At 46.7% G+C, this 57,671-nt stretch carries 39 protein-coding genes and 1 pseudogene (1 of these 40 running past the window's edge); 9 read left to right on the top strand and 31 right to left on the bottom strand.

The window, feature by feature from the left end:
• Positions 1-145: 145 nt before the first annotated feature.
• On the bottom strand, positions 146-2,362 hold the full coding sequence (locus ACX0G9_RS22195; protein WP_459067156.1) for a DUF5723 family protein: 2,217 nt from the start codon (positions 2,360-2,362) through the stop codon (positions 146-148).
• Positions 2,363-2,640: 278 nt separating this feature from the next.
• Here ACX0G9_RS22195 and ACX0G9_RS22200 point away from each other — a divergent pair, with 278 nt between their 5' ends.
• Genes ACX0G9_RS22200 through ACX0G9_RS22210 form a run of 3 tightly spaced genes read left to right on the top strand, consistent with a single transcriptional unit; the run spans position 2,641 to position 8,480 of the window.
• Positions 2,641-3,402 carry a hypothetical protein gene (locus ACX0G9_RS22200; RefSeq protein WP_459067157.1) on the top strand — a complete coding sequence of 254 codons (762 nt, stop codon included), beginning with the start codon at positions 2,641-2,643 and terminating at the stop codon, positions 3,400-3,402.
• A gap of 7 nt (positions 3,403-3,409) precedes the next feature.
• Positions 3,410-4,900, top strand: a complete 1,491-nt coding sequence (locus tag ACX0G9_RS22205; RefSeq protein ID WP_459067158.1) for an SIR2 family protein — start codon at positions 3,410-3,412, stop codon at positions 4,898-4,900.
• 1 nt (position 4,901) lies between these two features.
• On the top strand, positions 4,902-8,480 hold the full coding sequence (locus ACX0G9_RS22210) for a tetratricopeptide repeat protein (RefSeq protein WP_459067159.1): 3,579 nt from the start codon (positions 4,902-4,904) through the stop codon (positions 8,478-8,480).
• Here ACX0G9_RS22210 and ACX0G9_RS22215 read toward each other — a convergent pair.
• From ACX0G9_RS22215 to ACX0G9_RS22265, 11 genes are all read right to left on the bottom strand, one after another.
• Positions 8,477-8,914 carry an ABA4-like family protein gene (locus ACX0G9_RS22215; RefSeq protein ID WP_459067160.1) on the bottom strand — a complete coding sequence of 146 codons (438 nt, stop codon included), beginning with the start codon at positions 8,912-8,914 and terminating at the stop codon, positions 8,477-8,479. The two genes, ACX0G9_RS22210 and ACX0G9_RS22215, sit on opposite strands and share 4 nt — an antisense overlap.
• An 11-nt stretch (positions 8,915-8,925) precedes the next feature.
• Positions 8,926-10,332 (bottom strand): Dyp-type peroxidase, encoded by a 1,407-nt coding sequence (locus tag ACX0G9_RS22220; protein ID WP_459067161.1) that lies wholly within the window; start codon positions 10,330-10,332, stop codon positions 8,926-8,928.
• Positions 10,333-10,398: 66 nt separating this feature from the next.
• Positions 10,399-11,661: a hypothetical protein gene (locus tag ACX0G9_RS22225; protein WP_459067162.1), complete on the bottom strand. Its 1,263-nt coding sequence runs from the start codon at positions 11,659-11,661 to the stop codon at positions 10,399-10,401.
• Positions 11,662-11,695: 34 nt separating this feature from the next.
• Positions 11,696-13,774 (bottom strand): cytochrome P450, encoded by a 2,079-nt coding sequence (locus ACX0G9_RS22230; RefSeq protein WP_459067163.1) that lies wholly within the window; start codon positions 13,772-13,774, stop codon positions 11,696-11,698.
• A 237-nt stretch (positions 13,775-14,011) separates the two neighbouring features.
• Entirely contained in the window at positions 14,012-14,923 is a 912-nt protein-coding gene (locus ACX0G9_RS22235) for an ROK family protein (protein ID WP_459067164.1), read from the bottom strand.
• Positions 14,924-14,933: 10 nt separating this feature from the next.
• Positions 14,934-16,181 carry an MFS transporter gene (locus ACX0G9_RS22240; RefSeq protein WP_459067165.1) on the bottom strand — a complete coding sequence of 416 codons (1,248 nt, stop codon included), beginning with the start codon at positions 16,179-16,181 and terminating at the stop codon, positions 14,934-14,936.
• A gap of 65 nt (positions 16,182-16,246) precedes the next feature.
• Positions 16,247-18,940: a family 20 glycosylhydrolase gene (locus tag ACX0G9_RS22245; RefSeq protein WP_459067166.1), complete on the bottom strand. Its 2,694-nt coding sequence runs from the start codon at positions 18,938-18,940 to the stop codon at positions 16,247-16,249.
• A gap of 49 nt (positions 18,941-18,989) precedes the next feature.
• The gene (locus tag ACX0G9_RS22250; protein WP_459067167.1) at positions 18,990-19,856 is read right to left on the bottom strand and encodes a glycerophosphodiester phosphodiesterase family protein; all 867 of its coding nucleotides are present in this window, start codon (positions 19,854-19,856) and stop codon (positions 18,990-18,992) included.
• Between the two features lie 90 nt (positions 19,857-19,946).
• Positions 19,947-22,118 carry a hypothetical protein gene (locus ACX0G9_RS22255; protein ID WP_459067168.1) on the bottom strand — a complete coding sequence of 724 codons (2,172 nt, stop codon included), beginning with the start codon at positions 22,116-22,118 and terminating at the stop codon, positions 19,947-19,949.
• 110 nt (positions 22,119-22,228) lie between these two features.
• Positions 22,229-22,495: a hypothetical protein gene (locus ACX0G9_RS22260; protein WP_459067169.1), complete on the bottom strand. Its 267-nt coding sequence runs from the start codon at positions 22,493-22,495 to the stop codon at positions 22,229-22,231.
• Positions 22,496-22,635: 140 nt separating this feature from the next.
• On the bottom strand, positions 22,636-24,396 hold the full coding sequence (locus ACX0G9_RS22265; RefSeq protein ID WP_459067170.1) for a PQQ-dependent sugar dehydrogenase: 1,761 nt from the start codon (positions 24,394-24,396) through the stop codon (positions 22,636-22,638).
• A 257-nt stretch (positions 24,397-24,653) separates the two neighbouring features.
• Here ACX0G9_RS22265 and ACX0G9_RS22270 point away from each other — a divergent pair, with 257 nt between their 5' ends.
• Positions 24,654-26,966, top strand: coding sequence for a T9SS type A sorting domain-containing protein (locus ACX0G9_RS22270; RefSeq protein WP_459067171.1), 2,313 nt, complete (start codon positions 24,654-24,656; stop codon positions 26,964-26,966).
• A 133-nt stretch (positions 26,967-27,099) separates the two neighbouring features.
• On the opposite strand, the gene ACX0G9_RS22275 is transcribed toward ACX0G9_RS22270, so the two are convergent.
• The 4 genes from ACX0G9_RS22275 to ACX0G9_RS22290 all read right to left on the bottom strand — a co-directional run bounded on the left by ACX0G9_RS22275 (position 27,100) and on the right by ACX0G9_RS22290 (position 34,367).
• Positions 27,100-28,899 carry a hypothetical protein gene (locus ACX0G9_RS22275; protein ID WP_459067172.1) on the bottom strand — a complete coding sequence of 600 codons (1,800 nt, stop codon included), beginning with the start codon at positions 28,897-28,899 and terminating at the stop codon, positions 27,100-27,102.
• Positions 28,900-28,960: 61 nt separating this feature from the next.
• Positions 28,961-29,815, bottom strand: coding sequence for a hypothetical protein (locus ACX0G9_RS22280; protein ID WP_459067173.1), 855 nt, complete (start codon positions 29,813-29,815; stop codon positions 28,961-28,963).
• A gap of 12 nt (positions 29,816-29,827) precedes the next feature.
• The gene (locus tag ACX0G9_RS22285) at positions 29,828-33,223 is read right to left on the bottom strand and encodes a TonB-dependent receptor (RefSeq protein WP_459067174.1); all 3,396 of its coding nucleotides are present in this window, start codon (positions 33,221-33,223) and stop codon (positions 29,828-29,830) included.
• A gap of 58 nt (positions 33,224-33,281) precedes the next feature.
• Positions 33,282-34,367 carry a FecR family protein gene (locus ACX0G9_RS22290; RefSeq protein ID WP_459067175.1) on the bottom strand — a complete coding sequence of 362 codons (1,086 nt, stop codon included), beginning with the start codon at positions 34,365-34,367 and terminating at the stop codon, positions 33,282-33,284.
• 126 nt (positions 34,368-34,493) lie between these two features.
• Between ACX0G9_RS22290 and ACX0G9_RS22295 the strand changes: the two genes are divergently transcribed.
• From ACX0G9_RS22295 to ACX0G9_RS22305, 3 genes and pseudogenes are all read left to right on the top strand, one after another.
• Positions 34,494-34,991 (top strand): RNA polymerase sigma factor, encoded by a 498-nt coding sequence (locus ACX0G9_RS22295; RefSeq protein ID WP_459067176.1) that lies wholly within the window; start codon positions 34,494-34,496, stop codon positions 34,989-34,991.
• An 83-nt stretch (positions 34,992-35,074) separates the two neighbouring features.
• Positions 35,075-35,854: pseudogene (gene bla, locus ACX0G9_RS22300) on the top strand (BlaB/IND/MUS family subclass B1 metallo-beta-lactamase); the annotation flags it as partial.
• 39 nt (positions 35,855-35,893) lie between these two features.
• The gene (locus tag ACX0G9_RS22305) at positions 35,894-36,643 is read left to right on the top strand and encodes a ThuA domain-containing protein (protein WP_459067211.1); all 750 of its coding nucleotides are present in this window, start codon (positions 35,894-35,896) and stop codon (positions 36,641-36,643) included.
• A gap of 6 nt (positions 36,644-36,649) precedes the next feature.
• Here ACX0G9_RS22305 and ACX0G9_RS22310 read toward each other — a convergent pair whose 3' ends face one another.
• From ACX0G9_RS22310 to ACX0G9_RS22335, 6 genes are all read right to left on the bottom strand, one after another.
• Positions 36,650-37,354 carry a lipoprotein signal peptidase gene (locus ACX0G9_RS22310; protein ID WP_459067177.1) on the bottom strand — a complete coding sequence of 235 codons (705 nt, stop codon included), beginning with the start codon at positions 37,352-37,354 and terminating at the stop codon, positions 36,650-36,652.
• A gap of 125 nt (positions 37,355-37,479) precedes the next feature.
• Positions 37,480-40,056 carry a bifunctional UDP-N-acetylmuramoyl-tripeptide:D-alanyl-D-alanine ligase/alanine racemase gene (locus ACX0G9_RS22315; RefSeq protein ID WP_459067178.1) on the bottom strand — a complete coding sequence of 859 codons (2,577 nt, stop codon included), beginning with the start codon at positions 40,054-40,056 and terminating at the stop codon, positions 37,480-37,482.
• Between the two features lie 44 nt (positions 40,057-40,100).
• Positions 40,101-41,045 (bottom strand): TerC/Alx family metal homeostasis membrane protein, encoded by a 945-nt coding sequence (locus tag ACX0G9_RS22320; RefSeq protein ID WP_459067179.1) that lies wholly within the window; start codon positions 41,043-41,045, stop codon positions 40,101-40,103.
• Positions 41,046-41,062: 17 nt separating this feature from the next.
• Complete coding sequence (gene gldG, locus ACX0G9_RS22325) at positions 41,063-42,778, bottom strand: gliding motility-associated ABC transporter substrate-binding protein GldG (RefSeq protein WP_459067180.1); 1,716 nt, start codon at positions 42,776-42,778, stop codon at positions 41,063-41,065.
• 1 nt (position 42,779) lies between these two features.
• Positions 42,780-43,502, bottom strand: coding sequence for a gliding motility-associated ABC transporter permease subunit GldF (gene gldF, locus ACX0G9_RS22330; protein WP_459067181.1), 723 nt, complete (start codon positions 43,500-43,502; stop codon positions 42,780-42,782).
• A gap of 640 nt (positions 43,503-44,142) precedes the next feature.
• Positions 44,143-45,345 (bottom strand): IscS subfamily cysteine desulfurase, encoded by a 1,203-nt coding sequence (locus tag ACX0G9_RS22335; protein ID WP_459067182.1) that lies wholly within the window; start codon positions 45,343-45,345, stop codon positions 44,143-44,145.
• Positions 45,346-45,585: 240 nt separating this feature from the next.
• Between ACX0G9_RS22335 and mce the strand changes: the two genes are divergently transcribed.
• Complete coding sequence (gene mce / locus ACX0G9_RS22340; RefSeq protein WP_459067183.1) at positions 45,586-45,987, top strand: methylmalonyl-CoA epimerase; 402 nt, start codon at positions 45,586-45,588, stop codon at positions 45,985-45,987.
• Positions 45,988-45,991: 4 nt separating this feature from the next.
• On the opposite strand, the gene ACX0G9_RS22345 is transcribed toward mce, so the two are convergent.
• From ACX0G9_RS22345 to ACX0G9_RS22370, 6 genes are all read right to left on the bottom strand, one after another.
• Entirely contained in the window at positions 45,992-47,185 is a 1,194-nt protein-coding gene (locus tag ACX0G9_RS22345; RefSeq protein ID WP_459067184.1) for a T9SS type A sorting domain-containing protein, read from the bottom strand.
• Positions 47,186-47,264: 79 nt separating this feature from the next.
• On the bottom strand, positions 47,265-48,518 hold the full coding sequence (locus ACX0G9_RS22350; RefSeq protein WP_459067185.1) for a hypothetical protein: 1,254 nt from the start codon (positions 48,516-48,518) through the stop codon (positions 47,265-47,267).
• Between the two features lie 213 nt (positions 48,519-48,731).
• Positions 48,732-49,892, bottom strand: a complete 1,161-nt coding sequence (locus tag ACX0G9_RS22355) for a T9SS type A sorting domain-containing protein (protein WP_459067186.1) — start codon at positions 49,890-49,892, stop codon at positions 48,732-48,734.
• A 294-nt stretch (positions 49,893-50,186) separates the two neighbouring features.
• Positions 50,187-50,927: a ribonuclease III gene (gene rnc / locus ACX0G9_RS22360; protein WP_459067212.1), complete on the bottom strand. Its 741-nt coding sequence runs from the start codon at positions 50,925-50,927 to the stop codon at positions 50,187-50,189.
• A gap of 53 nt (positions 50,928-50,980) precedes the next feature.
• Positions 50,981-52,234: a beta-ketoacyl-ACP synthase II gene (gene fabF / locus ACX0G9_RS22365; RefSeq protein WP_459067187.1), complete on the bottom strand. Its 1,254-nt coding sequence runs from the start codon at positions 52,232-52,234 to the stop codon at positions 50,981-50,983.
• Between the two features lie 121 nt (positions 52,235-52,355).
• Positions 52,356-52,592 carry an acyl carrier protein gene (locus ACX0G9_RS22370; RefSeq protein WP_038103191.1) on the bottom strand — a complete coding sequence of 79 codons (237 nt, stop codon included), beginning with the start codon at positions 52,590-52,592 and terminating at the stop codon, positions 52,356-52,358.
• 307 nt (positions 52,593-52,899) lie between these two features.
• Between ACX0G9_RS22370 and ACX0G9_RS22375 the strand changes: the two genes are divergently transcribed.
• A complete protein-coding gene (locus ACX0G9_RS22375; protein ID WP_459067188.1) occupies positions 52,900-53,328 on the top strand; it encodes a GNAT family N-acetyltransferase in 429 nt (142 codons plus the stop codon).
• Positions 53,329-53,389: 61 nt separating this feature from the next.
• On the opposite strand, the gene ACX0G9_RS22380 is transcribed toward ACX0G9_RS22375, so the two are convergent.
• The 3 genes from ACX0G9_RS22380 to ACX0G9_RS22390 form a co-directional block, all read right to left on the bottom strand.
• Entirely contained in the window at positions 53,390-53,743 is a 354-nt protein-coding gene (locus ACX0G9_RS22380; protein WP_459067189.1) for a DUF4870 domain-containing protein, read from the bottom strand.
• A gap of 79 nt (positions 53,744-53,822) precedes the next feature.
• Positions 53,823-57,392, bottom strand: a complete 3,570-nt coding sequence (gene mfd, locus ACX0G9_RS22385; protein WP_459067190.1) for a transcription-repair coupling factor — start codon at positions 57,390-57,392, stop codon at positions 53,823-53,825.
• 138 nt (positions 57,393-57,530) lie between these two features.
• Positions 57,531-57,671 carry the end of a hypothetical protein gene (locus ACX0G9_RS22390; protein WP_459067191.1) on the bottom strand. It continues 348 nt past the right edge of the window, so only the last 141 of its 489 coding nucleotides appear in the window; the start codon falls outside the window, past its right edge; the stop codon is at positions 57,531-57,533.

Below are 57,671 nucleotides of genomic sequence, written 5' to 3' on the forward strand. Positions count from 1 at the left end.
AAAAAGGAAAAAAAAAAAGAAAAAAAAAATAAAAAAAAAAAAAAACCCCTCAATTAAAAAAAGAGAAGGCCGCAAAAAATTCCCGGCGCCCTTCTCTTTTTTGAATTGTTGTTTTACTTTCTCTTTCTGTAGTTCCGATAGGGGTTTAATGTATTTTAATGGCTTTCTTTTCTTCCTTCTGATCGATATTGCGGATCACGACTTCCACCCTGCGGTTACACTGTTTTCCTTCCGCTGTTTTATTGGTGCATTTCGGATTGTCTTTACCAAAGCCCCTTGCGATCACCCTGGATTTGTCGACACCGCCTTCGATCAGGGCATTGGCTACCGATTGGGCCCTTGCCTTTGAAAGCTTCTTGTTCGCCGTTACACTTCCCACATTATCGGTATATCCGTCTATATAGAAGTTGGAATTGGGGATCTGTTCCTTCATGGTGCTGGCAGCTTTTACCAGTATATCATGGGATTCCGGTCTGATGGTTGATTTGCCGAAATCGAAAAGAATATTTTTAAAGTCCGCTGTGATCTGAACAACTACCTTTTCAACCGGGCATCCATGGGATGATACCGGACCGGGCTCATCAGGACAAAGATCCTCATCATCCGGAACACCGTCATGGTCTCTGTCAGGCACCGGGCAACCCTGGTATTTTGCTACACCGGCAACGGTTGGACATTTATCATCCTTATCCGGAATACCATCGCCATCCGTATCCGGGCAACCATGGAACTGCGGCAGACCCGCGATATCAGGGCAGGAATCTTCTTCGTCGTTGATCCCGTCATGATCCCTGTCGGGGATCGGGCAGCCATGATAACGCAAAACACCGGGAACTGTTTTGCAGGAATCTTCCTCGTCATTGATCCCATCTCCATCGGTATCGGGTATCGGACATCCCTGGTAACGGGCAAAACCGGCCACCAACGGACATTTGTCCACATCGTCGTAGACGCCGTCTTTATCTGTATCCGGTTTGATTTTCTTTTTATACTGCATCCCGAAATGGAAGCCTACATGCAAATCTGCCTGTTTCGAATCGTGGACCAGCGCGGAAAGAACACTTCCCGACCCAATGAAAAAAGGTCCCACCCGGAAGGCGACCCCCGCATTGAATTTGGTCAGGTCGTTGTAACTCATCGGCAGCTCTACACTGAACAAACTGTTTTCCCAACGAGGTGTAACACTATAGGCATTGTAATAATACAGATTCAGGTTGTCGCTGCTGCTGACTTTAAACTGGCCTGCCGCATTTACGCCAAAACCTCCTGCGATGAGATAATCGATACTGGCCTGTATAGTGGTTGGCAGATCGACATTATAAGAACTATTCTGACTCGTTCCCGTAAAATAAGGGCTGGCGTTCAGGATCGGGATATAATCTTTTATCGATTTTCCGGCAAATTGGTTCAATTGGAATTGGCCGGCCGGGGGAATATTCACGGCATATTCCTCTGATTGGTTAGAGCTCCTGTTAAATTTGATCCTGCCTACGTCCAGTAAAGAGGCGGAGATCTTTAATTTATATTTGTTGGCAAACCGGTCCGTTACATATTTGGAGTAATCGGCAGCGGGTCTGTATTCATATACAAACCCGATATCGCCGCCAAATCCATGTCCGTTGAATTTAAAAAAATCCTTGAATTTGTAATCGCTGAAATTCGCATCCGTGGTATTGATGGACAGGTTCCCCTTCGTGTTGGTCAGATAAGTATTTCCAGGTCCGGCTACGGTGCCCGTCAATCCTGTGGTGGAAAGATAGGAATCTGCGGTCCCAGCAATATATTTAAGAGATATCCCTCCTTTAAAAAAATGAGGGCTTGCTTTATTCGTAAATACCTGTCCGATCGATCCGCCTATTTCCGTCCAGCCAGTTGCATGAACCAGCATGTTTGTGGCGTTAAAGTTAAAGGGGATACCGGCAGAAGTTTTACCCCCATCGAGCATCGCACCTGCCAGGTTACCGTCAATATTCCGGCCATTTGAAAACACCCGGGAACGGGTCGTAAACGCAAGGGAAGTTTTCGGACTCAGGCTAAACATGACGGAAGGCCCCAGAACATCGACATATGCAAGACTGTTCACATTGGAGCTTCCCCTTAATAATTTTGATTTCAGTGAATCGGCATTAAAAGAGCGGGTAATATCGCTGAATCGCAAGCCGGAATTACTGGTTCCAACAAATCCATTGATCGCAAAGATATTGACATCCCATTGGTACCGGTTGTCCGCTATATTCGCCGGGTTGAAAAAAACGCCATTTACACCCGAATAATTCGATGTCCGGTAGCCCGGATAACTTTGACCATGCGCATTGTATAGCAGGCATACAATGGCCACACATAAGAGGAAATACTTTCTCATAGATTTATATTTCCTATAATTCATCAAAAGCTGTGCCTCACGATCTTATTGAGGAATCCAGCCATTTAATTTCAAAATCCGGGGTATTAATTCTACAAAGGCGAACGACAAGGCATCATTCCTGCCTGTAGTCTGAGGTTCTTTTTTGTCAGGCCAAAGTTTATAGTTACATTTATTTTAATAAGTCTTTATTGCAAAGAGTTTTATACAGCTTATAACCCCGGTCCGACCCTCTCCTGTACCCTCATTTCCTATTGCAACAAGTAAAACCCCCATTTATGGCAGATTCGAATATTTCCGGTTATTGCCTGGTCAGCATGCCTTCCGATCAGATAAAACCTCTGAGTATCCTAAGTATGGAGAAAACAGGTATTGCCAATATGACCGGGGCAACGATCGAGGACTTTTTCATCGATAGCGAGGTTGCCCTTCCTGCCATCTCTCCGGATTATAACCTTTCCACGGAGGTGAACAGGTCAGTTTCCGTAGAATTGTCGGTAGACGGTCATTTGTCCCTGTTACAGACGCTCTTGTCTTTTTTAAAACTCAGCGCCTCCTTTAAGCTGGAAAAGAACAGATCGGTGACCGTTCAATTAATGGAAGCCAAAAAGAATACGGTCAATGAATTTAAACTGGACGCCTTTATCAACAGCGCCCTGACCAGCAAGATCGCCCCTTCTTTCCTGGAGCTGTTGCATAACGACCAGCTTTTCGTGGTTACCGACATCCTGAAATGCAAAAAATATTCATTCGCCTACAATAACAATACAAAGACCGATTCGGGAATAACTGCCGATGCGCCTTTACAAGGCGATGTTACGGCGGGTATTCATACCGGCAGCTCCGGACACGACAGCGTTATTTATGAAGGGGACCAGTTCATAACTATCGGGGTTATCGCTTACCGGATCTTCTATAAAAAGGATAAGGCCACCGGAGAAGACAGCTACCGAATCCGACGTGAGGAATCCCTCAGGACCGTAAAAGACGATGAAGACTTTCCCGGCGAAACATTGACCACTAATACGACCATTAATTAGCCGCTCCATGGAAAATAAGGTAATCGAATACCTGATCAAACAACTGGAAAATAACAAATGCGTTCTTATCCTTGGCCCAGAGTTCATTAACATCGACCAAACCGACAGGGACTATAAGGAAAGCATCCACAATTACCTGGTTGAGAATAAATTCAAAGAAGCTTTCCGGATAAAGAACTATTTAAAAGAGGACGGGTTCTTCTTTTTTAACGATAACCAGGATGGGGACCGGATAGAAAAAGATTCGATGTTGGCTACTGTAGGTGATTTTTACAAGGACCTGACAGTGACCCCCTCCTATGAAAGGTTAGCGAAGATCCCCTTCAATATGATCATCTCCCTTTCTCCGGACAATCTGATGAACAGGGCATTCGACCGGATCAACAAGAAAAAAACGCATTGTACCTACAGCGCCAGAGGGTTTGATGACTACCCTTCTCTTCCGGATAAAGACAGTACCCTGATCTACAATTTGTTCGGGGATTATGAAAATTATGAGGACCTGATATTTACCTTCGATAACCTTTTCAAATTCCTGGATAAGATCTTCCAGGATTCTGTATTCCCAAAATTCAAAGAAAGGATCTCCGGGGCGAACAGCTTTATTTTTTTAGGTTTCAGCTATGACAAATGGTACCTGAAATTATTTTTCTTTCTCCTGACTAAGTTCAGGACCAGTTCTACCAAAGGATGTTCGAAGTACGCCATCTTTAATTATGATAATGATTTCACCGATCAGAAGATCGATTTTTTCGAATCCAATTTCGGCATCACTTTCTCCCAGGAAAAAGAAAAAGACTTTATCGAAGAATTGTATGCAGCCTGTGATACGAGAGGGATACTCTTCAAAGCTACTCTTCCCGCGGATGACCCTGATGCACCTCCCGTTATCGCTCATCAATATAAGATCCTTTATCTCGCCTCCTCCCCGCTTGGAAAATTAACGCTGCGCCAGGGTGAGGAATACCAGGGTATGAAAGAGGAACTGAATAAGAAATGGATCACCCTTCTCGACCCCAGGTTCAATATCCAGAGGAACGATATCCAGACCGAGGTCAATAAAAACTTCCCCAGTCTGCTCTATATCAGTTGTCATGGCTCCCGTGAAGGGGATCTGATCTTATCCGACGACATGAACGCTCCTGCCAAACTGTCCCTTCAGGCCCTGAAGGAAATAATCGAACACCTGGTTCAGGAGCATAAAGAACTCGAATGCATCGTTTTTTCCTCCTGCAAATCGGAAATACAGGCAAAAGAGATCTCCCTCCTCCTTCCCTTTTGCATCGGGATGAGCGAGAATATCGACGAAGAAGCCAGCACGGTTTTTACGAAAGGCTTTTTTGAGGGGTTTATCAAAGAGCAAAACAACCTGGCCTATGCTTTCGACAATGGCGTAGGGCTGTTGAAAAATCATAAGAGCGACCTGGTAAACCGCTCATTCAGCATCCCGGTAATGTACCATAACGGCGAAATGATCAGGTCAAATCATCCTCTATAAAATGACTTATCCATACAGATACCCGGGTACAAAATCCTTTTCCGCCGAGGAACAATCTATTTTCTTTGGAAGAGACGAAGATATCGCTAACCTGCGCACTTCCGTCATTGTCAATGCGACTACCGTTCTGTTCGGAAAATCAGGCACAGGAAAATCTTCCATTATACAGGCGGGGCTGGTTCCCTTATTGAAAAAAGGAGACGACGAAGAGGAAATAAAACAGGAGGAGGAAAAAAAGGAAAACGCAGAAGGCAAAGATGAGGGCAGGAATGAACCGTTCCTGGTCATCAATATCCTTCCCAAGCCCTATGATGATAAAAAAAATCTGTTGGCAGAGGTAAGGGCTATCATTGGCAGTCATTTAAAAACCAACCAGGATTTATTTCAATTGCCGGCCGAACAATCCGGCCAGCTCCCGCTCTGGTATCTTTTAAAACAAGTGCAGGCAGAATGCCGGACCAGGGACACCCGGCAATTGATCCTGCTGATCTTCGATCAGGCCGAAGAATTATTTACCTATCCCGATAGTCATATCAGCGAACTCATCCAGGAGCTGGCGCCCGTCATCGGGCAATATATCCCTGAAAAATTCAAACGCATCATAACCGGTCAGAAAACATCGATCCTGCCGGATACGTTTAAACTGCTGTATGCGCATCTGCCGGTCAAATTCCTTTTTTCCATACGCTCTGATAAGTTACACCTGATCACCCGTCTGAAAATAGCCAGCCCGCTGATCCTGCAAAATTCTTACGAATTATTGCCGCTGAAAAGAGCAGAGGCTTTTGAAGCCATGGACAAACCTTCACAATTACCAGGTAATTTTGCCAGTGAACGATTTATTATCCCGGACAACACCAAAGAAAGCATTTTCCGGCAGTTGTCCTCAGAAGTGGACAAACAGGATTATAATTTTGAAGAAGCCCGGATCGAGCCATTCAGTCTCCAGATCATCTGCTCGCATATCGAACAAAAGATCGTCCCCCTCGACGATGATAAAATAATCGAAGATTTTGAACTGGCGGATATCCAGGGAATCATAAACGGCTATTACCACGATTGTATCAATAGCCTTCCGGTCAGTGAAGCGGAAAAGACGGTCGTCCGGAACTTTATAGAATTCAGGCTTATCTCCAACAACAGGCGGATTCCCATCCATGAAGACCTGATAACTGGAGACGACAAATACCCGGTCAGCAGGGAGATCCTGCAAATGCTGGTCGCCGAAAAGATCTTAAAAGCGGATATCAATATTTCGGGGGGGCTGATGTATGAGATCACGCACGATTGTTTCATCAAACCTATTCTTGAGGCAAAGGCAAAAAGACTGGAAAAGACATTGGATGATAAATCCCTGGAGACGATCAATGAGTTGATAAAAAAGATCCAGGACAAAGAAAGTGTTTCCGCCTATAAAGACACACAGGAAAGATCCGGAGGAATGGGACAGGGCCCGGATGATAAAAAGTTCGGGGGAACAAATACCTCCTCGATGGGAGTTGCCGCCTCTTCTATGGGCGTCGCCACCATTGAAGACTTCGAATTGTACGATCTGTATAAGAAATTAGGTGATGCCTATATCGTAATACGGGATTTTCCGAATGCTATCGAATGGTACGGCAAGGCGATCGCCGCCCCCGATCAATATAATAAATCCTTTCTTATCGAGGCCTACCGGGCCAGGTCGAATGCCTTTTACACGCAGAGAAATTATGACAGTTCCAGCATGGATCTGAAGATGATCCTGAAATTGAATAACGACGACCATACTGCGCTGAATTACCTGATAGACAACTATGACAAACAGGACAAACTGGAAGAGGCTATAGCCTATATTGAAAAAGAATCGAAGATAACGAGGGATAATGCCGGCATTTACACCGAAATAGGGGTCAAATACTATGTGAAAAAAGATTATGAGGCGGCAAAAAAATATTACCTCAAAACTCTGGAAATAAACCAGGAGGATGAAAATGCGTATCGCAACCTGGGTTTGGTGGAAGAGATACAAGGCGATAACGGCAAGGCATTGGACTATTATAACAAGGCATTGGCCTTTAGTACAAAACCCGCCGCTCTTTATAATGATATCGGCAATCTTTATTATTCACAAAAGGACTATCCGAAGGCCAGTGGTTTTTATCAGAAAGCCCTGGAAACTGATCCTTCCTTCTATTATTCCTGGAACAACATGGGCTGTATCCATGAAGCCTTGCAGGAACCGGAGGCGGCGCTCGAAAATTTTCAGAAAGCGATTTCGATCAATTCGAATTATGAAGATGCTTACCGGGGAATAGCCAGGATATATTATAACAAGGAAGATTTTCTGCAGGCCCGGAAATATTATGCTCAGATCGGCCAGATCAGCCAGCAAAACGACCTGTTTTATTCGGTCATGGGAATACTCGAGGAAAAATGCAACAATGAAGAAGGAGCCCTGGAAAATTATAAAGAGGCTATCCGGTTGAATCCGGCAGATGAAATGTCCCTGGCCCGCCTGCTGGAAATATATTTCGAGCGCAGTGAATATCAGCAGGCAGGAGATTATTGCCTTCAGCTTATAGCCTTACGGTCCGAAGAGGAAAAATTCTATCACAATAAATTAGGCAGGATCCTGGATAGTACAGGTAAACTTCCCGAAGCCCTTGCCGAATTCCAGAAGGCTATCCAGCTGGATCCCTCCAATGGTCTTTTTCATCTTAATGCAGGCATGATCTTTCAGGCTCTGAACAAAACGGAAGAAGCCGGCGCTGCCTATAGAAAGGCCATCGAACTCGATCCCAAAGATGCAACTGCTCACAATAACCTGGGCGCCTTGTTGTATGACCGTAATCAGGATATTGAAGCGATCAAAGAATATAAACAGGCGATCTCCATCGATCCCGTTTATATTACCTCTTATTCCAACCTGGGTCTGGCCTACTCCCGCCAGCGGCTTTTTGAAGAAGCGATAGCCAATTATACCAGGGCCATCGAACTCGATCCCAAGGAGCCTTCCTACCATAACGACCTGGGCAGCATCCTCACGAAAATGGAGCGTTGGGAGGAGGCCCTCCTGGAATACACCAAAGCAACGGAACTGGATCCGGGCAATGCGATCGCCTTTGAAAACCTGGGCTATATTTATCGTTTTCTGGACAATGGTGAGAAAACGATATCCTCCTTCAGGAGGGCCATTGAACTTAATCCAAAGGCGGAAACGGCTTATATCGGTCTCGGCGGTTTTTATTTTCGTACCCTAAAATATGACCAGGCCATAACACAATTCAAAATGGCCCTGCAGATCAATGAAAAAAACGGAGTGGCTATGGCATCTCTTGGAGCCTGTTACCGGGAAAAGGGGGAGAAGGCCTTATACGACATACAACTCAGGATGGTGCATGAACTCAAAGAAGAAGACTTTGGAACCCTTTATGACCGGGCCTGTGCCGAGGCGCTCTGTGGAAACGTGGAAAAGGCGCTTCATTTTCTGGAATTATCCCTGGCAAAAAAAGAAGAAACCCGCGCATATGCCAGCAGGGATTCCGATTTTTATTTGCTCCGGGAAAGAACGGAGTTCAAAACATTGGTCGGATCTTAAAAATTTACGGAGAAGTAGTTTTTTGTTTTGATCCAACGGGTAAGCAGATAGATCAGATAACCCAAAGGACCGAATATACAGGTAAATACAAGAGAAGGAATTATCCAGGCATGCCCTATTCCATTTTGCAGGGAGTTCCGTTTTATCCAGACTGCTCCCAAAAGATCGAAGGCCAGGAAATGAACCCATCCTGCTGTAACCAATTCCGGGTTCTGAAAGACCGTCATAACCCCTTCCAGGGAACTGAAATTCTTCAGGATGTCCGGGGAGAAATTGGAAAAATTAAGCCAGGTATACACCAATGCCAGTAAGGCAATGACAAATCCGATCAGGAATTTATCAAAATCCTTCCAGTAAGGACTGATAAAGATCACTACGATCCAGCCGATCCCGGCAAATAACGAGCTTATCTGAAATAAGGCAGAAGGATTCATATGTTATTCGTTTAGATCGTTCCTAAATAATGAATGGTCGTAAGGGAAGGAAAAAAGAAATAAGCACCGCCCTTTACCGTGACAAAACGTTGCAGACCGGTTATGCATTTATTGACCGGCTCAGCCTGTATGGTAAAGTTTTGCTCACTGCCCGGCGCAGGGCTTTTCCGGACACCACAAACGGGATCCGGGTCATTGTATAGTTGTCCGAATTTCGGGTAATTTGCCCAGGTATACTGAATGAATTCATATTGCCGCGATATATCGGTATTAAAACAGGTAAAGATAAGCCCCACTTCCCCTTCCGGAGTATAGTTCAGGGGGGATCCTTCATAGGGGTCACCATATAGCCTGGCCCGCCGCATGATCCGGTGACGGCGGGTTAATTTGAGCGATTCCTTAGGACTGTTGTCTTCGAAACTATCCCTGGGATTGGTCCTTCGCAAATGCGATCCGTATGGACATTTTAATCCTTCCTTATCTGTATCTGCATACGTAAAATGATCGTCATCCGAAACACCTCCCGGATCTTTATCGGGGAATTTAACCACCGGAGCCCCGCTGGGCCAGCGCCCCATCATCTTTGACGCCAGTTTGGTGCTTTCTTCCGCATTGACCGAACCATCTTCATTTTTTGTTTTGTCGTTCATAAAATTCCAATACGCCGACACATCCTGTTGCAGTTGACGCATCACCATATAGCTGCCGTTACGGCCCAGATCCTTCTTACCTGTCCCAGCGGCATCGAAGGGAAGGATAAAGGTCTCCCCCTGTTCAGCGGCCAGAACAGGCGTATCAGGGTAAACATTATATTCATTCCGGTACCCCATCAGGAATTCTCCGGCATTGATAAAATCATTCTCCGGACCATTTTTGCCGCTCCCTTTTATAATAGGCTGCGAGATCCCGTCGCGGAAACCGAAGTGCTCCTTATTCATCGCCAGTGTCTGTCCATCCAGCTGGATCACTTCTTTAAACCCGGAACCGAAGCCCTGTTGCAGACGGTCATAATATCCTAATGCCGTCTGCTTATCACTCCCGAATATCATCAACAGCATATGTACCTGTTCATTAGCGGGACCGCCCCAACGCCAGGTTTCCGGGGCGCTGGTTTCCGTATCTCCCAATAACCGTGTCCGGTGTTCGGCCGTGATCCCTTCCCGGAAGGAACGGGTAAAGTTCGCCAGGTTGGCCGGTTTAAGACCCAAAGCGGATAAACCCGCACAGGTAAAGGCCATGTTAAGACAATTGGTTTTCGGATGATGTGTGACATTGGTGATCTCCCCAGCCTGTTCCCTAATGAATTTTTTGGCGGCCGTTGGATCGGTAACCTGCAAGGCCACATACCTCGAATAAAGCATATGTTTATAGCCCCTGATGATGTAGCCCTGTATATCGGATAGTTCCAAGGATTCCATATTTTCGTTTTTTGATCCGGTATAGAATTTCGGATCGGTTTTGAAATTTCGGAGTTGTATTAACAATCAGATCCGCTTTAAAAACTGTCCGGCCTGCTGTTCATTCAGGTCCCGGAAAAGATCATTTCGTATATGCGAATTGTTAATGACATTCTTGATGGAAAGATGCGGATAGGCACAATACCAGACCGCCGTAGGCACCTGGAAATAACGGCTCCAGGCTAAAAAATGTTCCTCGTCATAAGCGCCGCCCGTAAACAGGAATTTTGTCCGGGGAAATTTTTTGGTATTGCTCCAGATACCCGTCAGGCCCCATCCGGATTTATCGATGAAGTCTCCCAGGTATTGCTGCCAGCTTCCATCGAAATTGCTAAAGAACAACATCCGTTTCTGATCGTCGATCATCACCCAGCGCGCAAAATGAATGGTAGGTATACCCATGAGTTTCCCATCCACGAATAAAAAACTGATCAGTGCTTTGGCAAACAACATCAATCCCTGCAAGGTGATCAATCTCATTTTTCCCGGTTTCATGATCAAAACCTGGGTAAACTGATTTTGATTGGCGAGGTCCTCATATTCTTCCAGGTTCTTGATATGCGCACCATCGATCTGGCTTGGTGTCAGACCCAGGGGTTCATCTGTCTTTTCAAACCGGAAATGGATCACCAGGATCCAGATAAGGATCACCGGTAAAAGAAGGAGTAATACCAGGCCCAATAAAAGCATACCCGGCCAGTTCACTTTTGGCAGATGGCCGGGTTCCCTGGCCCAGCTGAATTCCGGCCGCCCTTCCATATTCTTACGCAAGACCTGGTGGATATCCCTGGCCGAACGGTCCCTCCAATTCCCAGTTTGGATCATTTGCCAGACGGTGTTGCGCAATTCGTTCTCCTGAATGATCTGCACCAGGGTCCTGCCCGGCGCGCCCACGAAAAAGGCCGATTCCTTCACCTGCCACTGGGACAGATAAGTTTGTCGGTTCTCCGGGGTTCTTTTCCCCGCTACGGGATATCCTTCGCAATGAGCATACAACCTATCCAGGAAAGAAGCGCCCACCGTTGCCAGTCCCCGCAGGTGATCCTCCTGCAGCCCGTCAAAATTGGAGGAAAAAACCAGCCGTACCGGCACACCGGGTTCCTGATTGCCATCTGCATCCCTGGGTTCCAGCAATACCCACCGGGCATAATGGATCGTACCCAGGTCCTCGAAGCCTTCCCGGACACCCTCCTGCATCTCCTTTCTTATCTGCAGGAGCAGCTTATTCAGGTTGTCATGCTCCCCGTTCCTCACGGGTGTCACCAGGGTCAATGGTCGCTGTTTGGTCATAGCTGTTTTTCAGTTTTTACATATGATGGGCAGATCAATCGAAGGCAACCACAAAATTATTAAAGAACGGCCCTTCATGAAGACCGGTTCCCGTTCCTGCCCATCCGGGCTCTCGCCTTAGGTTATGTAACCGGAGGATGGCAGCCGTAAATTCTGAGATCGTGACCGCATTGATATATTTGCCATAACATTCATGCAGGGCGTACCCATAATTCATGTAAGTCGCCTGCCGCTGCGGATCGAAGGTCCATGGATCCGGAAAAGCAGCCGGGTCCATCATCGCGCAGGCTGTCAGCGCAAATACTTTTCTTTTTGCCTTTATCCTGTATTTTTTCTCCCCTTTTCCTTTTAATTGCTGCTCTGTTTCACAATACCTGATCACTCCCGGCTGAGCGGGGTTAAAGCGCATCGCTTCCTTCACATAACCATACATTTTTGTCATGTCTTTTTCGGTGGCGGTAGTTATGGCTCCCTTCAGGATCTCCGGACGATTGAACAATTCATCCAAAACAAGGATAACGGCCTTATTCGTCGTCTCCAGAATACCGGTGATCAATCCTCCCATGTTACGGGTGATCGATTCGTCGTCAAACCATTCATTCCCTGGTTCCCGCTGAAGGAGGATCATCCTGTTCAGGATATTGTCTTCCAGGATAAGTTCACGTTTGCGATCCTTTATAAGCTGCAGAATCCACTCTCTCCTGGCCAGCGCCGCCTCCACCGCCTGTTCATGTTTGGTTTTGTTATTTGTAAAATTGAGAAAGAGATCATAAAAAAGTACCCGCAACCAATGTTTCATGATATTCTCGGTAGGAGGAGGCACACCGAAATAAGAATCGATCAGGCGCACCAGAATGGAGTAACATAAAGTGTGCGCCACATCGATTTTGCCAAAAGGCCGGGCCTGGGTAAGCGTTTTTTCGGATGCGTTCCGGACGTAAGTCCGGATCCTGTCCATGTCTTCCTTTTTAGCGGTTCTGCGGACAAGCTCCCGTTCCCGGTCGAATTGCGGATTATTCCGGTCCATTCCCAGGAAGAATGCGCCTTTCTGATTGGCCATCTTTTTCCCGTTGATCTCCTCCACCGTAAAATCCCCGTCCCTTTCCATCATTTCCACCAACAGATCATTTCTGTTGACCGCGGCAAAACCGGTCATCCCCAGATCCAACACAGGAAAATGCTTTTGTAAATAAAAGAACAGTCCTGTTTTTTTCCGGCCCAGGGACAACCCAATCTTTTTGCCCAAGTTTCCAAAGACGCCAGGGTCCCTGAGGATCTCTTTCTGAGAACGCATTTTTGGGCGTTCGTCCTGGTAAAGAAGTAATACAAACTGGCCGGCAGGAGTCGCCCGCAATTCTTTCACTTCTTCCTGCATAGCTGCGGGAACACTTTTTATATCCGCCATAGCTCCGCCAAATTCATTCGGAAGAAGAAGCGGTGCAGCTATGGCAGCAAAGGCAATATCGGCAATCGTCAATTTGTCGCCGGTCAGGTACATTTTACCATGCGTCAGGATATCGTTTACCTGTTCGAATATTTTTTTGATGGCCATCAATCTTTCACCCGGGGCGGCTTTATCCAATTTCCATTCCCTGGTCAGGCCATCCCGTACGGACGAAAAGAAAAAACGCCAGACCAGCCTTTCCCCAAAAGGAATACGCTGCGTAAACCAGCTGCGGGCATTCCCGCGGTTTGCCAATAAAAGATCGTACACATATTGCATAACGAGCTCTTCAAAATGCCCGGTAAACAGCTCATACAGGGCAAACACCCTGGCCCTCTGACCGGGATCTTCCGGGATCAACCGCCTGTCCGGCGGATTTCGCTGATCGTAATAGATGATTATGCTCTCCGGCGTATAAAGTAAGGAGTCCGTTTTCAGGAAAACAGGATTATTATCCCGGCCGCTCTGGCCGGTGATCTTATTTACCGTTTGTATATATAAGTGAGGAGCATGGGGCTGATCCTTATACAGGATATCGTTGCGGTCAAGCACCCATCTCGCTATTTCGTCCCGTCCCCCTATTACATTGCTGACAAATACCGGTGTTTTTTTTGCAAAAGAAAAATCCTTTTTGAATTTCAGGTTACCGGGGTCAAGGTTATCCGTCATAGCAGCAATTAGTTGATTGTTGAAATAATAGAGAATCGGAAGCTATTAATCAGCTATACAGGTTGATGATCGGGGCAGATAGGGGGCAGATAGGGTGAGGATCCGGCAAACAGGTCGGTTCGGGAAGAGAAAACCAGGGTATTTATCCCTGTTCAGGGATTAAAGGTATAAGATTCAAGCAAAACAACCAATACTACAAAGCGGTAATTTAGATAAGGCAGGAATGGCCGGATCTCTCTAAAAAAGCTGACGATCCTTATTGAGGAGGGATGCGCCCAATATCGCTACGTCCTTTATTGCCGAAGGCACCACTTTCAAATCTTTTAACGCATGGGGGAAAAGAGATTCCTGCAAGGACTCCCACATGCTTTTTTCAAAAAAGGGGAAGGCCTGACTTACCGATCCGCCCAGCACGATCATCTCCGGGTCGTAGGCGTAAAGGATAGCCAGTAAGGCGTGACCCAGATGCCGGCCATACTGGAGGAATATATCCTTAGCCTTTGTGTCACCGGCTATGGCTTCTTTTAATAATTCTTCCCCCGCACGATGATGGGTATTCATAAAATACTGACCGGAGGAATAGTGTTCAAAATGCACGTCCTTATAAGCGATATAACCGATCTCGCCGGCACCGCAATGAGCGCCGTTAAACAAACGTCCACCGATGACGATACCTGTTCCTATACCCGTCCCTATCGTCACCCCCACCAGGTTATCACAGTCCTTACCGGCTCCGTAATACTTCTCGCCGAGGGCAAAACAATTCGCATCATTATTCACCCATACCGGCACACTATATTTTGCTTCCAGGATTTCTTTACAGGGAACTTCCTTCCAGGAAGGAATATTGACGGTATCGTAAACGATCCCTTTTTTCGCATCCACTATGGATGGTACACCGATACCAATACCGCTGATAAACTTCCCGGGGCCTTCTCCACTCATGCCATTTGCCAAAACATCTTTAGCTCCTGTTCCCTCCATTATTTCTCCGATACAGGAATAGATCCTGTCGAATACTTCTTCCTCGGTCTTCAGCCCGGCAATACGAACGGAAGCTGTCCGGACGATCTGTCCATCACTTACCAATCCCGCTCTGACATTCGTTCCGCCGAGATCGATACCTATTGAAGCATTCACTTTTTCCATTTGAATTTTTTTACTCCGGTTTGCGGGAAATAGTTTTATTGTTGATAAGGGGTTTGGCCCAAAATCCAATGCTGAGGATATAGGCCAGACATATATAGATGAATATCATTCCTCCCCGGAGCCCAATGTGATCTGCCATCCATCCGATAAGTAAGGGAACTGCCGCACCACCCACTATACCTGTACACAGGATACCAGAAAACGAACCGTGATGCGTGGCCAGGGAATTCAACGCCAGGGAGAAGATGACGGAAAACATAATGGAAATGGTGAAACCCGATAAGGGAAAGGCAATCAAGGCATAGTTCTCAGGCCCCCATAAGGCAACCCCGAGTACGATCATCGTCAGCAGGGAAAATACCACCAATAACTTCCGGCTATCGAATAATTTGAGTAATAGCAGGTTCAATACGCAGCCAAGGGTCATCAAACCCCAAAATAAGGAAACCGTATTTGCCCCAACGGTCAGGGTATCTTTGCCATGATATTGGTGCAGAAATTCCGACATCCAGTCTGCAATCCCCTGTTCTACTCCCACGTAACAAAATATGCCCAGAAAAAATAAGACAACTACCGGCTTTTTGATCAACTGCACATGCGTAGCGATCGTTCCGCCTTTTTCCTCTTCCGTAAGCACTACTTTTGGGAACCGGGAAAAAAGTATGACCGCGATCATCAGCAGGATAAGAAGCAGGAATAACCAGTATAAGGAAGTCCAGGTATATTGCGGGTTGGTTATTTTCCGCATCAGGGCAACAAAGGCATTATCTCCTGCAGCATTTTCCTGCAAGCGGGATTCCATATACGTATAGACCCTTGGACTCATAAAGGAAGCCAGTCCGAACAGGAGCTGCGCCATTACCGAGTTAAAGGCAAAATGTTCCTCGCCGCCCGAAATCCTCAGGAGGGGATTGATAACCACCTGCAGCATGGCCATACCGATACCTATCAGGAAAAGTGATAAAAGGCTAACTGCGTATCCGGCAAAGAGACTCAGGAGACCCGCCCCAAGAAAGGCAATTCCGAAGGACAGGATCATTGCCTTTTTTTCCCCGTAGGCTTCTATAAAGATCCCCGCAGGGATCGACATCACGGCATAGGCAATAAAAAAAGAAAAAGGCAGGAAGGCCACCATTGAATAACTCACCTGGAAACTCTTTTGAATATCCGGTATAAGAGCCCCCAGTATATTCGTAATAAAGGAGATCACGAAGAAGGTGAGGAAAACGATCCCTACCATGTAATAATTTCGTTTCATACTATTCTATTATCGTTTGGGGGTTGGTCATTTGTGGTTTTACCGGATTCAGGGATTAGTTGATTTCAGGGATTTTCCAGCGTCACGATCCTTCCTCCCCTGCCCTTGGTATCATATACCCTGATCTTAAAGGTTCCTTTTTCGGTAACAGGAGTGGTATATATTTTACTGGCCGGCCCCGGTTCGCTTCCATCTGCCGAATACCGGATGGTAAAGCCCGGAACAGGACTGTTCAGGTATAATATGCCGTTCTCCAGCACCGCTCCGGCCGGAGGAATCCGGAAAGCATATCCACCATTCAGATAATTCAGACGGGGCAATTCCCTTTTACCCAGGATATTCGAGAACGTGCTCCAGGCATCCTGGTATAGTTGCCCGGCCCGGATACTGTCCTTCTCCGTTGCCCAGGAAGGATCGGCAGCCCAGGCACGTTCTGCCGTACTCAACAATTTGGGCAACAGCATATATTCCAGCCTGGCGACCGTGGGAAGGTTCTCCGCGAACAATAAGCCCTGGACTCCCAGGATGTTTTTTTTGCCCTCCTCTGTCAGACGGACCTTCCCGGAAAAATAGCCCGGGACCACCGGGTTGCCCCAATAATCTTCTTTCGAATTTTTGTAATAGTCGAAAGGGATAAAATCGAAAGGTTTATTGACATCCGTATATCCGCCCCAATGGTAACCCAGTTCTCCGGGAGTTTTCTGGTAAGCCATATCGAAATAATTATTACTCACGCAAGAGAGGATTACCTTAAAACCGGCATTAGCCAAACGATAAGGCAGATCTTCTTCGCCTCCTCCGATCATATTATTCCATACATGCACCTGAGATCCGGCCTTTAAAAAAGAAGGATCCACAACCATTCCTGCTTTGCCACCGACCATGGTTTTGCGCATCGCAATCTCTTCCCAGCCGGATAAAACAAGACCACGCGATTTTAAGGAACTGTCCAGTTTATGGTAATAATAACGCCAGAGATCGGTTGTCTCTTTAAGGGAAGGATCGCTCTTCAGCAGTTTTGCACAAAGAGGAGATTTCTCCCAGGCCCCTGTAGGTACTTCGTCACCCCCAAGATGAATGGTGGTCAGCGAAGCCCCGGCCTCCCTGTACATGAGGGCGATCTCATCCACTACCTTATCGAAAAATCGGTAAACCGAGGGAAGGGCCACACAGAGGACATTGTCATTCCACATTTGCGGGCCTTCATAGACCGATTTGTCCCCGAGGTCTCTTAATAAATAACGCTCTGCTTCAGAACGGTTGCCTTTCCGGGAATAATTCTCGTAACGGACATCCATAGCTTTTATCGCTGCCCGCGCATGCCCGGGGCTTTCTATTTCCGGGATGATCCGTATATGGCGTATTTTGGCATATTTCAACAATTCGATAAATTCGGTCCGCGTATAATGACCGCTCCCAGTTGTACGATCTGTAGCCGGGCCCGAACCAAAAGAAGGCGGCAGGAATTTTTTGCTGTCCAGCGTATGCCCTCTTCTTGACCCGATCTCAGTCAATTCGGGCAGGGAAGGTATTTCCAGACGCCAGCCTTCATCATCCATAAAATGGAGATGCAGGATATTCAGCTTATAGAGCGCCATCAGGTCCAGCACCCGCATCAGTTCGTTCTTCGTTTGAAAATTGCGGGCAACATCCAGCATCAGGCTCCGGTAACCAAAACGGGGAGAGTCCTTCACCTCCACCCCTGATATCTTTATTTCATTTTTTTGACCGGCCCAAACGCCCGGGTCGATAAGAGAAACCAGAGATTGTATGCCATAAAATAACCCTTCTGAGGAAGTCGACCGGATCAGGATAACCGAACCATTCACCATCAATTGATAGGCAGCCGTATCGGACTGTCCTGCATTACCAGGTTTGCCGTTAGCTGAGGAAAGTGCCGGTCCTCCCGGTTGTCCTCCCCATTGCAGCAGGATCTTCCTGTTTTGAACGGATGACCTTGTTGTTGATCCTGGTGCTCCTGGTGCTATTAGTGCTGCTGTTGCTCCTTCCAGATCGGAGGCTGTGACCGCCCGGGCTATGACTTCAGGTCTTTTTCCTGTTAATCCGGCCAGGATATCCGCCAGGTAAACCGCTTCATTTCTGAAGGCAGGATCCGTTATTACCGGAATGCCTGAATTCAACAGAAATTCAAACCCATTCTCCTTATAGGATAAAGGTGTCGGAAATATTTTGGGAAGGCCTGCTGCAGGCATATCTTTTATACGGGCATTCTGCTCATATTCCTGTTTGGCAGTGATAAACCCTGCCGCATCATCTACAATCGGGCCCATCTTAAAATCATTCAGCTCATACCCTTTTTCCGGCTCCTTATCCCATACCAGGTAAAAACCATTGGGAACATCGGAGGGATTAAAGGTCAGATCGGACCAGGTAAATTGGATATGCATGGAATCCCCTTTTTTCAGGACCGATCCATTGCCCAGCGGAGCTATACAATTCAGGTCCCCGTTCTTATGCAATATGGAAACACCTCCTGTTACAGATTTGGAGTCAACAGCCCTGTTGGTGTTAAAATAGATCTTCCATCCCGTTGCAGGGAATTCCGCATCACTTTTATTGGTAAGGGTCAGGGTACTGATAGCCTTGGGTGGCAATTCGTAAAAATTTTTTACAAAACGCCATTCTACCGATAAACGGCCCGCATCGAAGGCCTGCGGGTTCTGCGGATTTTTTTGTGCATTCGATGAACCACAAAAGAAAAGAAAATACCCAACTACCGAAAGGACCAATCTGTACATACAAGCAGTTTTATGGTGAAGGCTTCTGCAATATAGGGCATAAGCCTTTTTACCGGTGTAATTTATTTTTACGCAGATAAGCCAGCAGCTGCTCAGGCCGGTCGGTCTGGATCACATTCACCTGTCGCATTTTCAGAAGTTCACTAAAGCCCGAGCCTTCTTTCTCCTTTTCCATCTTATCATATTTTCCCAGGGCGTTGATCCATACCCGGACACCCGCCTCCCGGATACTTCCCATTACCCGATCCGAATAATAACTTTCATCCACATGGATCACCGGGAATCCGCCCATACCCAATATGGCCTGCACGTCGTCCTTATTATAAGCCCTTGGCATGATCGGTACATTTTTATTCAGGCTCCTCAGCCCGGCCACATCCCTGTAATCGTAAACAAAGAAAAGGATCTGTTTTTCCATGCCATAGGAAGAGATCAGACCATAGGTCTCCCTGGACGCCCTGCCTGTATCTGCCTTAAAATCGATATCGATCATAATCTTTCCTTTCGCCAGTTTCAATACCTCTTCGAAAGCAGGGATCTTTTCCATACTGGGTTTGCCGTCCTGCAACAGGTAAAAGTCCTGCAATTCCTTATAGGTTAAAGAACTGACCAGCCCTTTGCCGGTGGTTGTCCGGTCGATGTTCTTGTCATGCATCACCACGAGAACGCTGTCTTTCGTCTCCCGGATATCCAGCTCGACGATATCGATCCCTTCCCCGATTGCCTTTCGGATACCAGCCAGGGAGTTTTCCGGGAACAAGCTATGGTTCGCACGGTGAGCGGAGATCATGATCCGGTCCGGGCGATGATAAAAATCTTTAATGATGCTGGAGAGGTCTGATGGTTGTGCCGTGGCCGTCTGTGCCGCTGCATTTTCAGGCAAAAGGGTTGCTCCGGTGAATGATACTACCGTCAACGAATAAATGAATATTTTTTGAAATGAAGGCAACATATTCTTGTGTCTGTTAAAATTTAAGTTGAACCGGAATCTGACCAGTTCCTCTTTTCAATCTATTACATTAAGATATCGTCCCATCCAATAAGGCAGGAGGTATTCATCACCGGCCAGTTCGCCTCTGCCTCCATTACCACCGTCCAGCTGGAAAAAATTGGCGTTATGCCGGTGCATAGGCAATTCACCGGGCGGCAAAAGTTCTGTCGTCGTTTGGCCTCTTAAATTAGGGGGCAGTAAAACGATGTCCTTCCGGTGTGAGTTCTTTATCTTCCATTCCACCAGGTCCATTGGATATTCCCGGAGATGCCAGAAGGTGGATTCTTTGTCAAATTCACCGATGGTTCCGTAAGTGATCAGGTTCCATAAAGCATTCCGCTCGGGTTTTTCAAAGGCCCAATGATTCCGGATCGCTCCGGCATATTGAGTGCGAAGCGAATCCGTAAACGCATATTTATATAATACCCAATAGGTGAGAAAGGCCATTTCATCATCCGAATGGTTCCAGGAACCATCGCTCATATTGGCGCCTTCATAAATAAAACCCGGGGTCTTTTTGATCTTTTCACAATCGATCAGGATATTGGCCAGGTATCCGTTCTCTTTCATCAGACGCATAGCTTCATCTTTATACCGGGGCTTGCCGGTGAGCTGGTAAGCCAGCTGCAGACCCGCAATGATGGTGGTACTGCCAAGCCGCCGGTCAAATATGGATTCCGGATACCAATTGATATATTCCGGGTTCCACCGACCCCACAAGGTATGTTTGCCATTCGCATCCACCAGGTTATAATTATGATCGATGATATGGGTCAGGATCTTATCGATAAAGGCAGCCACCCGGGCACGTTCCGATTCTGTTTCTACAACCATCTCGTGCATGGTGGCAGCGACAAAGATCCATCCGACAAATTCATCGCTGCTGGTGGTTCCTTTCCATTCCCATTCCGGATCAGGAGAATCCCTCCATGCCTGGTGATCGTGTACTTTATACCCCTTGCGTTCGAAGCTCCTGGCGGGAAACCCCTTTATCGGGTTGATGGATAACAAACGTTCGAATGCCTCGAAAGCCTCCCAGGCATAGCGTTTGGCCTTAGCATCCCTGGTAACGCCATACCTGAATGCCTGGCTGCTCAGGTAAAAGGTACTCCACAACCCATCATTGTCCGTATCCTCCAATTCGGAACTGGCCGGGTCACCCGGTACAGACAGATGTACACTGGATATGAATCCATATCGTATTTTCCTTTCCCGGATCGAACGCTGGAAATAATCCGCTTTACCAGCCATGGTCTGCAGTGGAAAGGATAGTTTATTCAGGCCGCTATCCGTTAACAGGTATATATTCCCATCACCATCTGCAGCCATATCTTTTACTTTATCATCCAGCAGCCACCGGCGAGAGGCATAATAACGAAATGCACCCGTTTCTTCCCGCATGAATGCACCTTGCTGCGTTGCAGCCCAAACATGATCGTTAACTACCAACAAACGGTCTACGTCCGTTACCGGCAAACGATCCTGCACTATAAAACTCGTATCCCCGCTCCTTTTTTGAATGCCATAATATCCTTGTGCCGTCCCGATCAGGATTTCATTTCCCCGGAAGGACATAGTCTTTAGTCCGTAGCCTGTATGAAAGGCTACGAACTTTTCACCGGATAAACGATAGACTGCCTTTGCGCCCAAAGCGTAATAGATCCCATCATTGACCTGCAAAGAAAGTAAAGGCTCAGGTATGGCAGGGATAGATTGGATATTTCCTCCTTGCTTCCAGAGACCCCATACCTTATTGCCCGCGAGCAGCACCGACCCATCTGCCGCTACGGCCATGGTGGTATATTTTCCCTTCGGAACCAAACCATAGGGTACCCCCGCATAACCATTCGTTAAGAATTTATCTTCATAGAGATAATATAAATGCCCCGATCCCTCCTGGGCCACCACGTCCAACAGGGCTTTGTCCGATAATGGCCGGAAACGGAGATCCTTTACCAATTGTCCCTGACAAACATAATAAAGTCCTTTGTCCGAAAGGACATAGGCATTGTCATTATAATCGGTTACTATCTTTATCAGCTTGCCACCCTTCAACCCGGCAGGTAGAGGATACTTGACAGAAAAGGCCTGGTGAAATGGCCGGTCCGGATCGGAATTGGCATGGGATTGCGATGCATGTAAAAAAGTGGAAACTAAAAGAATGAATGTAAAAAAGGGTCTTCGCATTGGGTTTATTATGTTTTATTGAGCTTGTATCACTTCTGTTACCGGGCTCCCCACGCAGCCGCCTGGCATTTGTATATGCAGCATGGCAGCGAGCGTAGGGGCTATATCCGTCATATGGACCACATGATTGGTCTCGCCGGGTTTAATATTCCAACCCATAAAAACCAACGGGATATGTGCATATCCACGTATCTGGCCTGGTACCGGTATAAAAAATCCCAGCGCATCTGATCGACCACCATTCCGATAACGATGGCTGGTTTTGATTGAGCCAATCGTGATTGAGCCAATTTATTGGATGTACGTTGCTGAGCAACTGCCGGGATGGCAAATGTCACCCCCACTACAGCTAAGATCCAGATTCTCCTTTTCATCATTATTCGAAACTTTGTATGCAACACCTTTCAATCCGGCTCTTTGGGGCGTTCCGATTTATCAGCGAATGCGTTCCAGGATAGAGGCAGAATTAAAAAATCGATACTAGGCCCAAGTGTTAAAATATGGTTAAAAAGGAGATCTATTTGACGATAATCTTCGCTGTCAGCAGCGGTACGGCATAACCATTCAATAACCGGAAGATATAAATACCCGGGATAAGCGAATGGATATCCAGGGAGAACTGATCCTGGGAAGAGGGTTTTACCAGGACCGCATTACCCATGATATCGTAGAGTTCGGCGACCAGGGGTTTATGTTCGCCCGAATTGGCATGGATATAAAGTATCTTATCTGCAGGGTTCGGATATACTTTACAGGTAGTATTCTCCGGTGGTGCATTCCGGATTGTCTTCCCTGTATCGGTGAGCGCCAGAGGAGTCAGGTAGATCATACGTAATATGAACCCTTTTTCAGCCGGAGCCGCGATTGAACTACCCAATGTGCCGCTTGCATCCAGCGCGCAGCAGGAATTATCCACCGACACAAACAGGGTATCTCCCGCAGGGGCAACCGTAACATTACGAAGACGGTAGCCCGGAAAATAATGAAGGGTATCCGTCGGTGTCTGGGTGCTGTCGATGCCAAGGCCATCCGGTTTCAGTTTTAACCGGAACATCCCGTTTTTTAAGGAAGGGATCAATAAGGAATAATTCCAGCCCGGAATATTACCCGCCCCATAAAAGGCGATACTGGAAGGAGCAATGGTAGGCCAAAACGAATTGCCTTTAGCACCTGCCGTTTTATTGGGGTTCCGGCTCCAGTTATAAAAAGAAAAGATGGGTTCCCGCAAGGTCGTCCTGGTGGTATCACAAAAACCTGTCTCGCTGATCACTGCCTTATTCGCCAGATACATGGAATCATTATTCGCCGACGTATAGTTATCGTCACAGAGCCCAGCGACTTTCGGCCAGCCGTAGTTGGAATGCGGTAAGATAATATTCACTTCATCGTCGGAACGGTCACCATGCTCGCTGCTGTATAAGATATATGAAGCGCCCCCGTTAACCGATCCAAAGACAAGACCCTGGGGATTACGATGACCAAAAGAATAGATTGGATTTTTTGCGGATGAAACCGCGCCTTCCGGGAAGGGATTATCTCCGGGGATCCATCGCTGGCTCAAAGGCTTCGAGATATCCGGTTCCGTATTCAATCTTAATATCTTCCCTTCGAGAATAGTCGTATCCTGAGCATGATTGGGCCGGTTGCTGTTAGCCAGATTACCCGCCCCCATATCCCCGATGGTATAATAAAGGTGATATTGACCGTCATTTTCTTTTTGAGGACTGATCAGCACTCTTCCGGAATTATGGTCATTGCTGCCGTTAAGACCGGAGATAACAGTATCCATGATCGAAAGGACACCCGTACCTGAACTATACCGGCAGCGAACGATCTTCGTGGTATAACTCCCGGCACCTGCAGAACATGGACTCACCTGGTGATAAACATAGGCTATATATATCCAGGGTTTGCCGGCATAAAAATCAGGATGGATGGCCAGCCCCATGAGGCCGCCCTGAGGCCAGCAGGATCCGGCATCTGCATCGCTGAAATCTCTTTCGCTGTTAAGATCCGATAAAAGACGGACGCCTTTATTGGAAGGATGTATCTTCCATATCCTGTAGTTGTGTGATTCGGTGACCCATAAAGAATCATCCGGACCATACACCATTTCCCAGGGAGTATTCATACCCGACGAACCTGTCGCCGGGTATAATGTATCGATCTTAAAAGACTGGCCATACCAGGTGACGGTTCTTTGAGAGGAAACGTTCAGAGATAAGCACAGGCATGAGCATACTACCAAACCGCCACCAATTAGGCCTTTGTTTTTCATAAGAAAAGGATTTACGCTCACTACAAAATAACCATTTTTTCCCCGCATCCGGAATAGTAGATTTTCCCCTCATTCAGGGGTATTTATACGATTGTCATCTATTAAAAAAATGACTAATTTTATACTTGTATTAATCTGTAGTACTTGTCTTAATCCGTTAGCATTTGTTTTAATCTGTTTAGTTTTAATCTGTTTAGTTTTTGTTTTTATCTGTAAGTATTTAAATCCGAACCTTGAAAACAACTTAATTCAATCCCATGAAAACCAAACTCCGTATTGTGCTTCGGGCCAGAGGTTTTCTTGCATTTTTTCCTTTTTTTCTCATTGGCGGTTTAGCCTTTTCCCAGGCGCCTACTGTCGATTATGGCAAGAGCTATGTCAATATCACTAAAGGAACAAATGGAGGAACAGTAGAGCCGGGTGATGTTCTGGAGATCAGGGCAACCTTTGTCGTTAAAGCGAATACAGCATTTACCTGCTCTTATACGGATAATATTCCGGCAAATACAACCTATATTCCGGGCACCCTCCGGGTGTTGACCAATGAAGGTAAAATATACCAGCAATTTACTGATGGCGCCGACGTCGACGGAGGTACGATCACCGGCTCCGGGATCACGATCAACATGGGGGCAGGAGCTAATGGAACTACTGGCGGAACAATCGCCAAGACCAGCAAACCCAGTTTTTTTGGAGGGGCCTGCATTATGGTCGCTTCGTTCAGGGTAACCGTAGGCGCTGTAGCCTATGGAACCCAGATCAACGTAGGGAATGGCGCATTTCACTATAATAATTCTACAACATTAGTATCGATACCATTCCCATCCTATACCATTGTCGTTTTCAATAACTATGGCATGTGCACCAATACGGTGGGAACAAATGCCATTATCAATGAATTTGGCGGAACTTTTGGCTCAGGGTCGGTCAAGGACCGGATCGCTTCCAATAAAGTACCGGCCAATTACACCTATTCCCCTTTTTCCAGCAACAGCGGCATGCCGAATGACTATTATTACGGGGTTTCCAATAATACCAGCGGCGGCACGACAGCAGCCAACGGCTATTCTATTTTAAATACCTGGCTGAAACCGGACAATTCACAGAGCCCTTCGCATCGTATTTTCAGTGTCTGGGATATAATCGGTGACCATACGGGAGCAGCAAGTCCCACCCTGGGTAACCCTGCGACAGACGATAAGGCTGGCCAAAGCGGAGGTTATATGATAGTGGTCAACGCCGCCTACCGCACCGATACGGCTTTCCTGGATACGGTCTATAATCTTTGCCCGAATACCTATTATCAATATACCGCCTGGTTCCGCAATATCTGCTCCCGCTGCGGATGTGATTCGAATGGTGTTGGCGCAGGGAATACCAACTATATTCCTACGGATCCTGTCACGCATGATTCGTCGGGCGTGTATCCCAACCTGACCTTCAATGTGAACGGTTATGACTATTATACAACAGGAAATATGCTGTATACTGGCCAATGGGTGCGAAAAGGATTTATCTACCTGACAGGCCCCACGCAAACCTCGATGGTCATCAGTATCCGGAACAATGCCCCGGGCGGCGGAGGTAATGACTGGGCTATCGATGATATCGGAGTAGCCTCCTGTACTCCCAATATGGTGCTTACCCCTAACAAACCCGATACCCTCTGCCAGGGAGCCGACGATACGGTGCGGTTCAAGGTTATCGCCTTCTTTCCGAATTATACGGAATGGAAACTGGAAAAAAGTACGGATAATGGCGTAACCTGGGTAACGACTGGTATCGATACGACCGGCAAGCCTTCTTCCGGAAGCGCCACCCCGGTGTTTAATCCCGTATCCGGTCAATACGAGTACACGATCGTCCGATATTTCCGGCTCAACGCGGTCGATCTGCAAGTCAAATACAGAATCATCGTGGCAAGTACTCCTGCCAATTTAAATAATCCCAATTGCTCTTTCATAACCCTGACGCCGAAGATCGTTAAGGCCGTCAATTGTAATATCGTTCTTCCCACTTCCATTCTTTCCTTTAAAGGACAGGTGAAAGAAGGGTTGGGAAATCTCCAATGGATCACTGCTGAGGAAGTGCCCGGCGTATCCTATACGATCGAACGAAGCGATGACGGAATTAATTTTAAAGGCGTCGGCTCCATTCAGGGTCAGGCTGGTGAAGGCCTTGGAGCAGCCTATCGGTTCACCGATCCGACACCGGTATCCGCACAAACCTATTACCGGATCGATATCGTAAGCAATAATTATCATCGCTACACCAACCAGGTTCTGCTCAGCAATACTTCAATCGATTTTGACGTGAAGCCGCTGACCAATCCTTTTTCAGATCATATCACCATTGATCTGAGGGCTCCCGGGAATGGAAATGTATTGTTCACCCTGGTAGATATGATGGGACGTGTGGTCACACAGACCAAACGGTCTGTTAACCAGGGTCTGAATAACAACCTTACGATCTATGGGCTGGGCAAACTTCCGAACGGCACCTATGCATTGCAGGTCAGGTATGATGACAAACAGATCAGTATGAAACTATTGAAGGTTTCAAAAATATAAAGGAATTAGTTTGTTTTTAGAGAATCCATAGTTTAATAGTTTGTGCAAATCCCTGGGAGGTTAAAACCTTCCGGGGATTTTTGTTTGCAATTATTTATTGAACGTGTTTATTAGCTGAAGGGCATTCAAAAGGTCATTTCTTCGGATAAAGCTTGTAAAAACTGACTCCATTCGCAAAATCATCCGTAAGGTTACTTCCAACGGAACCACCCGTACAATAGTAGATTGCCCCCTGTTTGTCAAGCCCGCAAAAACGCAGCTGTCCGGAACTGCTGTAGGAGCCGTTAAATAGCACAAACCTGGCTGGGCCTGTATCCCTGGTCTGAATGTCCGGGTTTTGATTCTCCGCTCCGGCATAACAGTAAACCGACTTATTATCAAAGTTATAAGCAAAGAGGGAACTAGTGGAAACGTAAAGCATATCATTGTTTGGCAATATCATACAAGGGACAAAATTGGGATCGGAAGCTATGTAGGGAGGGGGAAAATTACCCGCTGAATTCAATTTAGTAGCAACGGCCGTATCGAAGGATATAAAGCTAAAATTGCTTTGACTGCTATTAATGGTATTCACAATATCCCCCTGGGCAAAATTATATTGGTTTATATCATAGGTCCAGGCATTTGACGATTGTTTCAATCCGTAAGCAACAGACCCATCCGGGCTCAGCAAGAAAAAATCGTACGCAACAGAAAACATGGGGCCCGGTGTAATATAATTTGCCGGCCCGAAGGGTGCCATCGCATTTGTCTGCATTAAGGAAAGTACCTGCCCGTTATTGTCCATCCGGCATATATTGGATAAGACGGCGGAGGTAGGCTCGGCGTAACTTGCGTCCTTCAGAGGAAGATACCAGTCATCGGTGCTGTTACAGGTGCTGTAAGAATAGGGATTGTCAAGATTGCTGACGGGGTGATAAATATTGGCAAACCAGATATTCCCCGAAATATCCATCTTCAACCTGGCCGCTGCCATCTTAATCGTTCCTATATCACCTCCAAAAGGTCCCACTGATTCCAGGTAAGGCCCTGCTCCTTTCAGTGTGGTCGTTCTGTTCAGGGTGACCACCTGATTACTGTTCATATCCATTCTGCATAACCTGGTAATGTAGAGACTATCTGCTCCTGCAGGTATATCCTCCGTTACGATCGAAGAAAAAAGCAGGGAATTCCCGTCCGGGGAAATTACGCTGGAAAGGATCACATCGATCGTGAATGTTTTTTGCTGCTGGTCGGTCAGTGTACTGCCTTTCAAAAGGACGGGAGAAACCTGTGCAGCAGCCATCTTATAGATACCGTTGACATTATCGAAATAAATCGTGCCATCCCCGGCAACGCTGCTATTGTTCACAAAAGGAGAACCCCGATAGGTTGTCTGGAAGGGGGTAAGGTCCGCCGGGAGCCAGGTGGCCAGCTTATCGACGAAAAGGCTGGTGTCGGTACGCCGGTCGCCGGTATTAATGAGCTTAATGGTCAGCGGCAATCCCTGCATTGAATAACCATTGGCATGTAAGGTCAACGGAATATCCGAACCGACCCCCATTCCCTTGGTAATGAGGAACCGTATCACTTCCAATGAATCCTCCTGACCGGTCCTGGTATTATAAATTTTAGTCGACACCTTCCCTTTGGCAATAATAGCGGCAGGAACATTTCCTACTTCGACAGTGGTTCCCTGCCGGTCTGCAAACAGTTTGCCGACAAGGGTTGCCGTGTCTCCCACCAGAAATCCCTGCTGGTATTTGTAAGCCCATATATTGAATAATCCGCTCAGCCCCCCTTCTGTCAATAACCACGGCTGGTTCTCGATCAAATTTGCATGTTCATCCACTTTTTTACAGGCCGGGAGCAGATTGCCCAGAAAAATTATCAGCAGCAGATTCAGAACGACGGCTTTTTGGCTTCTGCCTCTCCGGGAAAAAATCGATTTCATGATGGAATAATTATGTGGAATTATTGGGAATTTATTAACGGGATAATAAGACGGGTTTTGTCTAGTTATTTTTAAACAGGAGTATCCTCAGGTCAGGGGAAGGCCATACCGGCTTTCCGGAATACGGATTTATATAATAATTCGATTGATAATATCCAGTTAGTACGATGGTATAGGCATGCTCCGGCTGAACGACCAGGGTGGTCCTGGTTAAAACCGTGGAAGAATCTGCAACACTGTAAAACCGTAACCGGAGTGTATCTGCTACGGTTACACTGCGTTGAATAAAAGAACTTATCGTTCCATATTTGAGGGTATCCGGGAAATCTTTGGCAGGTTCCTGGTTGATGGTAAAGAACACCGGACCGGCATCCGGACTGGCGTCCACCACACGCAGATCCACCTGACCGGTTTTACTTTGGAAATGATCGCGTGTAATCGCCCCGCGATATTGTCCGAGACTATCCATATACCAAACCGTGAGTGGATTATCCGCAGATATATTAACCGGCAGGCGTACAACCGGATGACGGCCGGTATCCGTCAGTATTAACTGGTGATCTCCCGTAGTCAGCCATTGGTATTTTATCCAGGGCTGATCCTGTTTGATATTATATATATCTGCAATCGGATATTGCATGGGCCGTTCCTGTGAGAAATAGGGCATCTCGTCGAATCCTTCGACCGTCTTCACATAATTGGTATCCGGATTATCGATCAGCACATAACTAAACTGGGAATACCGGATTGACTGGCTTACCTCTAATTGCAGGTCTTCAGAAAGGTTCAGAAAGGTGATCCGGCCGGGAATTAATCCCGCTTGCATTTCGGGATGAACGTTCTTCTTACAGGAAGGTAAAAGCAGGATCAGCAGGATGGCGGCCGGGAAAAAAATTTTAAAAAAGCTCGGATACATAAAAAGATTTATTTAAAATGCGTAGGTGAACTGAACCAGGAAATACCTGCCTGGTTTAAAGCGGTTATAAATATTATCACCGGTGCTATAGATTTCCCCATTTGCAGGGTTGACCGTCGCCTTTTCCGGATCATACCGCTGATTAAAATTGTGGTCTTCAATAATACGGGCAGCCTGGTCCAGCAGGTTCTGCAGCGTGATTTTCACTTGCAGCGATTTTACGATCCGTTGTGAAAAGGAAAGATCAAGCTGGTGAAAGGGCAATTGCACCAGGTCGGGGCGAAATTGCAGACTATCGTTTCCTGCCTGTGCGCCGGCCTTCCCGTTAAGAATAGATTTGGCATAGATCCGGGGGCCATTTACATTATAGACGATCCCCAATTTAGTACCCCAACCCGCATTCTCATAGAACAACCCACCGTTTAGGACGTATGGAGACTGTCCCTGTAAAGGACGACCTGCCACAGTATCACGCAAATAACCGTTATGGCTGACCTGCACGGTCGAGCTTTTGATCCATGACCCATTTGCTACGATCGATAAATTTTTAAACAGACGGCTGCCACCTATAAAGGACAGATTCTTCCTGATCTCTCCCTCCACTCCATAAACTTTGGCGCTTTTTGCGTTGCCGAAACTGATTTGGGTAAAATTGCTATTGCCGGTACTACTCGTGTTTTCAGCGCGAAGTCTTTCGATCGGGTTTTGAATGAATTTATAAAAAACGCCTGCATTGAACAGCTCATTCTGTGCGACGCTATGCGGATAAAATTCGGCGCGAAAGTCGTAATTATCGATGGTCGCTGTAACAACATCCGGGCGTCCATCGATCATCTCGTTATTCTGGAAATCGAAGTCCCGGAAAGCGGATACTTCGCGAAACTCGGGCCTGTTCACGGTGCGTCCGTACCCGGTTCGCAGCACTACCGTGGAAAAAGGACGATAACTTATATTTACAGAAGGCAGCACGGATGTAAGCGGATGATTTCCATAAGCCAGCCGTATAGTGCCATCCGATGAACCGCCTGTAGCGCTGGCTACTTTTTGACGATCATACTCCACCCGTAGACCGGCATTCAGGGTTATCTTTTCCTTTGCCGTCTTCCAATCCCCCATAATGTAAAAGGAGTTGTTCTGTTCACTGGCAACATAACTATCGGTGGGATTGGTGACATCGTATAATTTCAATCCCGTGTTATCGTCGGGAAACCAGGCAGGGTTCCAGACCGAACTTAACTGCTGTTGGGTAAAATTTATGATACCGGGATTGTTGGATCCATATCCTCCTATATAACCGGAAGGTGCATCCGTTGGGGCAACTTCATCAGGAGATAAGCCTCCCCTGTTCACCCGATAAAAACGTCTGCCTACATTCCGCAGTTTGTACATTTGGTAGGTACCCGTTTTTAATACCAGGTTTTTGTCCAGGTGGAGGCTATAATCGATCGAGGCATTGTACACATTTTCTTCGTTCTTCACGAAAAGCCTGGATATCATTCCCAAAGTTCCGTCATCTCCTAACATGTTGGTACCGGCAGCCGAATAAGGTCTGTTATACCAACTCAGAAAATGACTGCTTCGTTGATCGGGTACGTTCTGAAGATCATAGGTATATCCAATATTCCAGCTGAATTCCTGTTTGTTACCCCTACCCAACATATGCGTTCCTCCGATATTACCCGAATAAAGCACTCTTTGCTGGAAAGAAAGGGTGATGTCCCGGGTACGTTTAAAGCCTGAACTCGTGTCGTAGTAAAGCAAGGCATTGAGACGGCTATCCGTGATACCCGTAAAGTTCCGGCCTTCGTTCACGAAGAAATTTTTAAACTCCATTTTATGCCGTTTGTTCCATTTCAAGGTCAGGTTCTCCAATACATTGATCTTACCTATCTCCGTACTTTGGCTGCTGTTCGTAATTTTGTTCAGACCACCATAGTTAAACCCGATAGTCGTGTCTACACCATAAGCATTCGTATTGCCGGTCTGGCGGTACAGGTTATAGTTTTTAGTTTCATGGGTATAGGTTACCGAGGTGAGGTTATACAATCTTTTTTCCTTACCAATTTTCCAGGAATTATAATAATTGACGAAAAACTGGATATCCGGAAGGCTATGACGGGTTCCATAATTCAATGTATTGGAAAATGCCCTGATCATATCGGCCTGTTTGAGATCGTTCACTCTTTTTTCCGTATGGAAATAACCCGGTGAAAAAGCGGGTAATTTCCGGGAGCCATCGTCAAATCCTAAAAAATCATATTTACCGCCATTATAACTGTTTATCTCCGTCAGGGTGGAACCCGGTCGATGGGCTACCTGTATGCCCATATCCAGGTGTTTAACCGGCATGGCGTTTTTGGTATATACTTTAATGGCTCCGCCGCCGTAGTCGGCAACCAAATCCGCCACGGGAGATTTGTATACCAGGATCCGGTCGATAATACTGCTGGGAAGCAGGTCATAGGCGAAAGCCTTATTGTATAATTCCGTTGATGGTGCAATATTATTATTGAGGTAGGTAAGATTATACCGTTCATTCATCCCTCTGATCACAATAAAACGGTCGTCCACTACCGTTACCCCCGAGATACGCTTCACTACTTCGGCGGCATTCCGGTCTCCTGTCTTTACGATCATTTCATTGGAAATACCGGAGACCACCCCGGTGGCATTCCGTATTTCCGCTACCAGGTCTTTTTCTGTCGAATGGGTTACGGCCTTCACTTTCCTGGTTCCGGCAGCGACCACTACTTCATTCAGGGAACTGCCCGCCTGCATCTTTACATCCAGTATCCAGGTCTTTCCTGCCTGCACGGTGATACCGGGAAGATAATTTTTTTGATATCCGGCATAGCTGACGGTAAGCGTATAGACCGAGTCAAGCACGTTCATAAATTCGTAAAATCCTTTCTCATCCGACAATACCGATCTTCCTGTTTGCTGAATCGTCACCGTTGCGCCAGGCAAAGGCTGTGACGTTTCAAAATCAACGACACGACCCCTGATGGCCGGAGATGGGTTGCTTTTCTTTTTAGGCGCATCCTGTCTCCCCTCTCTAACCGAAATAGCAATATTATTGTCGAGCAGGGAATATTGCAAATGGGCTTTGTTCTGTAATTCCTCCAGTGCTTTTTCCAGTGGCAGTTTTTGCCATTGAATATGCTGAATTGTTATCGCAGCCAGCCTGGTCTTGTCATAAGAATAGGTATAACGGGTTTGTTGCTGAAGGGCCGCAATCAGGTCCGTCACGGTAATTCGTTCCGCAGTGAGCGTGACGGGATCCGGCAGTTTAAGGATTTGCGCCGATAAATTACTACCTGGCCAACAACTTAGCAATAGAAAAAATAATTTGGATAATAGAATGCCTGACCGCAGCAGTTGCCACAGGTGTCTTACCTTTTTTTTCATGATTTCCTGGTTGTTTACACGTTAAGAGTCTGTTTAATTTGGGTGGTCCGGTGGGATATTAAGATGGCTTTATAATGATTATGTTCCGGTCACCGGTCTTGTAGGAAAGATGATAGATAAACAGCAAATGATGCAGGACCTGCTGCCAGCTTTCTTTCCGGTGGTAGACCGCCGTCGCCTCCTTATCCTTCAGCAAATCCGGATCAGCCTGAATATCGATTCCATAATAGGAGCCCAATTTAACCAGCGCTTCAGCCAGGGGCAGTTGATTAAATACCAGATCACCATTGATCCACCCTCCTATATCCTGCACACCTGTGCGAACGGTTGTAATATGTCCTTCCTTTCTGCCTGTTATAGCCGTTTCTCCGGGAGAAAGGGTGACAGGGTCGTTCCCGGAATGCTGAACTTTTACGCTGCCTTTTACAAGGCCTATATATACCTCCGATTGGTCCGCGTTGTTGTCGATATTAAATGTCGTGCCCAACACTACCGTTTCTACGTTCCCTGCCTCCACGCGGAATGGATGTTGTTCATTTTTTGTCACGTCAAAATAACCTTCTCCTTTTATCCTTACCTTCCTGTCCGACTCATAATTCTTATTTACCAATAAGATCGTGTTTTTATTCAACCAGATCTTAGTCTGGTCTGACAAGGTTACCAGCCTTGCCGTACTGCCAGCATTAAGGATGCTGTCCCAGGTATATGAATCATTTTGAATGGAAAAACCCGAATGATCCTTACCTGCAAAAAAACCGGCTCTCTTATTATGGGTAAGAAAAAGAAAACCGCCTAAGACCAGGATCATCAAAGAAGCGGCTGCCATCCAACGAACCATCCTGTTTCTGTGAAAAGGATTTGCCGGGGAAGGAGGAACCGGGGAAAGTTTATATTTTTCTCCGCCCGACCTGGTGGCATATTGCCGTAACTGTTCCCGCAAACGGTCAGCCATGCGCTCCGGCATAGAAATCCCCGTTGGATTATCTTTCAAAGATCCCTTTCCCATATATTCAAGACCTGATAATATTTCATCGGGAGTCACCGCAGAAAGGAATACCTCCAGCTCTACTAATTCCTGCCTTGTAGCCTGGCCGGCCAGATATTTTTTCCATAATTCTTCTTTCCTTCCTTCTCTTTTTCCCATGCCATGCTTTTATCTAAAGTGATCTTTCAGGTTCTTTTCCTCCAATCTGAATATGAACTTAATGTTAAGAACAATAAACAGCCCGGCGAATAAAGTAGTTTTGCCGGATCAATCCGAACCGGCAAGATGAGAAAGTTGGACAATTCAGCATTTATCGGAGTTTTTGAAAAGACAAAAGACGCCCTGTACCGGTTGTTTCAAAAACTGACCCGTGACGAGTTCCTGACTGAAGACCTCGTTCAGGAATGTTATTTACGTCTCTGGGAAAACAGGGGTACTATCCAGGACCCTGAATCTTTTGTATTCGGCATCGCCTTCAATCTGGTAAAGGAATTCCACCGGAAAAGAATACGCGCTGTTATCGAACATATGGAATCGCTGCCCGAGGTGCAGGATCTGTATTCTCCTGATGAGCAGTATGATTTTAAAGAAACATCCAGGATCATCCGGGATATCCTGCAGGATCTGTCGCCCGAAAAAAGGGCCGCTTTCACCCTGATCAAGGAAGCAGGTCTGTCTTATAAAGAAGCGGCGGAAACCCTCAGGATTCCGGTTAGTACGCTGGAGAAACAAGTCGCAGGCAGTATCCGGATCCTCCGGAAGGCGTTGTTCAATTTTTTTTAGTTTTTAATCTTTTGCCGTATTTCACTTTGCAGGAGTATTGGTTTCCCGGATTTGCTGCTTATATTTAACTACAACGAAAATTTATGCGGCCAACTTCCTTTCTCTTAAAGACTCTTATTGGGTTCTGTTTATCCTGTTTGTTCCTGAACCTTTCTGCACAAACAAAAAGACCTCCCCTGACCATTTCGCACCTGACCGGGGATTTTTATATTTATACCACTTATAATTATTACAAAGGAGAGGCGGTTCCAGCCAACAGTATGTACCTGGTAACCGGTAAAGGGGTAGTCCTTTTCGATACGCCATGGGACTCTACGCAATTTCAGCCCTTGCTGGACAGCATAACGGCCAGGCACAAACAAAATGTAACACTCTGCATCTCGACACATTTCCATAGTGACCGGACCGCAGGACTTGAATTCCTGAAACAAAAAGGAGTAAAAACATATAGCTCTTTACAAACCTACAATCAATGCGAAAAACATTATGAAAAGCAGTCTGCCTTTTATTTTTCCAAAGACACAACGTTCACAGTCGGCGGACATTCCTTTGAAACCTTTTTTCCCGGGGAAGGGCATACGACAGATAATATCGTGATCTGGTTCCCCGGTGAAAAGATCCTGTATGGAGGTTGCCTGGTAAAAAGTACAGAAAACCATGATCCAGGTTTTATCGGTGACGCTAATGTTTACGCATGGCCCAAAACCATACAGAATATCCTGGATAGGTTCGGTAACCCCGACTATGTTATACCCGGTCATTATAGATGGGTAAATAACAAAGCTCTCGATCATACTATAGTTGTACTAAAACAGTATATAGCCGCCTTGTTATTAAAGGATAAACAAAAGGATTCCGGCAAAACTTTGCCGGGTGTTGGTCAGCAAGCTCCGGTTTTCCATGTGATCGCCTTTTATACCGCCCGGGAAGACCAGGCACATATCAGTTTTGTGGAGGAGGCAAATGCATGGTTCCCAAAAATGGGGCAGCAATATCATTTCACATATGATTCGACCCGTGACTGGAATAATCTGAACCCCGGGTTCCTTTCCCGTTACCAGGTCGTCCTTTTTCTGGATACCAGACCGGACTCTCCTGCCATCCGTAAAGCGTTCCAGGAGTATATGGAAAAGGGAGGAGCCTGGATGGGTTTTCATTTTGCCGGGTTCGCCCTGACCCCTTCCGACTTCCCGCAAAACTGGGACTGGTACCATAATCAATTCCTCGGTTCCGGCTCTTATGTCAGTAATACCTGGCGACCCGCCTCCGCCATTTTACGGGTGGAAGATAAAGATCACCCGGCAACAAGAAATCTGCCCGCAACCTTTCGTTCAGCCCCTTGTGAGTGGTACAAATGGAGTAACGATCTACGGACAAATCCCGATATCAGGATACTCCTGTCGGTCGATTCTTCCGGCTTTCCACTGGGAACCGGACCTAAATTGCATGAAATATGGCATAGCGGGTATTATCCCATCGTATGGACCAATTCCAAATACAGGATGTTATACCTGAATATCGGGCATAATGATATCGACTACCAGCATAAGACGAATAAGACGATGTCCTTCACCTTTGCCAATGATATACAGGACAAACTGATCATCGACGGCCTGTTATGGCTGGGACGGGGAAAGAAAACAAAAGAATAAAGAACTCTAAGCCTGTACTGCACTGGCGACGTTTGGATTAGATCCGGCGGCAACAGTCTGTTCATCGGGTTCTTTATGAAAAAAACGTTTCTGAAAAAGAAGGATAGCAATTACACCTACCGAAATGGAAGCATCGGCAATGTTAAATACAGGACTGAAGAATTCGAATTCATCCCCTCCGACGAAAGGCATCCATTGCGGGTAATGTGTTTTTATGAGCGGGAAATATAACATATCCACCACCCGGCCATGCATGAACCCGGTATATCCCTTTGCCGGAAAGATCCTGGCGACATGGTCATAGGTACTTCCTTCGAAGATCAACCCATAGAACATACTGTCCAACAGATTTCCTAACGCCCCCGCAAAAATGAGGGCTGCACAGATAATAAAACCACGGTGATATTTTTTGGCAATAATGGACTGGATATAATAAACTCCAAACAAGACTGCTACCAAACGGAACATGGTTAATACCATTTTGCCCCAGGTTCCCCCAAATTTCCATCCCCAGGCCATTCCTTCATTTTCCACAAAGTAGATCTGTCCCTTGCTGCCCAGTAATTTTATGCCATTGTCATACGGAGACACCTTTTCCCGGTATATTTCTTCCGGATGGCTCAGGGGCATATGCGTCTTTACCCAGATCTTCAGGGACTGATCCGCTACTATGATCAGCAGCACTAAAAGGAAAACTTTCTTCGCGTTCACACTCTTGATTTATAGGGGTCAAATGTAGGCAATAGTGGCCAAAATCGTTAACAGGAAGGGATCATTCGGCAAAACTTTATAGAAGCCTTTAGATTTATTTATGTTATTACACCTTATCCGGCCCTTCATTCTTCGAAATAAATCCTTTTCACCCGTTGAGAAACTCCGGTCAGGATCTCATAGGGAATGGTCTTCGCCCATTGAGACAACTGGCTGACAGATAGTTCATTGCCGAATATAATTACCTCATCTCCTTCCTTCAGGTCCGGGATGCCGGTGATATCGATCATCGTCATATCCATGCAGACACTACCGATAACCGGCGCCAGCCGCCCCTTTACCCACATTTTACCGACCCCGTTGCCGAGGCTGCGTGAATACCCGTCTGCATACCCGATACGGACTGTGGCAATGACAGTGCCGGGGGAGGCTATTCCCCTGCGGTTATAACCAACGGTATCCCCTTCCAGCAAATATTTGATCTGGGCGATCGTGGATTTCAGGGTGGAGACTTCCTGTAAGTCCATAACCCCGGAAACGGCAGAATCGATTCCATACAGACCAATTCCCAGGCGCACCATATCCAGCTGTAATTGGGGATGACGGATAATTGCTGCAGAATTGGCAATATGCCGCAGAAAGGGATAAGGGAGAATTTCCTGCAATCTGTCTGCAGCAGCCAGAAAATCAGCACCTTGCCGATGGGTGAATTCGTCCTGCTGGGCTTCTTCGCTGGCAGCCAGATGGCTGAAAACGCTTTGTACTTTAAAAGCTGCCCCCTTTAATTCCTGCAACAGTTCCTCCTGCGGTTCTTTAACCAGGGAAAAACCCAGCCGGTTCATCCCGGTCTCCAATTCGATATGCACCGGAAACTGGAGGATCCCTTCTTTTTTTAGCCATTTATCAAAAGACCGTAACAGGGAAAAGGAATAGATCACCGGCTCCAGATTGTACTGGACCAGGGCGTCAAATGAACTGTTCTCCGTATTCATCACCATTACCGGCATACTTATGCCTCCTTTTCTTAAAGCCACCCCCTCATCCGCATAGGCAACTCCCAGATAGTCCACCCGGTGAAATTGCAGCAGGTTGGCGATCTCATAACTGCCGCTCCCATAGGCAAATGCCTTCACCATAGCCATCACTTTTGTCGAAGGAGCCAATTGCTGCCTGTATTGACGAAGATTATAAGCCATCGCATTCAAATTGATCTCCAGCATGGTCTGGTGGATCTGCCCGGAGAGCATCCGGTCGATCTCCTCGAATTCGAATATCCTGGCTCCCTTAAGAAGGATCGTCTCCTCTCTGAAATGAAGGGAAAAAAAATCTTTTTTAAACTGCTCGACTGAAGGAAAAAATATGGCCTCCCCTGAATAATATCTTTTTATGGTTGAGTGGTGAGCGCTGATCTTTCCTCCGATGGCCACCAGCCGGTCAATCTTTTTCAATTCGAGAGCGCGGGCAATTTCATTATAAAGTTTGTCTTCGTCACGCCCGCTTTCCAGAAAATCCGAGAGAATAACGGTACGCCGTTCATGCTGTCTTTGCTGAGCCAGAAAATCAAGGGCGATCTGCAGGGAACTGAGATCCGCGCTATAGCTGTCATTGATGATCGAACAATGATTGATCCCGCTCTTTAGTTCCAGCCTCATGGCAATGGGAGCCAGACCCAATAATTTGCTGCGGATATAATCCATCGGTTTGCCCAAATACAAAAGGACACATACACAATGCATAATATTCTCGAAAGATGCCTCGTCCGTAAAAGGGATCGCAAAAATAAATTCCCCATCCTTGTAGGTAGTGACCACAGTAGTTACTCCGTCTTTTTTCTCTATCCCCAGGATAACCAGGATGGCCGTTTGGTCCCTGCCCCAGGAAAAGAATTGGGTTATCAGTCCATTTCCGGGGTTATTGACCGTGCCGGGTAAATCTGGAGCGGCCAGGCGATGTTTTTCGAGCGCCTTAACTGTCTCCGGCTGATCCAGACAATAAATGATCACAGACGCATGGTGGAAGAGCTTTAATTTCTCCTCCGCTTTTTCGGCCAGGCTTTGAAACCCTTCGTTATGCGCCTCTCCTATATTGGTAAAGATCCCAATGGTCGGCTCAATGATCGTTTCCAGACGGCTCATTTCTTCCATCCGGGAAATACCCGCTTCGAAGATGGCCAGTTCATGCGCATCGTTCATCTGCCAGACACTCAATGGCACTCCGATCTGGGAATTGTAGCTTTTCGGGCTTCTTACGATATGGTATTCGTCCTCCAGCAGCTGATTGAGCCATTCCTTGACAATGGTCTTTCCATTACTGCCCGTGATCCCGATGACTGGTATATGGAATTGCCGCCGGTGATGCGCGGCCAATTGCTGTAAAGCCGCTAAACTATCCTTTACCAGAATGATGTTGGCATCCGGAAATGCAGAGGCAGTTGAAGGGGTTGCCGGAGATCCTGTTTTTGATCCGGCGACAACTTCGGGCAATCGCTCCTGCACCACAAAATTACGAACACCGCGCTGGTAGAGATCCCCCATGTAGTGTTGCCCGTCCCTGCGGGGGCCTTTCAGTGAAAAAAACAGGGAAGTCCCGGGAAAGATCAGGCGACGGCTGTCCAGTAAAAGATGCTCCACGGGATCATCCCCATGAAATTGCAGGAATTCTCCCTCTACGATCTCACAAATATGCCGGATACCGTATTCCATGTTTTGCCCGAAGCGGGAGTTTTGATTTTATCCCTTAGTTTATTTTAGGGTTGATTGCTGCCTGCCTTTGCTGATAGTGGAGGTCGGAGGGTTGAATAAACCATCGCCCCCGATATGCACACCACGATCACCAATAGGGATATATAGACAGGGACCTTTATTCCCACAATCTCTGCCAGCATTTTTAATCCCACAAAAACAAGGACGATGGCGATTCCCTGCTGCAAATAACTGAACCTGGCTGACGCTCCCTGTAAAAGAAAGAACAAGGAACGCAAACCCAGAACCGCAAATATATTCGATGTATAAATGATCATTTTATCCTGTGTGATCCCAAATACAGCCGGTATCGAATCCACCGCAAAAAGGATATCCGTTGTCGCCAGCATGATCACCACCACAAAAAGGGTCGTATACATTTTTTTTCCCTCTTTCACAATGGTCCATTTTCCTCCACCGTCACCCGAAGTAAGCGGCAGAATTTTTTTCAGGAATTTATATACGCGGTTGTCCTCTACATGAACATCTGTATCCTTTTTGGCCAGGAACATACTGATACCCGTATAAACAAGGATGCCTCCGAACACATACAACAACCAATGAAACTGTGCTACCAGGGCGACACCCACTGTAATAAAGGCAATTCGCAGTAAAATAGCGAAAAGAATGCCGATTATCAATACCCGTCCATAATATTCCGGCTTTACCTTAAAAAAGGAAAAAATGAGGATGAATACAAAGATATTGTCAATGCTGAGGCTCCATTCCATCAGGTAAGCGCTCAGGTATTCTATCGCCATTTTATGTCCATCCTCGAACCAAACGAAGACAAAAAACGCCAGGGCCAGCACTACCCAGAAGATCGTTTGGAAAAGAGCCTTTTTGATCGAGATGACCTCGCCTTTTTTGCTGAGTAGGCCCAAATCAAAAATAACTGCCAGCACCAATACGATTCCAAAGGTCAGATAGGAGATATTCGTTGGACTCATTTCACAAATTTAGGAACTTACCCCTGGTATTTTCTTTTCCGCAGGAACTGATAAATATACCCGCCCGCAATGACCAGCAGGATCGGCAGCGCTATATTGATGAATTGCCAGAAGGAACGTTCCTCTTCCACTTTTTTCGGATCCAGCAGCCGCAGGGTGAAATCCTTGGATCTTGTTTCCAGTATATTAGACGGATTCACCAGGTATTCCAGGCAATTCTGAAAAAAATCTTTGTTGGCAAAGGAATATTCGTTGTCCTTATTAAATCCCATCTGCAAAGGACCTCTTTTGGAGACCTCATTCATCACGATATCGGCATCCCCGCAAACGATCACCCGGGAAGGCTCCTGGGCCTGCGGCAGAAAGGGTTGTCTGTAATAGTTGGCCAGGCTGTCGGTGATGGCAGCAGAGATATTGTTGGCAAACAGGGAGGTGAATTTACCTTCCAGCAGCACAGCTACAGGAATATTGGGTTTATTGAACAATTTCGGATCGCTGGCCTGTTTCACACTTTCAAAGGAGATCAGTGCGGGAGTGCTAATCGTTCTGCCATTGGCAGAAGTTTGCAACAGCACCGTCTTTTCTATACCCGGCGCCTTGACGGTATCCAGGGAATTAGCGAATTTGGCATAAACAGGATCCAGGTTCTTGGAGATAGGATGGGTAAGGCTACCGTTAAGCAAGGGGAAATAAGGCCAGGATATCAACTGGATCTGGGGTTTATCCCCCTGCATACCTACAACAAGGTTAAGCGGGGCACATTGCAGGTCTTCCACCAGGTCCTGGTTAACGCGCACACCGTATTTAAAAAAAAGGTCTTCCAATCCCAAGCCACGGTCATAGGCCGTAGTTTCGTGATCGAGACGAAGGCTATCCATTTCCGCATACAGGTTGTCGATAGCCCAGAAAATCCGTCCTCCGTGAAGGACATATTGATCCAGGGTCAACTTTTCCCGGTCTGTGAATTTTTGCGTGGGTTTGACAATGACCAGTGCATTGTATTGCAGGGGTATGAGCGGAAGGCTATCCAGTTTAACCACTCCAAAATGATACTGGGAGCGAAGATCCTGGATCAGGTCATATACATTGAAATCAAGCGGCTCACCATTCCCTACCACATAACCTATGGCAGGAGTATGGCTACGTGTTACCTTATCTATTGCGCTGCCGAATTTATATTCCAGCAGTGTTTCTGCATTCGTGTATAATTGTTCTTCCGGCTGGCCTTCCCGTCCAACCTGTACCCCTTTCAATAAATTTACAGCAACAACCTTGTCCTTGTAACGCAGAATGGCGCCGGGAATTACCAGGCGCTGGGATTGTTCTTCCCCTTTTTTGGATTGCGCTATCTGTGTCATGGGTTCAATACCCAGTTTCCGGAGCGAGTCCAGAAAATCAACCTTCGCCGAATCGGTATCCTTGAAACCGGCCAGCGGATCAAAAGCGCGTATTTGAACCTTTCCATCGCTGTATTCTGCAAATTCCTGCAATAGCTCTTCTGTACTTTTTGATAATTTCCGGACACCGGCCTTCAAATCCCCATGCAGATAAAGATCGACCTGCACATTGTCATCCAGCCCGCGAAGCAGGTTCCTGGTCGCATTACTCAGCGTATACCTTTTTTCCTGTGTAAGATCGATCCGGAAATGGAACCGGGAAGCCAGCAGGTTCACTACTACCAACAGGAGGACAAGTACGATCCAACCGTATTTAAGGGATATTAGTTTCTTCATATTAACGTTTGGCCAGGTTACGACCGGTCAGGCTCAAAAATAAAATTACCACGCTTATAAAATAAACCAGATCACGGCTATCTATGACACCGCGACTGATACTGCGGTAATGAAAATCAATACCCAACATCCCGATGTAATAATCCGCTCCAGTGGCAAATACCGGCAGATGACTGGCCGCTCCAAAACCATTGTATAAAAGGAAACAGGCAAAGGCCGCACCAATAAAAGCTACAACGGCATTCGAAGTAAAGCTGCTGCACCAGATCCCTATCGCCGTAAATACGGAAGAAAGAAAAACCAATCCGATATAACTGCCTGTCGTTCCCCCTGTATCGATTCCGCCTTGGGAAGACAGGCGTTGTACGGACAAAAAGTAAATAAGGGTCGGCACCAGAGCTATCAATACAACAATCAGGCTGGCCAGGTATTTACCAATAACCAGTTGTGCCCTGCTCAGGGGTGTCGTCTGTAAGATCTCGAAGGTTCCCATGCGAAACTCATCGGAGAGACTCCTCATCGTAATGGCCGGGATCAGCAATAATAAGATCCAGGGAGACAGTTCGAAGAATTTGTCCAGTGTGGCATATCCGAATGTCAATATATCCGTGTCCGGAAATACGAACAGGAATAGCCCGTTCAATAACAGGAAAACAATAATTGCGATATACCCTGTAAGGCTACTAAAAAATTGACGGAGTTCTTTTTTGCAAACGGCCCACATAAACACGAAAATAAGTGATATAATGGTTCGGTTGGATACATTTTGTTTTCCTACATATGGCTTTAATAAAATTAGCCATATGGAGGAAAACGTTTAATTATCGGCCTGCGGCCAATGGACCTGTGGTCCATTCCTGTTTCCTACATATGGCTTTAATAAAAATTGCCATATGGAGGAAAACATTTAATAATGGGAAATCACTTGTGGAAAAAAACTTTAATTTGAATAAATAAAAAAAGTGGGGGATTATAAGTATTCCTTATATTGCACAATCATCATTTTTGAACAACCTTCCTTAGAAAAGATATTCGGTCCAGGTAAAAAAATATTTAACCGAAACCAACTGCATGAAAAAATCCGCCCCTTTAAAGGCGGGTTTTTTTGTTGGGGTACCTGAGCATTTTTCAAATTCGCCAAACCCTTGCTGACAAAGACCTTTACCCCATTCGGACAAATTAGCCGCAAACGGCAAAGTCAAGATTTGCCAGTTATTTAAAAATGGAAATTTTCCCATGCGGAGACATAGGAACACTTTTTATTTTGGTCGGAAACATATTATTACTATCTACAGAAATTTATTATAATAATTTCTCCCGTATCAGAAAATCTCCGTAAACAAAAGAACCGTATCCTACATTTCCTATCTACCGGTTTGTTCCTGTTTTAACAAATGTTGCCCCCATAGCAGGTTATTTTCACGTAGTCGGGCAACTGTATTGCTCACCTGCTTAATCGTATAATCAATTTCTTCTTCTGTCGTGTTACGACCCAGACCAAAACGAATGGAGCTATGTGCCAGATCGTCTTCCAGTCCCAGGGCCTTGAGTACATAACTGGGCTCCAGGGAAGCGGAGGTACAGGCCGAACCCGAGGAAAGAGCTATATCTTTATTAAAACCCATCATCATTCCTTCCCCATCTGCATGTTGAAAGGAGAGATTAGTAACCTGTGGCAACCGATACTCCCGGCTGCCATTTACAAATGTTCCGGGTATTTCCAGCAGTCCTTTTTCCAATTTGTCTCTCAACAGTGCAATTCGTTGATTATCAACACTCATTTGTTCTGAGCAGATTTCACAAGCCTTTCCAAAACCTACGATTCCCGGTACATTCAGCGTACCGCTTCGCATTCCCCGCTCATGCCCTCCCCCGTCCAGCTGGGCTGTCAGACTTACCCGGGGGCCTTTGCGGCGAACGTATAAGGCTCCCACCCCCTTCGGACCATATAATTTATGGGCGCTGAAGGCCATCAGGTCGATACCGTCTTGGTTTACATCCACAGGCACCTTGCCAACTGCCTGGGTGGCATCGGTAAAAAATATTACCCCGTGTTTTCGGGCAATCCGGCTTATCTCCACCACCGGCTGAATCACTCCGATCTCGTTATTGGCATACATAATGGCAATAAGGACCGTTTCCGGCCTGATGGAAGCCTCCAATTCCTCCAGGCTGATCAGCCCATCCCGGTTCACTCCCAGCCAGGTGACCTCCCCTCCCTGCTTCTCTATATGTTTACAGGTGTCCACTACTGCCTTATGCTCCGTCAATACGGTAATAACATGATTGCCCTTTGTGGCATACCGCTCAAATACCCCTTTGATCGCCAGGTTATCCCCTTCCGTAGCACCAGACGTAAAAACGATCTCTTTCGATTCGGCTCCCACCAGTCTGGCAATCTGTTCCCTCGCCAACTCAACGGCCTCTTCACCCTGCCAGCCAAAGGAATGGGTCCGGCTGGCAGCATTTCCAAATTTCTCCGTAAAATAGGGGAGCATGGCCTCTACCACCCGGGGATCGCAGGGTGTCGTCGCATTATAGTCAAGGTATATGGGAAGTTTCAACATGTATCGTCCTTTTGAACCACAAATTTACCGGATATTTTGTGCCTGGCGCTCTCGTTTTTAAAGGTGTCGCACCGGCACAAAATATTCATTTGCGTAGCAACAAAGGGGTTGGAGCCCCTTTGTAATCCCCAATTGTAAATGACATTTTTTCGTAAATAAACTCCCGATGAAATAAACACTCTGGGAAAGATGGGGACATCAGGCGACGATATTCTGTACATTCGCAGATAAAAGTCCCTCATGCGTAAGGTCGAACACATCGGCATAGCAGTCAAAGATCTATCGGTTTCCATTCCCTTGTTCGAGAAACTCCTCGACAGTCCCTGTTACAAAACCGAGGAGGTAACCAGCGAGCAGGTAAATACTGCCTTCTTTCAAAAAGGAGAAACGAAGATCGAACTCCTGCAAAGTCTGGATCCCAATGGGGTAATCGCCCGATTCATTGAAAAGAAAGGAGAAGGCATGCATCATATCGCCTTCGATGTCGCCGATATCGATGCGGAAATGATACGTTTGGCTGAAGCAGGATTCACCCTGCTGAATACGAGCCCGAAGCCAGGAGCTGATAATAAACTCATTTGTTTCCTGCATCCCAAAGACACCAATGGCCTGTTGGTCGAATTGTGTATGGAAAGGAAATGATCCCCTACCTAATCACAAAAGCAGCAGAATAATTCTTGGCCGTCTCTACCTCCGTCGCGCGGCAGAAATAGGTACCGGCAGCTAATTTATGGTTGAAGATCAACTGCCCCTTATCCGCATTATTAAAATAATTCCGTTGCACCAGTCTGCCGTCAGCAGCCAGGATGTCTACCTGCCAGATCTTGGCCGTTAAAGGAAATTGCAGATGCAGGTCATCGACAGGCGGATTGGGAAAAATGGAGAATCCGGCACCGGCTAAGTTATTCCCCAGATCGACAATACGCATCGCCGAATAACCCGCAGTTCCATCCACGTCCACGAGTTTCAGCCGGAAATAAAGACGGCCTTTATCTGCAGGACGGACAAGGTAACGATAGGAGTAACCGGCATCCCTGTTCACCGGATCTGCCGGCTGTGTGGCCAGATCCGCAAAACCAGCGCCCGCGCCTGAACTTACCTGGATGATATATTTCCGCCCGGCCTGCTCATTGGCCGTAAGCCAATTGAGGGCGATCGTTTGCTCATTTTCCCGGACAGCCGTGAAGCTGAGAATGTCTGCGGCAAGAGTTCCTCCATAACAATATTGATAGGTCAGGGTGAATGTAGTCACATCTGTAACCGAAGGATTGATCGATACGCTGGTGATATAACTCGTACTTGTCGTATAGGTCAGATCCAGGTTACCCGTCCCTACAAAAGAGTTTAAGAGCCCATCGGCGGTAGTCAGGGGGATATTGACGATAGTTTTATTAGTGAAGGCAGGGGAAGGTCCGACTGTCATAGCATCACCCGGATTCATCGTAACCTGGGCAAAATTTTTATTGGCAGTGATATCCGATATGACATCACCGTCGTTATCCAGGATATCGCTCCCATTCAATTGAAGATTATGTTCAATGATCACCCCTGGCTTAAACGTAGCCTGCGTTGAACCGCTATTGTTAAGCTGTAACGTGGCATTCACCGAGGTCACGGATTTAAGTGTGGCGGATAATAAAAGATAGCCACCGGGCGGGGAATATTGTGGAAAAACGGGGGTATACACATCATTTCCCGTACCTGAAAAAACAGCGGTATAGGTTGTGGACTGAAGAGTACCAGTACAGGATTGGGCTCCGGACCGGAGCGGTAAAATAAGGGAGACGCTGGCCAGCATGCATAGCATGGCCATGGATAATTGGATTTGGGGGGGTCTCATGGGAACGAATTAATTAAAAAATACCATTTATCAACTTATAAATTCTGTCCTTTATTGCATGTGATCCATTAAATCTGTATTAATTCCTGTTAACAATTAGGAACGATGTACTATAGGTTTGACGCTCTTTCCGGTCCGTTGCGCGGATAAAATAGGTCCCCGCAGGAAGTAGGCGTTGAAAATCAATGCTTATCACACCCGCTCCCGCCTGTCTGTTTCCCATTAAGGATAACCGGTATTCTGTCCGTTGTACAAGACTCCCGTTGGAGGCGATAACATCGACCTGCCAATCCGTTCCCGCCCCCCGTCCAAGGAATAGATTGATATGATCAACAGCCGGATTCGGAAATAACGAAAAGCTGATTCCTCCGGAATTACCTTCGGGGACTTCGACCCCTGCCGATACCTCCCTGACGCCGGAAAAGGAAACTACGCCATTAACATCCGTCATTTTTAGCCTGAAATAAAATCTCCCGGGCGGCTCGCCAGTCAGATCATATCCATACGTATACTCCGCCTGCGGACCAATTATCGAATGAAGAGCAGCTACGGACCTGAAATCCTTCCCGTTCCGGCTTATTTCAATCTCATACCGTCTTTGGGGCCGCTCATTTTCTACTGTCCAGGCCAATTGCACTTTAGCTCCATCTATCGTCCTGCGGGTTCCCGCCCCCCAGCCTTCCTGAAGCACTGCCGTAAAGCGACTCAGACTGGTTGCCAGCACCCCCCCACCTTTGCAATAAAGATAGGTAAGTGAAAAATGGACCGTATCTCTGGACGCCGAGCTGAAGTTATAGCTCATATTATTCGTAGTGCGAATATTGGTATAAGTGATGGGGGCATAGGTGAAGTTTACTTTGCCTGCCCCCATAAAGGCTGCGACATTCCCCGTAATACTATCGGTATTTGGCTGATGATCAAGAAAATCAAAAGGGGCCTGCACAAATCCAATACCCGGATTCAAGGGGTATGCACCGATTTTTTGCTCGATGATCTTATCGTAAGGAGCTGTTAGAACAGGGCTGGTGATCTGGTCTTCCCGTCCAACCCAGATAGAATAGGTTGCCGGGCCCGTATCCACGTTTTTAACCGAAAATCCATATTTCAAGGATACGAGGGCTTTCACCGTTGCAGACACTAAAAGACCGGAGTCAGGATTCCAGGATGGGAAACTGATCTGGTAGGTGCCATATCCGATTCCGGTTAACACGGTATCATAAAAGCGGGTGGAAAGATTATTATTACATTGGCAGGAAGAAGTAAAATGCAGTATCATCCCAAGGCAAAAAGCCAGGCTTGTTTTTTTCAAATAGGAATAAATACCGGTTTTCATGGTATAAGGAATATTGGACTTCTGGTATTTAACTCATTTCCTTATTATTTATTATATATTCTCCCGCAGGGAGGGGCGATAAGCCAAATATTAATCTTTCTTTAATTCAAACGCCCCCGGACAAGCCGGGGGCGTTTGAAAAGATCAAAATTCCTGTAGCGATCAAAAATTTCCTGTAGCAGAAGGCCAGGTTTCCACCAGCCAGCTTATTGCTTATTGTTTGCTGATAACTATTTTAGTCGCTTGTTGCGAGCCATCCGAACCATTGACCACGACCACATAATTTCCCGGAGGATAATTGCTTACCGTGAAGGATTGAGTGGTTCCCAAACCATTGGCCACTTTCTTTTCTGCCAATACCTGACCCGCCTGGTTAAGAACGCGGATACTGAAATTGGTGGCAGCAGCTCCTTCATTCCCTCCAAGGGTAACATAAACATAGTCCCTGGCCGGATTCGGGAAAATCCGGATATTATGGACCAGCACACTACGAATGACTTTAATATCGGAGTATTTGTATTGTGCATCCCGGTCAAATAGTTGCAACCGGTATTCGCTCACGCCTGTTGGCGGATTGGCATCCGTAAAGGAGTAATTCACCGGAGTGGAAGATGCTCCTTTGGCAGCCACCTTTCCAATGGTTTCCCAATGAGCGCCGCCATCCGTACTACGCAGGATGCCAAAATAATCAGCATTGCTTTCTGTAAGGGTGGCCCAGGCAAGATCAACTGCCTTTTTTTCATTCATGACCGCCGTGAAATCAACTAAAAGGATCGGTAATATACCATTCCCACCCAGATAGGCAGATCCGAATAATTTTGATCCGTTAGGGGGGACGGCGCCATTATCGATATCGGTACCGGTAAATCCGGAAGGCGCGCTGCCCACCTGTTTGAAATAAGTATTATGGTCTGGAACAGAGGTAATTATTCCGTCATAGGAGGCAGGAGCACCGGTAGCTTCTACATTAATAAAGGCGCTGCTGTTAGCCAGTTGAATCGCATTTCCCGGATTGGAGCCATCCTTTTGCAGGATGATATTAAAGGCGGAGGCCCAGTCCGTACCGCCGGAGGCAGGGCTAATGATCAAAGCAGCCGCGGAAGAAGGATCCGTGCCAATGACGAGGATCGAACTGTTGGATAAGGTGACACTCGTGTTCAGCGTAACGCTTACCCCCGAATTGATGATGATCTGGCAGTTAATACAATGGGAAGGCGGCTCGGAAGTTGTCCAGACATTTGGTCCGGAATTGACGTGCCAGTTGCCGGTTCTGTAGGCTGTATAAGTACCACCGGAATAAGTTTGGGCGAAAGCACCGCTTGAAAGAATGAGGGTTGCTAGCAATAGGGTTGCTAAAGGGTAAACATGTTTCATGATTGCAAAGGTTGATTAATTGAATGTGGTTTATGGTAAACCATAGCAGGTGGATTCAGGACGAATCTTTCGATAGATGATTTGGATCAGGGGTTATATAAGCCTTCCTACCGGTATCAAGGCATAATTGTGATATACCAATACCAAAACAGGTTTGTCAATAAATTTGTTAAGGAATACTGGGTACTACCTTAGTAGAGAAGATTTTTTCGAGGATTGGGGAGATGTCCGGAGTAAAAGTAGAAAAAAAACGATAAATCCTATAGTAAAAGCCCATTAAAAGAAAAATTATTTTCAGGTATTTTCCTCGCCTGTGTCTATCTTATTGAGTCCCAGCTTGTCCAGGCCCAATTGCGCGGCAATCTGGCTGGCATCTTTTTTATTATAGGCCTTTCCCTGGGCTATCAGCTCCCCGTCAACCACCGCCCCCACCGTAAATAACCGCCGTCCGCCCTCCAGCCTTTCGTCCAGGGTCTCGAATTCGAGGTTCTTTCCGTTCTTATTAGCCCATCCATAGAGTTTGTTCTTATGGTTGATCTCCAGGTTTTCCAGGTCATCCATGAACAGATATGGCTGGATCAGCCTTTCTATGACCCATTGGCGGGTTTTTTCAAAACCTTTATCCAGATAAATGGCACCTACGATGGCCTCAAGGGTATTTCCGAAGATCTGGCTCATCTTCAGACTGCTATCGAATTTGTTGAAATTGCTGATTTTTTTCAGCCCCATTTTAGTGGCAATATCGTTGAGCTGGTTGCGATTGACCATTTTGCTCCGCATCTCGGTCAGAAAACCTTCTTCTTTATAAGGATATTTTTTGAAGAGAAAATCCGCAATGACTGCACTGAGAATGGCGTCGCCCAAATATTCCAATCTTTCATTGTTCTCATCGGCACCGTCCTTCACCGAGCGGTGTGTAAGTGCCGTCTTATACAATACGGCTTTGCCCGGGGCAAAGCCCAGTACGTTACGAAGTTGCCTTTTAAACGAAGCCCCGGCGGCATCGCCTTTTATGATTCTTTCCAGGATTCCCACAACTGACAAGCTACAAATTTTTTGGTCCAATAAAAAATAAAAAAGCCGGACGTTTATACCCCGTACTTCTTTACGATGACACAGGCATTGTGGCCGCCAAAGCCGAAAGTATTGCTTAATGCGGCCCTTACTGTCCTTTGTTGTGGTTTAGAGAAGGTAAAATTAAGCCGCGGATCAAGGTCCGGGTCATCGGTCAGGTGGTTAATCGTTGGGGGAACTTTATCGTTGACGACGCTCATCACACAGGCAATAGCTTCCACTACCCCCGCTGCACCCAGGCAATGCCCTGTCATAGACTTCGTCGAACTGATATTCACCGAAAAAGCATGGTCGCCGAAAACATCCATTATCGCTTTCACTTCCGCAACATCTCCTAATGGAGTAGACGTACCATGGGTATTGATATAGTCAATATCGGAGGGCCTCATTCCGGCATCCCGCAGGGCAGCCATCATCACATTCTTCGCGCCCAATCCTTCCGGATGGGGGGCGGTGATATGATGGGCGTCCGCCGTGGCGCCGCAACCGGCGATCTCGCAATAAATATGCGCTCCCCTGGCTTTTGCATGCTCCAACTCCTCCAGGACCATCGCTCCAGCGCCTTCCCCCATGACAAATCCATCCCTGTCCCTGTCATAAGGCCGGCTTGCCGTTTTGGGATCATCATTACGCTCGCTCAGGGCCTTCATGGCATTAAATCCACCAACACCCGCTTCGCTGATGACCGCCTCGGAGCCGCCGCTCAAAATAATATCGGCTATGCCTAACCGAATTAAATTAAAAGCCTCCATGATGGCATTCGTCGATGAAGCACAAGCGCTTACTACCGCAAAATTCGGCCCCCGGAATCCGTGACGCATAGAAATATGGCCGGCAGCAATATCCAGGATCATCTTGGGAATAAAGAAAGGGTTAAAACGTGGGGTTCCGTCTCCTTTGGCAAAGTTGATCACTTCTTCCTGGAAGGTGATCAGACCCCCTATTCCGCTGGCGAATACAACGCCAATCCGGTCAGGGTTCATCGTTTCCTTATCAATGCCCGCGTCCTTTACCGCCTCGTCACTGGCAGCCAGCGCGATCTGTGTAAAACGGTCAATTTTGCGGGCCTCTTTTCGATCCAGGTGTTGAAGAGGGTCGAAGTTCTTTAATTCGCAGGCAAAACGGGTCTTAAACTTAGCCGCGTCAAATAAGGTAATACCATCCGCTCCGGAAATGCCTCCAAGGAGGCCGTTCCAGTAATCGGTTAGATTATTCCCTACCGGAGTCAGGGCTCCAATACCCGTAACAACAACTCTTTTCAATTCCATATATGGCTTGACCTGGAAATTAGTTTAAGGATAAATCCGCCTTTTAAGCAATTATGCTTGAAAAGGCGGATCCTACGAATTTATTGCAACATACCGGATGTTGGAGGTTCCCTGCGACTAACTACTTTGCATGCTCTTCCAGATAGGCGATAGCCTGTCCCACAGTCGTGATCGTTTCAGCCTGTTCGTCCGGAATAGAAATATTAAATTCCTTTTCAAATTCCATGATCAATTCAACGGTGTCCAGAGAGTCGGCACCCAGATCATTGGTGAAAGAAGCCTCATTGGTAACTTCTGCTTCTTCAACGCCTAATTTATCAACGATGATCTTTTTAACCCTTGTAGCGATGTCTGACATTTTTGTAAATTTTAGTTATACGGCTGCAAAAATATAATTTTTGAACTAAACAGAACCAACAAGGCATTTTTAATTTTTAAGAGACCTTGTTTCAATACCCTTTCCGGGTAAGTTTTCTCTCCTTTATGGCGTTGGCAGCGGCTTTTAGTATAAAATCCTAATATGTTGTTTCCGGCTCCGATTCCAGCCCATATCTCCCTTTTTTTGCCGATTTTCAATTTTTGACCTTATTTGAACCCTGGAATTAGTAAATTTAGATATCTTCGGCAACCCCGGCAAGTTTTCCAACACAAAACCTAATAACAGCATGGCACTTAGGATGATAGATCATGGAACAAAGGAGTACCTGCAAATGGTCCATTTACGTAATGAAATATTACGAAAACCGCTCGGATTGTCTTTCGATGCGGCAGAACTGGACCATGAAAAGGAAGATGTACTCATGGGCGCCTTCGAAGATGATAAATTATTGGGATGCTGTTTGCTGACCAGGGTAGACCAGATCACCATAAGGCTCCGGCAGATGGCCGTCCCAAACAATATGCAGGGAAAAGGTATCGGGCGGGCACTTATGATCTTTGCCGAAAATATCGCACGGGATCAGGGCTATAAGAAGCTCATCATGCACGCCCGTAAAACAGCCCTTGGCTTTTATGAGAAGTTAGGCTACAAGGCCTTTGGGGAGGAGTTTCAGGAAGTAACGATCGCCCACTATATCATGGAGAAAGCTTTATAAGCTGCAAACAGGAAGCAGCAAGCTACAAGCTAATTCAGGCTGTTTTCTGGCCTGAAGCCTATTATCGGATCAGCCTCAGATTAAAGGGATAACGGTAAACCTTGTTCTCACTCGCTTTTATCGTTGCCACAATGACCAGAACGGCATTGAGGGCCCAAATAATCGACAGCAGGAGGGCCCCAATCAGCACTATAAGAAGGATGAAGCCCACGATATAAGCTATAATGACCGTTAACTGGAAATTCAGAGATTCCTTTGCATTTTCCGTTACAAATTCAGATTCTCCCTTTCTAACCAGGTAGATTACCAGTGGGCCGAGAATACCAATTCCCGGAACAATGGCGAGAATGTGGGAAAGCACGCCCATAATGCGCTCGTCGCTGGTGGGTGCATAACCGGATTTTTCCTCTATCATAGATTGGCTATTTTAATTGAATATACGAAAAAGACTCTTTTTTTCCAACCTACCAAAGAAGACAGCGCTTACCTCCCCTTTAGGAGGTTGGGGGTTGTGTTTGTGGGGTGAGGCTGGCCGGGGCATGAACAAAATGGCTCATTCGCTGCAGAAATCCAAGCAGGTCCTTCATGGTAGGGATATTTTCAACCGTCAGGAGGAATAATTTTCCGGCCTGTTTTAATTTTGCTTTATTGGTGTGTTTTTGAATATACTCCAGTATCCTTTGGAAGATTTCCGATTCAAAATAAGGGGAATCAGGACGGTTTATAAAATAACACCGCAGGCTATTTTCTTTCAGGATCATTTTTTCAAATCCAAGACGCACGGATAAGGCCCGGACACGAACCGTATCGAAAAGGTCTTCTACCTGAGCGGGCACAGGACCGAAGCGGTCTGCCAATTCCTGGTAGAACTTCTGCAATTCCTCCTCTCCTTCGCAGTTATCGAGACGGGTATATAAGGTTAACCGTTCGGTAATGCTCTCTACATAATAGTCGGGTATAAGGATTTCCAGATCAGTATCGATGGTACAATCCTGCACATAATCTTCCTGTTTGGAGATCTCTTCCTTAAATAAATCCCTGAACTCTGTTCTCTTTAGCTCTTTTATAGCCTCCTCCAGGATCTTCTGGTACATTTCAAATCCTATCTCCGCCATGAACCCGCTCTGTTCCCCACCCAGCATATTCCCGGCACCCCGGATATCCAGATCGCGCATGGCAATCTGAAAGCCGCTTCCCAGGTCGCTATGCTGCTCAAGAGTCTGCAGACGTTTGCGGGAATCCGCAGGAAGGGTAGCCAGTGATGGGGCCAGCAGGTAACAAAACGCCTTTTTATTGCTGCGGCCCGCTCTTCCTCTCAACTGATGAAGATCGCTCAGTCCGAAATGATGGGCGTTATTGACGATGATCGTATTCACATTGGGAATGTCCACTCCGCTCTCTACAATATTCGTACATACCAGGACGTCATATTCCTGATTGATAAAATCCAGAATCCGCTCTTCCAGTTCATGCCCTTCCATCTGACCATGCGCATAGCCGATACTCAGATCCGGGCAAAGGCCCCGGATAATGGCGGCCATTTCGGGAAGGCCCTGTACCCGGTTATAGATAAAAAACACTTGCCCGCCCCGCTCCGTTTCGTAATAAATGGCGTCACGGATAAAATCCTCATTGTAGCCATGCAACTCCGTCTGTATCGGCTGCCGGTTGGGCGGCGGGGTATTGATGATGCTCAGATCCCGGGCTCCCATCAGGCTGAACTGGAGCGTACGGGGGATCGGAGTGGCCGTTAAAGTAAGGCAATCGACATGGGTCCTGAGGGTTTTTATCTTTTCCTTATGCGCTACACCGAATTTCTGTTCCTCATCGATGACCAGCAGACCCAGGTCTTTAAATTTTACGTCCTTCCCCAACAAACCATGCGTACCGATGATGATATCTATTTTGCCTTCTTCCAGCAGTTTGAGCGTTTCTTTTTTCTCTTTCGCAGATTTAAACCTGTTGATATAATCCACCCGAACCGGAAAATCCTTCAGCCTGTCGCTAAAGGTCTTATAATGCTGGAAGGCAAGAATGGTGGTCGGAACCAGGACAGCCGCCTGTTTGCTGTCACAGCAGGTTTTAAAGGCAGATCGGATCGCCACCTCTGTCTTCCCGAACCCTACATCCCCGCAAACCAGCCTGTCCATGGGCGAAGGAGATTGCATGTCCCTTTTCACATCGGCGGTAGCCTTGCCCTGATCCGGCGTGTCCTCGTATATAAAAGAGGCTTCCAGCTCCGTCTGCATATAGTTATCCGGAGAATGAGCAAAGCCCTGCTGCGCTTTTCTTTGGGCATATAACTTAATCAGATCGAAAGCGACTTCCTTAACCTTGGTCTTGGTCTTTTCCTTCAATCTCTGCCAGACATCGCTTCCCAGCTTATTTACTTTCGGCACCGAGCCTTCCTTGCCGGAATACTTGGCGATCTTATGCAGGGAATTGATATTTACATATAAGATATCACTATCCCGGTAGATGATGCGAACGGCTTCCTGAAGCCTCCCGTTGGCTTCGATCTTTTGCAGGCCGCTGTAAACCCCTACTCCATGATCGATATGGGTAACATAGTCCCCCGGCTGTAATTCCCGCAGGGTGCGAAGGGTGATGGCTTTGTTTTTATTATAGGCCTGTTTGACCTTGTATTTGTGGTAGCGCTGAAATAACTGGTGATCCGTATAACAGACGATTTTAAGGTCTTCGTCAATAAACCCTTCATGAATGGAAAGCGCAATCGGGGTAAAGGAAATAGATGCCTTAAGATCTTCAAAAATGGTATGCAGCCTTTCCAGCTGAAGAGGGTTTTCGGCAAAAATAAAGATCTTGAATTTTTTGGCCTCCCAGGACTGCAGATCATTCATCAGCAAATCGAACTTCCGGTTGAAGGCCGGTTGAGAGCGCGTGTGGAATTCGATCGTAACGGAGGGAGAAGCGGCGACGCCACCTCCCGCGCCACCCGGCGTTCGATTGGCGGGGGAAGGCAACTGCATCAGTGAACTTTCAGAAGCCCCGAACTCCACCAGGTGGAATTTTTTTAATTGCTCCTCCACTTCCACGGCTGTTACAAATTCATCCCGGCTCACCTCTTTCCTTTCCATTTTATCTTCGTCATCGACCCCTTTTTCACGGGCAGCCCGGGAACGTGCCCTGCTATCCCCTGCCGCCGTTTCACCAGCAAGGGCCCACTCGTCAGCTCCGTTCTCCAGGAAGGAGCCCAGGTCATGCTCCTGGATCTCAAGTCTTTCCCGGGTAAATAACCAATCCTGCATCCAGATCACGGTATTTTCCGGGATAAAATCAAAGAGAGATATTTTATGCCCACTGTCCAATCGGGCCTCGACATTTGGTATGATATTGACCTGCAACAGTTTGCGCTCACTCAACTGGGTTTCCGGGTCAAAAATGCGAATGGAATCGACATCATTGCCGAATAATTCCACCCGGTAGGGTTTTTCATTTCCGAAGGAATAGATGTCCAGGATCCCACCACGCAAGGCAAACTGACCAGGCTCATATACGAAATCGGTCCTGTCAAAACCTTTTCCTACCAGCTTTTCCATTAGCCCTTCCAGATCCAGGGTATCACCTGCCTTTAAAGAAATTATATTTCCGGTCAGGGACTGGGGCAATACGACCTTTTCAAAAAGGGCTTCCGGATAGGTAATGATGAGCTTCTTATTACTACCTGTGGAATTAGAATTTCCCATGGAGACCGATAGCCGGGTCAGGGCTTCCGTCCGAAGCATCACATGGCTGCTGTTCAGAAGCCTGTAATTTTTCTTATTCTTATAGGAAGATGGGAAATAAAAAAGATCCAGTGCGCCGGTCAGGTTTTCGATCGTGTTCTGCAAATAGGCCGCAGATTCGGCATCTTCACAAACTACGAGGTGGTTTAACTGACTGGTCATCGAATGCTGGAAAAGTGCACTGATGAGAAAGGCCGGGGAACTTCCCTGAAGATTCTTGCAGTAGATCCGCTGGGGGGAAGACAATACAAGTCTGTCCGCCAATTGAAAAAGGCGGGGAGAATGCAAAAAAGACCCTGATAGCACCTCATTATTCATCCAGATGCAAAGGTACGGAAAAGCTGCAAGCTGCAAGGCAGAAAACAGTCTGAATTAGCTTCAAGCTTGTGGTTGCGGCTTGTAGCCTGAAGCTTGTAGCTTCCTGAAGCAACCGTTCTTGCTAAATTGTCGTAAATCCTAATAAACAGCTTTATGGTCGGATTCTACCCTGCATTCCACTTTTGTCATTTTATGAGGTATCACCTCCACCGGCGAGATATTGTTTAGTTCATCCCTGCGGGTGGCATAGAACAAGTCTCCCTTTTTGGTAAAAAGGGA

Source organism: Flavitalea flava, from assembly GCF_054461575.1.

Bases quoted from the DNA above. Each gene is read 5' to 3' on its own strand.
- ACX0G9_RS22215 (WP_459067160.1), bottom strand. From the start codon at position 8,914: ATGAATCCTTCTGCCTTATTTCAGATAAGCTCGTTATTTGCCGGGATC.
- ACX0G9_RS22345 (WP_459067184.1), bottom strand. From the start codon at position 47,185: ATGAGACCCCCCCAAATCCAATTATCCATGGCCATGCTATGCATGCTG.
- ACX0G9_RS22320 (WP_459067179.1), bottom strand. From the start codon at position 41,045: ATGAGTCCAACGAATATCTCCTATCTGACCTTTGGAATCGTATTGGTG.
- gldF (WP_459067181.1), bottom strand. From the start codon at position 43,502: ATGTGGGCCGTTTGCAAAAAAGAACTCCGTCAATTTTTTAGTAGCCTT.
- mce (WP_459067183.1), top strand. From the start codon at position 45,586: ATGCGTAAGGTCGAACACATCGGCATAGCAGTCAAAGATCTATCGGTT.
- ACX0G9_RS22210 (WP_459067159.1), top strand. From the start codon at position 4,902: ATGACTTATCCATACAGATACCCGGGTACAAAATCCTTTTCCGCCGAG.
- ACX0G9_RS22260 (WP_459067169.1), bottom strand. From the start codon at position 22,495: ATGATGAAAAGGAGAATCTGGATCTTAGCTGTAGTGGGGGTGACATTT.
- ACX0G9_RS22230 (WP_459067163.1), bottom strand. From the start codon at position 13,774: ATGACGGATAACCTTGACCCCGGTAACCTGAAATTCAAAAAGGATTTT.
- ACX0G9_RS22195 (WP_459067156.1), bottom strand. From the start codon at position 2,362: ATGAGAAAGTATTTCCTCTTATGTGTGGCCATTGTATGCCTGCTATAC.
- ACX0G9_RS22220 (WP_459067161.1), bottom strand. From the start codon at position 10,332: ATGGAATCCTTGGAACTATCCGATATACAGGGCTACATCATCAGGGGC.
- ACX0G9_RS22205 (WP_459067158.1), top strand. From the start codon at position 3,410: ATGGAAAATAAGGTAATCGAATACCTGATCAAACAACTGGAAAATAAC.
- ACX0G9_RS22225 (WP_459067162.1), bottom strand. From the start codon at position 11,661: ATGACCAAACAGCGACCATTGACCCTGGTGACACCCGTGAGGAACGGG.
- fabF (WP_459067187.1), bottom strand. From the start codon at position 52,234: ATGGAATTGAAAAGAGTTGTTGTTACGGGTATTGGAGCCCTGACTCCG.
- ACX0G9_RS22380 (WP_459067189.1), bottom strand. From the start codon at position 53,743: ATGATAGAGGAAAAATCCGGTTATGCACCCACCAGCGACGAGCGCATT.
- ACX0G9_RS22245 (WP_459067166.1), bottom strand. From the start codon at position 18,940: ATGTACAGATTGGTCCTTTCGGTAGTTGGGTATTTTCTTTTCTTTTGT.
- ACX0G9_RS22235 (WP_459067164.1), bottom strand. From the start codon at position 14,923: ATGGAAAAAGTGAATGCTTCAATAGGTATCGATCTCGGCGGAACGAAT.
- ACX0G9_RS22355 (WP_459067186.1), bottom strand. From the start codon at position 49,892: ATGAAACATGTTTACCCTTTAGCAACCCTATTGCTAGCAACCCTCATT.
- ACX0G9_RS22280 (WP_459067173.1), bottom strand. From the start codon at position 29,815: ATGTATCCGAGCTTTTTTAAAATTTTTTTCCCGGCCGCCATCCTGCTG.
- ACX0G9_RS22370 (WP_038103191.1), bottom strand. From the start codon at position 52,592: ATGTCAGACATCGCTACAAGGGTTAAAAAGATCATCGTTGATAAATTA.
- ACX0G9_RS22255 (WP_459067168.1), bottom strand. From the start codon at position 22,118: ATGCGAAGACCCTTTTTTACATTCATTCTTTTAGTTTCCACTTTTTTA.
- ACX0G9_RS22240 (WP_459067165.1), bottom strand. From the start codon at position 16,181: ATGAAACGAAATTATTACATGGTAGGGATCGTTTTCCTCACCTTCTTC.
- ACX0G9_RS22265 (WP_459067170.1), bottom strand. From the start codon at position 24,396: ATGAAAAACAAAGGCCTAATTGGTGGCGGTTTGGTAGTATGCTCATGC.
- ACX0G9_RS22350 (WP_459067185.1), bottom strand. From the start codon at position 48,518: ATGAAAACCGGTATTTATTCCTATTTGAAAAAAACAAGCCTGGCTTTT.
- ACX0G9_RS22200 (WP_459067157.1), top strand. From the start codon at position 2,641: ATGGCAGATTCGAATATTTCCGGTTATTGCCTGGTCAGCATGCCTTCC.
- ACX0G9_RS22315 (WP_459067178.1), bottom strand. From the start codon at position 40,056: ATGGAATACGGTATCCGGCATATTTGTGAGATCGTAGAGGGAGAATTC.
- ACX0G9_RS22335 (WP_459067182.1), bottom strand. From the start codon at position 45,345: ATGTTGAAACTTCCCATATACCTTGACTATAATGCGACGACACCCTGC.
- gldG (WP_459067180.1), bottom strand. From the start codon at position 42,778: ATGAAGAAACTAATATCCCTTAAATACGGTTGGATCGTACTTGTCCTC.
- ACX0G9_RS22290 (WP_459067175.1), bottom strand. From the start codon at position 34,367: ATGGGAAAAAGAGAAGGAAGGAAAGAAGAATTATGGAAAAAATATCTG.
- ACX0G9_RS22375 (WP_459067188.1), top strand. From the start codon at position 52,900: ATGGCACTTAGGATGATAGATCATGGAACAAAGGAGTACCTGCAAATG.
- ACX0G9_RS22295 (WP_459067176.1), top strand. From the start codon at position 34,494: ATGAGAAAGTTGGACAATTCAGCATTTATCGGAGTTTTTGAAAAGACA.
- ACX0G9_RS22285 (WP_459067174.1), bottom strand. From the start codon at position 33,223: ATGAAAAAAAAGGTAAGACACCTGTGGCAACTGCTGCGGTCAGGCATT.
- ACX0G9_RS22275 (WP_459067172.1), bottom strand. From the start codon at position 28,899: ATGAAATCGATTTTTTCCCGGAGAGGCAGAAGCCAAAAAGCCGTCGTT.
- mfd (WP_459067190.1), bottom strand. From the start codon at position 57,392: ATGAATAATGAGGTGCTATCAGGGTCTTTTTTGCATTCTCCCCGCCTT.
- ACX0G9_RS22270 (WP_459067171.1), top strand. From the start codon at position 24,654: ATGAAAACCAAACTCCGTATTGTGCTTCGGGCCAGAGGTTTTCTTGCA.